Annotated in this window: 52 protein-coding genes, 1 tRNA gene, 1 pseudogene and 2 riboswitches (2 of these 56 only partly in view); of the genes and pseudogenes, 20 read left to right on the top strand and 34 right to left on the bottom strand. The window is 64.4% G+C overall.

Features of this window, described 5'->3' with window-relative positions; all coding sequences use genetic code 11:
- The 4 genes from H1B27_RS23710 to H1B27_RS23695 all read right to left on the bottom strand — a co-directional run.
- Window positions 1–311, bottom strand: the 5' portion of a protein-coding gene (locus tag H1B27_RS23710; protein ID WP_197967689.1) for a carboxymuconolactone decarboxylase family protein. The gene continues 97 nt to the left of window position 1, outside the view; 311 of the gene's 408 nt are visible here — the first part of the coding sequence; its start codon is at window positions 309–311; the stop codon falls past the left edge of the window.
- 67 nt (window positions 312–378) lie between these two features.
- Window positions 379–1,227 (bottom strand): transglutaminase family protein, encoded by an 849-nt coding sequence (locus H1B27_RS23705; RefSeq protein WP_197967688.1) that lies wholly within the window; start codon window positions 1,225–1,227, stop codon window positions 379–381.
- A 117-nt stretch (window positions 1,228–1,344) separates the two neighbouring features.
- Entirely contained in the window at window positions 1,345–2,289 is a 945-nt protein-coding gene (locus tag H1B27_RS23700; RefSeq protein WP_061882878.1) for an alpha-E domain-containing protein, read from the bottom strand.
- Between the two features lie 4 nt (window positions 2,290–2,293).
- Window positions 2,294–3,712: a circularly permuted type 2 ATP-grasp protein gene (locus H1B27_RS23695; protein WP_061882877.1), complete on the bottom strand. Its 1,419-nt coding sequence runs from the start codon at window positions 3,710–3,712 to the stop codon at window positions 2,294–2,296.
- A 282-nt stretch (window positions 3,713–3,994) separates the two neighbouring features.
- Between H1B27_RS23695 and H1B27_RS23690 the strand changes: the two genes are divergently transcribed.
- From H1B27_RS23690 to H1B27_RS23680, 3 genes are all read left to right on the top strand, one after another.
- Window positions 3,995–4,732, top strand: coding sequence for a competence/damage-inducible protein A (locus H1B27_RS23690; protein ID WP_061882876.1), 738 nt, complete (start codon window positions 3,995–3,997; stop codon window positions 4,730–4,732).
- Between the two features lie 27 nt (window positions 4,733–4,759).
- Window positions 4,760–5,287 (top strand): xanthine phosphoribosyltransferase, encoded by a 528-nt coding sequence (gene gpt, locus H1B27_RS23685; RefSeq protein WP_061882875.1) that lies wholly within the window; start codon window positions 4,760–4,762, stop codon window positions 5,285–5,287.
- 101 nt (window positions 5,288–5,388) lie between these two features.
- Window positions 5,389–6,006 carry a hypothetical protein gene (locus H1B27_RS23680; RefSeq protein ID WP_197967687.1) on the top strand — a complete coding sequence of 206 codons (618 nt, stop codon included), beginning with the start codon at window positions 5,389–5,391 and terminating at the stop codon, window positions 6,004–6,006.
- 22 nt (window positions 6,007–6,028) lie between these two features.
- Here the strand turns inward: H1B27_RS23680 and H1B27_RS23675 are convergent, their stop codons facing one another.
- On the bottom strand, window positions 6,029–7,051 hold the full coding sequence (locus tag H1B27_RS23675; RefSeq protein ID WP_061882873.1) for a methionine synthase: 1,023 nt from the start codon (window positions 7,049–7,051) through the stop codon (window positions 6,029–6,031).
- A 134-nt stretch (window positions 7,052–7,185) separates the two neighbouring features.
- On the opposite strand from H1B27_RS23675, the gene H1B27_RS23670 reads away from it, so the two are divergent.
- The 3 genes from H1B27_RS23670 to H1B27_RS23660 all read left to right on the top strand — a co-directional run bounded on the left by H1B27_RS23670 (window position 7,186) and on the right by H1B27_RS23660 (window position 9,603).
- Window positions 7,186–7,887 (top strand): glutathione S-transferase N-terminal domain-containing protein, encoded by a 702-nt coding sequence (locus H1B27_RS23670; protein WP_197967686.1) that lies wholly within the window; start codon window positions 7,186–7,188, stop codon window positions 7,885–7,887.
- 130 nt (window positions 7,888–8,017) lie between these two features.
- Entirely contained in the window at window positions 8,018–8,626 is a 609-nt protein-coding gene (locus H1B27_RS23665; RefSeq protein WP_197967685.1) for a 2-hydroxychromene-2-carboxylate isomerase, read from the top strand.
- The gene (locus H1B27_RS23660; protein WP_197967684.1) at window positions 8,626–9,603 is read left to right on the top strand and encodes an NADPH:quinone oxidoreductase family protein; all 978 of its coding nucleotides are present in this window, start codon (window positions 8,626–8,628) and stop codon (window positions 9,601–9,603) included. The genes H1B27_RS23665 and H1B27_RS23660 overlap by 1 nt, the downstream gene beginning before the upstream one ends.
- Before the next feature lie 98 nt (window positions 9,604–9,701).
- Here H1B27_RS23660 and H1B27_RS23655 read toward each other — a convergent pair whose 3' ends face one another.
- The 9 genes from H1B27_RS23655 to H1B27_RS23615 all read right to left on the bottom strand — a co-directional run bounded on the left by H1B27_RS23655 (window position 9,702) and on the right by H1B27_RS23615 (window position 21,867).
- Window positions 9,702–10,592, bottom strand: a complete 891-nt coding sequence (locus H1B27_RS23655) for a crotonase/enoyl-CoA hydratase family protein (protein ID WP_197967683.1) — start codon at window positions 10,590–10,592, stop codon at window positions 9,702–9,704.
- A gap of 170 nt (window positions 10,593–10,762) precedes the next feature.
- Window positions 10,763–12,184: an amidase gene (locus H1B27_RS23650; RefSeq protein WP_197967682.1), complete on the bottom strand. Its 1,422-nt coding sequence runs from the start codon at window positions 12,182–12,184 to the stop codon at window positions 10,763–10,765.
- Window positions 12,177–13,349: a M20 aminoacylase family protein gene (locus H1B27_RS23645; protein ID WP_197967681.1), complete on the bottom strand. Its 1,173-nt coding sequence runs from the start codon at window positions 13,347–13,349 to the stop codon at window positions 12,177–12,179. Before H1B27_RS23645 ends, H1B27_RS23650 begins: the two co-directional genes overlap by 8 nt.
- 13 nt (window positions 13,350–13,362) lie before the next feature.
- Window positions 13,363–14,868: a M81 family metallopeptidase gene (locus tag H1B27_RS23640; protein ID WP_197967680.1), complete on the bottom strand. Its 1,506-nt coding sequence runs from the start codon at window positions 14,866–14,868 to the stop codon at window positions 13,363–13,365.
- 298 nt (window positions 14,869–15,166) lie between these two features.
- Window positions 15,167–16,816: an ABC transporter ATP-binding protein gene (locus H1B27_RS23635; protein ID WP_197967679.1), complete on the bottom strand. Its 1,650-nt coding sequence runs from the start codon at window positions 16,814–16,816 to the stop codon at window positions 15,167–15,169.
- Window positions 16,817–16,948: 132 nt separating this feature from the next.
- Window positions 16,949–17,836, bottom strand: coding sequence for an ABC transporter permease (locus H1B27_RS23630; RefSeq protein WP_197967678.1), 888 nt, complete (start codon window positions 17,834–17,836; stop codon window positions 16,949–16,951).
- 17 nt (window positions 17,837–17,853) lie between these two features.
- Window positions 17,854–18,795, bottom strand: a complete 942-nt coding sequence (locus tag H1B27_RS23625) for an ABC transporter permease (protein ID WP_061882864.1) — start codon at window positions 18,793–18,795, stop codon at window positions 17,854–17,856.
- A gap of 178 nt (window positions 18,796–18,973) precedes the next feature.
- Complete coding sequence (locus H1B27_RS23620) at window positions 18,974–20,275, bottom strand: D-amino acid dehydrogenase (protein ID WP_197967677.1); 1,302 nt, start codon at window positions 20,273–20,275, stop codon at window positions 18,974–18,976.
- 67 nt (window positions 20,276–20,342) lie between these two features.
- Window positions 20,343–20,448: riboswitch (glycine riboswitch) on the bottom strand.
- A gap of 3 nt (window positions 20,449–20,451) precedes the next feature.
- Window positions 20,452–20,556, bottom strand: a riboswitch (glycine riboswitch).
- Between the two features lie 180 nt (window positions 20,557–20,736).
- A complete protein-coding gene (locus H1B27_RS23615) occupies window positions 20,737–21,867 on the bottom strand; it encodes a M20/M25/M40 family metallo-hydrolase (protein ID WP_061882862.1) in 1,131 nt (376 codons plus the stop codon).
- 269 nt (window positions 21,868–22,136) lie between these two features.
- Between H1B27_RS23615 and H1B27_RS23610 the strand changes: the two genes are divergently transcribed.
- Entirely contained in the window at window positions 22,137–23,744 is a 1,608-nt protein-coding gene (locus H1B27_RS23610; RefSeq protein ID WP_061882861.1) for an ABC transporter substrate-binding protein, read from the top strand.
- A gap of 276 nt (window positions 23,745–24,020) precedes the next feature.
- Here the strand turns inward: H1B27_RS23610 and H1B27_RS23605 are convergent, their stop codons facing one another.
- From H1B27_RS23605 to H1B27_RS23580, 5 genes are all read right to left on the bottom strand, one after another.
- Window positions 24,021–25,271 (bottom strand): multidrug effflux MFS transporter, encoded by a 1,251-nt coding sequence (locus tag H1B27_RS23605; RefSeq protein WP_197967676.1) that lies wholly within the window; start codon window positions 25,269–25,271, stop codon window positions 24,021–24,023.
- Window positions 25,272–25,706: 435 nt separating this feature from the next.
- The gene (locus H1B27_RS23595; RefSeq protein WP_283817026.1) at window positions 25,707–27,020 is read right to left on the bottom strand and encodes an acyltransferase family protein; all 1,314 of its coding nucleotides are present in this window, start codon (window positions 27,018–27,020) and stop codon (window positions 25,707–25,709) included.
- A 54-nt stretch (window positions 27,021–27,074) separates the two neighbouring features.
- Entirely contained in the window at window positions 27,075–28,772 is a 1,698-nt protein-coding gene (locus tag H1B27_RS23590; protein WP_197967674.1) for a long-chain-fatty-acid--CoA ligase, read from the bottom strand.
- 162 nt (window positions 28,773–28,934) lie between these two features.
- A complete protein-coding gene (locus H1B27_RS23585) occupies window positions 28,935–29,138 on the bottom strand; it encodes a DUF3551 domain-containing protein (protein WP_245312232.1) in 204 nt (67 codons plus the stop codon).
- Window positions 29,139–29,696: 558 nt separating this feature from the next.
- A tRNA-Leu gene (locus H1B27_RS23580) sits at window positions 29,697–29,785 on the bottom strand.
- A gap of 174 nt (window positions 29,786–29,959) precedes the next feature.
- Here H1B27_RS23580 and H1B27_RS23575 point away from each other — a divergent pair.
- Window positions 29,960–30,376 (top strand): hypothetical protein, encoded by a 417-nt coding sequence (locus H1B27_RS23575; RefSeq protein WP_061882857.1) that lies wholly within the window; start codon window positions 29,960–29,962, stop codon window positions 30,374–30,376.
- 33 nt (window positions 30,377–30,409) lie between these two features.
- Here the strand turns inward: H1B27_RS23575 and H1B27_RS23570 are convergent, their stop codons facing one another.
- Both H1B27_RS23570 and H1B27_RS23565 read right to left on the bottom strand, forming a co-directional pair.
- Window positions 30,410–31,612, bottom strand: coding sequence for an FAD-dependent monooxygenase (locus H1B27_RS23570; protein WP_061882856.1), 1,203 nt, complete (start codon window positions 31,610–31,612; stop codon window positions 30,410–30,412).
- A 19-nt stretch (window positions 31,613–31,631) separates the two neighbouring features.
- Window positions 31,632–31,877, bottom strand: coding sequence for a zinc-finger domain-containing protein (locus H1B27_RS23565; RefSeq protein WP_008562814.1), 246 nt, complete (start codon window positions 31,875–31,877; stop codon window positions 31,632–31,634).
- 311 nt (window positions 31,878–32,188) lie between these two features.
- Between H1B27_RS23565 and H1B27_RS23560 the strand changes: the two genes are divergently transcribed.
- Together H1B27_RS23560 and H1B27_RS23555 are read left to right on the top strand one after the other, a co-directional pair.
- Entirely contained in the window at window positions 32,189–33,325 is a 1,137-nt protein-coding gene (locus tag H1B27_RS23560; protein ID WP_197967673.1) for a hypothetical protein, read from the top strand.
- 116 nt (window positions 33,326–33,441) lie between these two features.
- Window positions 33,442–34,197: an alpha/beta fold hydrolase gene (locus H1B27_RS23555; protein WP_061883050.1), complete on the top strand. Its 756-nt coding sequence runs from the start codon at window positions 33,442–33,444 to the stop codon at window positions 34,195–34,197.
- A 57-nt stretch (window positions 34,198–34,254) separates the two neighbouring features.
- On the opposite strand, the gene H1B27_RS23550 is transcribed toward H1B27_RS23555, so the two are convergent.
- The gene (locus H1B27_RS23550; protein WP_197967672.1) at window positions 34,255–35,190 is read right to left on the bottom strand and encodes a LysR family transcriptional regulator; all 936 of its coding nucleotides are present in this window, start codon (window positions 35,188–35,190) and stop codon (window positions 34,255–34,257) included.
- Between the two features lie 107 nt (window positions 35,191–35,297).
- Between H1B27_RS23550 and H1B27_RS23545 the strand changes: the two genes are divergently transcribed.
- Window positions 35,298–35,711, top strand: coding sequence for a hypothetical protein (locus tag H1B27_RS23545; RefSeq protein WP_197967671.1), 414 nt, complete (start codon window positions 35,298–35,300; stop codon window positions 35,709–35,711).
- A gap of 342 nt (window positions 35,712–36,053) precedes the next feature.
- Here the strand turns inward: H1B27_RS23545 and H1B27_RS23540 are convergent, their stop codons facing one another.
- A complete protein-coding gene (locus H1B27_RS23540; RefSeq protein WP_197967670.1) occupies window positions 36,054–37,412 on the bottom strand; it encodes a hypothetical protein in 1,359 nt (452 codons plus the stop codon).
- A 279-nt stretch (window positions 37,413–37,691) separates the two neighbouring features.
- Between H1B27_RS23540 and cysE the strand changes: the two genes are divergently transcribed.
- Both cysE and H1B27_RS23530 read left to right on the top strand, forming a co-directional pair.
- Entirely contained in the window at window positions 37,692–38,516 is an 825-nt protein-coding gene (gene cysE, locus H1B27_RS23535) for a serine O-acetyltransferase (RefSeq protein ID WP_028180886.1), read from the top strand.
- A 13-nt stretch (window positions 38,517–38,529) separates the two neighbouring features.
- Window positions 38,530–38,745, top strand: a pseudogene (locus H1B27_RS23530) (DUF3126 family protein); the annotation flags it as partial.
- A 397-nt stretch (window positions 38,746–39,142) separates the two neighbouring features.
- On the opposite strand, the gene H1B27_RS23525 reads toward H1B27_RS23530, so the two are convergent.
- Genes H1B27_RS23525 through H1B27_RS23515 form a run of 3 tightly spaced genes read right to left on the bottom strand, consistent with a single transcriptional unit; the run spans window position 39,143 to window position 42,890 of the window.
- On the bottom strand, window positions 39,143–40,459 hold the full coding sequence (locus tag H1B27_RS23525; protein ID WP_197967669.1) for an FAD-dependent oxidoreductase: 1,317 nt from the start codon (window positions 40,457–40,459) through the stop codon (window positions 39,143–39,145).
- Window positions 40,456–40,761 (bottom strand): ferredoxin family protein, encoded by a 306-nt coding sequence (locus H1B27_RS23520; RefSeq protein WP_061882850.1) that lies wholly within the window; start codon window positions 40,759–40,761, stop codon window positions 40,456–40,458. Before H1B27_RS23520 ends, H1B27_RS23525 begins: the two co-directional genes overlap by 4 nt.
- 2 nt (window positions 40,762–40,763) lie before the next feature.
- Complete coding sequence (locus H1B27_RS23515) at window positions 40,764–42,890, bottom strand: molybdopterin-containing oxidoreductase family protein (protein WP_197967668.1); 2,127 nt, start codon at window positions 42,888–42,890, stop codon at window positions 40,764–40,766.
- 241 nt (window positions 42,891–43,131) lie between these two features.
- Here H1B27_RS23515 and H1B27_RS23510 point away from each other — a divergent pair, with 241 nt between their 5' ends.
- Complete coding sequence (locus H1B27_RS23510) at window positions 43,132–43,986, top strand: AraC family transcriptional regulator (protein ID WP_082822266.1); 855 nt, start codon at window positions 43,132–43,134, stop codon at window positions 43,984–43,986.
- 271 nt (window positions 43,987–44,257) lie between these two features.
- Entirely contained in the window at window positions 44,258–45,664 is a 1,407-nt protein-coding gene (locus H1B27_RS41055; RefSeq protein WP_197967667.1) for an invasion associated locus B family protein, read from the top strand.
- A 316-nt stretch (window positions 45,665–45,980) separates the two neighbouring features.
- Here the strand turns inward: H1B27_RS41055 and H1B27_RS23500 are convergent, their stop codons facing one another.
- Complete coding sequence (locus H1B27_RS23500) at window positions 45,981–46,688, bottom strand: hypothetical protein (protein WP_197967666.1); 708 nt, start codon at window positions 46,686–46,688, stop codon at window positions 45,981–45,983.
- 221 nt (window positions 46,689–46,909) lie between these two features.
- Here H1B27_RS23500 and H1B27_RS23495 point away from each other — a divergent pair, with 221 nt between their 5' ends.
- From H1B27_RS23495 to H1B27_RS23485, 3 genes are all read left to right on the top strand, one after another.
- On the top strand, window positions 46,910–47,239 hold the full coding sequence (locus H1B27_RS23495; RefSeq protein WP_061882846.1) for a DUF6949 family protein: 330 nt from the start codon (window positions 46,910–46,912) through the stop codon (window positions 47,237–47,239).
- A gap of 82 nt (window positions 47,240–47,321) precedes the next feature.
- Window positions 47,322–47,852 carry a gamma carbonic anhydrase family protein gene (locus H1B27_RS23490; RefSeq protein ID WP_061882845.1) on the top strand — a complete coding sequence of 177 codons (531 nt, stop codon included), beginning with the start codon at window positions 47,322–47,324 and terminating at the stop codon, window positions 47,850–47,852.
- Between the two features lie 117 nt (window positions 47,853–47,969).
- On the top strand, window positions 47,970–49,664 hold the full coding sequence (locus tag H1B27_RS23485) for a PAS-domain containing protein (protein ID WP_197967665.1): 1,695 nt from the start codon (window positions 47,970–47,972) through the stop codon (window positions 49,662–49,664).
- Between the two features lie 28 nt (window positions 49,665–49,692).
- On the opposite strand, the gene H1B27_RS23480 is transcribed toward H1B27_RS23485, so the two are convergent.
- On the bottom strand, window positions 49,693–49,995 hold the full coding sequence (locus tag H1B27_RS23480) for a hypothetical protein (RefSeq protein ID WP_197967734.1): 303 nt from the start codon (window positions 49,993–49,995) through the stop codon (window positions 49,693–49,695).
- Here H1B27_RS23480 and H1B27_RS40285 point away from each other — a divergent pair.
- Together H1B27_RS40285 and H1B27_RS23475 are read left to right on the top strand one after the other, a co-directional pair.
- The gene (locus tag H1B27_RS40285) at window positions 49,952–50,311 is read left to right on the top strand and encodes a hypothetical protein (RefSeq protein WP_082822264.1); all 360 of its coding nucleotides are present in this window, start codon (window positions 49,952–49,954) and stop codon (window positions 50,309–50,311) included. The genes H1B27_RS23480 and H1B27_RS40285 overlap by 44 nt on opposite strands.
- 103 nt (window positions 50,312–50,414) lie before the next feature.
- Entirely contained in the window at window positions 50,415–50,810 is a 396-nt protein-coding gene (locus tag H1B27_RS23475; protein WP_197967664.1) for a hypothetical protein, read from the top strand.
- A 180-nt stretch (window positions 50,811–50,990) separates the two neighbouring features.
- Here the strand turns inward: H1B27_RS23475 and H1B27_RS23470 are convergent, their stop codons facing one another.
- The 6 genes from H1B27_RS23470 to H1B27_RS23445 all read right to left on the bottom strand — a co-directional run.
- Window positions 50,991–51,485, bottom strand: coding sequence for a hypothetical protein (locus H1B27_RS23470; protein ID WP_197967663.1), 495 nt, complete (start codon window positions 51,483–51,485; stop codon window positions 50,991–50,993).
- A gap of 366 nt (window positions 51,486–51,851) precedes the next feature.
- Window positions 51,852–52,583, bottom strand: a complete 732-nt coding sequence (locus tag H1B27_RS23465; RefSeq protein ID WP_197967733.1) for an aspartate/glutamate racemase family protein — start codon at window positions 52,581–52,583, stop codon at window positions 51,852–51,854.
- A gap of 20 nt (window positions 52,584–52,603) precedes the next feature.
- Window positions 52,604–53,482 (bottom strand): ABC transporter permease, encoded by an 879-nt coding sequence (locus tag H1B27_RS23460; protein ID WP_061882840.1) that lies wholly within the window; start codon window positions 53,480–53,482, stop codon window positions 52,604–52,606.
- 2 nt (window positions 53,483–53,484) lie between these two features.
- The gene (locus H1B27_RS23455) at window positions 53,485–54,438 is read right to left on the bottom strand and encodes an ABC transporter permease (RefSeq protein WP_082822263.1); all 954 of its coding nucleotides are present in this window, start codon (window positions 54,436–54,438) and stop codon (window positions 53,485–53,487) included.
- 5 nt (window positions 54,439–54,443) lie between these two features.
- Window positions 54,444–55,733, bottom strand: coding sequence for an ABC transporter substrate-binding protein (locus H1B27_RS23450; protein WP_061882839.1), 1,290 nt, complete (start codon window positions 55,731–55,733; stop codon window positions 54,444–54,446).
- Between the two features lie 41 nt (window positions 55,734–55,774).
- Window positions 55,775–56,179, bottom strand: partial view of an ABC transporter ATP-binding protein gene (locus tag H1B27_RS23445; protein ID WP_061882838.1) — the 3' end only. It continues 582 nt past the right edge of the window; only the last 405 of its 987 coding nucleotides appear in the window; the start codon falls outside the window, past its right edge; its stop codon occupies window positions 55,775–55,777.

Below are 56,179 nucleotides of genomic sequence, written 5' to 3'. Positions count from 1 at the left end.
AGCTCGCCATATTCGGCCTCGGTCATGCCCTTGGCCCGTGCGGCGACGGTGTGCGAGTGGATGCAGTAGCTGCAGCCATGCGCGATCGAAACCGCCACATAAAGCATTTCCTTGACCTTGGGATCGAGCGCACCCGGAGCCATCACGTCCTTGATGCTCTCCCAGGTCCGCCGCAGCGTCTTCGGATCATGCGCCAGCGCCCGCCAGAAATTGTTGACGAAATCCGACTTCCGCACCATCCGGATGTCGTCGAAAACGGCGCGCGCGTCGGCGGAGAGTTCGTCATCCGAAAGCAGTTTTACAGTCGCCATGGGCTACCTCGCTGGGCTGATCCGATCCCGCGATTGTAGCACGGCGCATGCGCTCGTCCGGCAGCACCTAGCTCTGCCGCTGGGACTGCGATTGCGACTGCCCGCCGCGGCTGGTCTGCTCGACCTTCACGGCCACCGCCAGCGTTTCCGTGCCGCCGCCATAGCGCGTGCCACGCACCGGTGCCGCGCCGAGATAGTCGAGCCCGATCGCAACGCGCACATGGGCGTCGGTGGCGCAGATGCTGTTGGCGGGATCGAAGCCGACCCAGCCGAGATCGGGCACGTAGGCCTCCGCCCAGGCATGGCCGGCCTCCTGGTGCGCCGTGTCGTCCGATCGCAGAAAGTGCCCGGAGACGAACCGCGCCGGCACGCCACCGGCCCGGGCGCAGGCGATGAAGATGTGCGCGTAATCCTGGCAGACCCCGCGCTTGAGCGCGAACGCCTCCACCGCGGACGTGCCACTGTTGGTGGGGTCTTCGTCGAACGTCATGTGATCGGCAATCTGCGTCATCAGCGTGTGCAGGAAGCTCAGCGTGTCGCTCTCGGCCTCGCTGCGCAACTGGCGCGCAACCGCCGTCATCGCCGGATTGACGGAGGTGAGGTCGGTGGAGCGCAGGAACATCCCGGCCGGGAAACGCTCGTCCGTGCCGCGTAGCACGCCGCCGGTATCGTGGGTCTCGATCAGCCCTTCTGCCGTGATCTGGATGTCGCCGACAGGTCCGCAGGACAGCACGTGGGTGACGTTGCCGAACGCGTCCTCATGCATGTCGAGCTTGGTGTCGGTGGAGACGTCGATCTGCCATTCCGCGACGTATTGCCCGTCATGACTGCCAGGCGTCATGCGCAGGATCTGGATCACGCTGGTGGCCGGCGGTTCGTAGCGATAGGTCGTGATGTGCTGGATTCGCAGGCGCATGGTGTTTTGATCCGTCATTCCGGGATGGCGCGAAGCGCCAGACCCGGAATCTCGAGATTCCGGGTTCGATGCTTCGCATCGCCCCAGAATGACGAAAGGTGAAGGTTTCAGTCTCGGCTAGATCAAATACTGCTTCGTGATGATTTCGCCCAGCCTGGAATTGTCCGTGATGAATTCCTGGATGAATTCATGCACGCCATGCTGGAAAATGTCGTTCATATTGCTGTGTTCCAGCCGGTTGCGGATGCCGCGGGCGTGTCGCTGGGCCGGGCCCTGGCGGCCATAGGCGACGCCGATCTGGTCGAGGTTGCGCACGAGGTTGCCGTAGCAGCTGGCGAGCGAGCGCGGCAGCGTGTCGTTGAGGATGAGCAGATCCGCGATCAGCCACGGCTTCAGCGTCTCGCGATAGACCCAGTGATAGGCCGTCAGCGCCGAGACCGAGCGCAGGATCGAGCTCCATTGATAGAAGTCGAGCGGGCCGCCGACATGCTCCTCCTCGGGCAACAGCACGTGGTACTTCACGTCGAGAATGCGCGCGGTGTTGTCGGCGCGCTCCAGATGAACGCCCATGCGCGAGAACCAGTAAGCGTCGTTGCGCAGCATGGTCCGGTAGGCCGAGCCGTCGAAGCGCAGCGAGGTCTCCTGCACGAAGCGCAGGAACTTGGCGAGGTCCTCGCGCGTCGAGGTGCCCTTGCTCCACACCGCCTGAAGCTCGATCCAGGCCGAGTTGATGGTGTCCCACATCTCGCTGGTGAGCGCGGTGCGCACCGAGCGCGAGTTCAGCCGCGCCGCCTCGATGCAGTTCCTGATCGAGGACGGGTTGTTCTGGGAGAACGAGAGATACTCGACGACGTTGTGCTCGTTGGCTTCCTCATAGGCCTGATAGAAGCTCGCGGCGACGCCGGCGGTGAGCAGCGCCGAATCCCATTCATTGGTCTTGCCGATATAGGCGGCGGGAAGCGCGGTGACGCGCAGCGTCGCATCGATGGTGCGCGCGAGATATTCGGCCCGTTCGACGTAGCGGGCGAGCCAGTAGAGGTTTTCGGCGGTACGCGACAGCATCTCTCTACTCGTCCAGGATCCAGGTGTCTTTGGTGCCGCCGCCCTGGCTTGAATTCACCACCAGGGAGCCTTCCTTGAGCGCGACCCGTGTGAGTCCGCCCGGCACGATCGTGGTGCTCTTGCTGCCCGTGAGCACGAAGGGGCGCAAGTCGACATGGCGCGGGGCGAGGCCGGATGCGGTGCAGGTCGGACAGGTCGAGAGCGCCAGCGTCGGCTGCGCGATGAAACCTTCCGGCTCGCGCTTGAGCTTGTCGCGGAAAGCTTCGATCGTCGCCTTGGTCGCAGCGGGGCCGATCAGCATGCCGTAGCCGCCGGAGCCGTGCACTTCCTTGACGACGAGCTCGCTTAAGTTGTCCAGCACATAGGCGAGATCCTTCGGCTCGCGGCAGCGCCAGGTCGGCACGTTCTTCAGGATCGGCTCCTCGCCGAGATAGAACTTCACGATGTCGGGCATGTAGGAGTAGATCGCCTTGTCATCGGCGATGCCGGTGCCGACGGCGTTGGCGAGCGTGATGTTGCCGGCTGCGTAGGCCGACATCAGGCCGGGCACGCCGAGCACGGAGTCGGGACGGAAGGTGAGGGGATCGAGGAAATCGTCGTCGACACGGCGATAGATCACGTCGACCCGCTTCAGCCCTTCCGTCGTCCGCATGAACACTTCGTTGTTCTTGACGATGAGGTCACGGCCTTCGACCAGCTCGATGCCGAGCTTGTCTGCGAGGAACGAGTGCTCGTAATAGGCCGAGTTGTAGACGCCGGGCGTGAGCAGGGCGACGGTCGGCTCGCTGGAGGCGCTTAGCGGCGCGACCGAGCGCAGGGCTGCGAGCAGCTCGTCCGGGTAGCGCTCGACCGGCGCGACCTTGTGGCGGGCGAACAGATCCGGAAACAGCCGCATCATGATCTCGCGGTTTTCCAGCATGTAGGATACGCCCGACGGCGTGCGGGCGTTGTCCTCCAGCACGATGAAGTCCTCGGCGTCGACCCGGACGATGTCGATGCCGGCGATGTGCACGTAGACGTCGTGCGGCACCTGCTGGCCGTTCATCTCGGGGCGGAACACCGGGTTCTGGAAGATCAGATCGCCGGGCACGATCTCGGCGCGGAGGATGTCGCGGCCGTGATAGATGTCGCGCAGGAACATGTTGAGCGCGCGCACGCGCTGCTTCAGCCCCTTCTCCAGCAGCGCCCATTCCTTGCCGGACATGATCCGCGGGATCACGTCGAAGGGGATCAGGCGCTCGGTGGACTCGGAATCGCCGTAGACCGCGAAGGTGATGCCGATCCGGCGGAACAGGAGCTCAGCCTCCTGGCGCCGATATTCGAGGGCTTCGGGGGGCGTTTCCTTGAGCCAGCGCGCCAGCTCCCGATAGGCGGGGCGAAGGTCTCCGCCGGCAACATTCATTTCGTCAAACGCGACTGCCATGGATTCCGACTGTTCTCCCCCAGGCGTTGCACCATTGGTCAGGGCGCTTGGGCCTTGCTGAAGACCGCAACGTCCTGTGGCCATGCCGTGAGAGTGCATGACTTCCCTAGGAGGTAGCAAGGGCCGGGCCAGCGCGATAAGCATGGAGGAGGGGCATTTGCCGGGGACGGCCGGCGGCTTGCCTGAAAAAATGGCTGAGGACTGCTTATTTCAGAAGCAAAACCACGTGACTTCAACGCGTTACCTCGGCAAAGTCGGCGTCACAGTTGAGGGACTTAAGGCATGAGCGACATCGTCACGGCGGGCATTCTGGTCATTGGGGACGAAATCCTGTCCGGCCGGACCAAGGACAAGAATATCGGCTTCATCGCCGAGTACCTGACCAATATCGGCATCGACCTGAAGGAGGTCCGGATTGTTTCCGACGACGAGGCCGACATCATCGCCGCCCTGGACGCGCTGCGGCATCGCTACAGCTACGTCTTCACCACGGGTGGCATCGGCCCGACGCATGACGACATCACCGCCGATGCCGTCGCCAAGGCGTTCGGCGTCGGTATCGATCACCATCCGGAGGTCGTCGCCCGCTTCCGCGAGCGCTGGAGCGAGCAGGACCTCAACGAGGCCCGCCTGCGCATGGCCCGCATCCCCGACGGTGCCGAGCTGATCCAGAGCGCGACCATCCTCGCTCCCGGCTTCAAGATCGGCAACGTCATCGTCATGGCCGGCGTGCCGTCGATCATGCAGGCGATGATGGATATCGTCTCGCCCAAGCTGAAATCGGGCGTGCGCATGCTCTCCGAATCGGTCCGCGCCAATGCGCGCGAGGGCGACATCGGCAGCCCGCTGCGGGCGATCGCCGCCGCCCATCCCGACACCATCATCGGCAGCTATCCCTTCATGGACGAGGAGCAGAAGCCGAACACCAATCTGGTGGTGCGCTCGCGCGATCCGGAGAAGCTCGCCGCGGCGATGGCGGCGGTGAAGGAAATGCTGGCGGGATTGAACGTCACACGCTAGCACGGCCTGACGCAGCAGGAGACGACAATGGCTGGTGAAGCACCGGAACTGAGTGCACAGGAGCGGGCGGGCAAGGCCTTTCCGGTCTCGTGGGACCAGTTCCACCGGGACTGCCGGGCGTTGACCTGGCGGCTCAACGAGGTCGGTCCGTTCCACGCGGTGATCGCGATCACCCGGGGCGGCCTGGTGCCCGCCGCGATCGTGGCGCGCGAGTTAGGGGTGCGCGTGATCGACACGGTCTGTATCGCCAGCTACGATCACGACAAGCAGGGCGAGCTCCAGGTCCTCAAGGGCATTTCGGACGCGGCCATGAAGCTCGGCGGCGGCACCGGCAAGGGACTCCTGATCGTCGACGACCTCGTCGACACCGGCAAGACCGGCAGGATGGTGCGCGAGATGCTGCCCGATGCGCATTTCGCCACCGTCTATGCCAAGCCGATGGGACGCCCGCTGGTCGACACTTTCATCACGGAAGTCTCGCAGGACACCTGGATCTTCTTTCCCTGGGACACCGCGCTGTCCTACCACCCGCCGCTGCGCGACGGGGCGGGGTAACCATCCCCGTCATTGCGAGCGAAGCGAAGCAATCCAGAAATGCATCCGCGGAAGTAGTCTGGATTGCTTCGCTTCGCTCGCAATGACGAGTGGAGGCACCCATGCCGCTGCAAAACCGCGTCACGCCCACCGGCGACATCATCGTCACCCCGCATCGCGGGATGTTCACCGGCAATCGCGGCATCATCCACGATCCCGCGACCAAGACGCTGTTGAAAAAGCGCTGGTCGTCGCCGGCGTGGATCACCTGCCTGTGCGAATTCCGCGGTTGGCGGCGGCCGGTGATGGCGCGCCGGAGCTGGACCGAGCTGTTCTTCCTCGACGAGGCCACCGCCTTTGCCGCGGGCCATCGTCCCTGCTTCTTCTGCCGACGGGACGATGCCAGGCAATTCCGCGCCGCGTGGGAAGCGGGCAATTGTGCAAGCGGCATCAGCGCGAAGACGATGGATGCCGTGCTGCATCGTGAGCGTCTCCATCGCGGCCGCAAGCGATTGCACCCGCTCCCGATGCCGTGGGCAGACTTGCCGGCCGGCGCGATGGTGCAGCAGGGCGAAGACAGTTTCCTGGTGATGCAGGGAAGGGCGCTGCTGTGGTCGCCGGCGGGCTATGCCGCCAGCGCGCGTCAGCTTGACGACGTGAAGTTGCTGACGCCCCCCTCGACACTGCGCGCGATCATCGCCGGCTATCAGCCGGTGCTACATCCAACGGCGCTGGGCTGAAGCGAGGCCGACGACGTCGTAATCACCCCAGCTTCTCGCGCGCCAGCGCGGCGCCGGCGCCGAGCGCCATCAGCTTGGCCTCGGCGATCTCGCGCCGCATCGGCGCCATGCCGCAATTGGTGGTGGCGATGATGTTGCTCTTGGGCACGAATTGCGACACCGCGTCGATCACCTTCACGACGTCCTCGGCGGTCTCCACCGTGTCGCTGGCGACGTCGATCACGCCGGCCTGCACGATCTTGGTCTTGAGCAGCGCGAGCAGGTCGAGCGGCACCTTGGAATTGCGGCACTCGATCGCAACCTGCTGGATCGGGCTCGCGTCGATTGCCGGGAATATCTGCTCGTACTGCCGCCATTGGCTGCCGAGCGTTTCCTTCCAGTCGGTGTTGGCCTTGATGCCGTAACCGTAGCAGATGTGAACGGCGGTGGCGCAAGTGAGGCCTTGCGCGGCGCGCTCCAGCGCCTTGATGCCCCAATCGTTGACCTCGTCCATGTAGACGTTGAAGGCCGGCTCGTCGAACTGCACGAGATCGACGCCGTCGGCCTGCAAGGCCTTGGCCTCCTCGTTGAGCAGCTCGGCGAAGGCAAAGGCCATCTTCACGCGGTCGCCATAGTAGCGATCCGCAATGGTGTCGATGATGGTCATTGGGCCGGGCAGGGTAAACTTCAGCTTCTTCTTGGTATGTGTGCGCGCCACGCGCGCCTCGAAGGCATGGACGCGATCCTTCAGGCGGAGCGGCGCGACCACCTGCGGCACCATCGCCTTGTAGCGGTCCTTGCGGATGCCCATCTCGACCTTGTGGGCGAAATCGATGCCCTCGATCTTCTCCAGGAAGCCGTGGACGAAATGCTGCCGGGCCTGCTCGCCCTCGGTGACGATGTCGATGCCGGCGTCCTCCTGGATTTTCAGCCAGATCAGGGTCGCATCGCGCTTGGCCCGGAGCAGTTCGTCACCCTCTGACTTCCAGGGCGCCCACAGCATGTTGGGCTCGGCCAGCCATTCCGGCTTCGGCAAGGAGCCGGCGATCGTGGTTGGAAACAGCATGGCGGCCCTCCCGGCAGGTTGTGTTGCGCCTCTTCCTGCCATGTCTTAACGTCGAGGTACAGAACAACGAAAGTCGCTCTCTAGTCCGACGGCGATGACAGGGAAGGCCCAAAGAAAAGGCCAGGGGAAGGGTCGTGATCGATCTCTATTACGCGCCGACGCCGAACGGCTGGAAAATCTCGATCATGCTGGAGGAACTCGGGCTTCCCTACAGCGCGAAGCCCGTGAACATCCGCGCCGGCGAGCAGTTCAGCCCCGACTTTCTGGCGATCTCTCCGAATAATCGTATCCCGGCCATCGTCGATCACGATCCTGCCGACGGCGGGCCTCCGTTCTCGGCCTTCGAGACCGGCGCCATCCTGATCTATCTCGCGGAAAAGACCGGCCGGTTCTTGCCGACGGACTTGCGCGGGCGCTCGACCACGATCCAATGGGTGATGTGGCAGATGGCCGGGCTTGGACCGATGCTCGGCCAGCATGGACATTTTGCGCTCTACGCGGCGGAGAAGATCCCCTATGCGATCGAACGCTATCGCGACGAGGCAGCGCGGCTCTACGGCGTGCTCGATCGCCAGCTCGGCAAGACCGGGGCTTTTGTCGCCGGCGACTATTCCATCGCCGACATCGCCTGCTTCCCCTGGACGATGACCCACAAGGCGCAAGGCTTTACGCTCGAGGACTATCCGAACGTGAAACGCTGGTATGCCGAGGTTCGTGCGCGGCCGCAGGTGCAGGCCGGGCTTGCGATCGGCAAATTCGTCAAAGAGCCGTTCGACGAGGAATCACGCAAGATCATGTTCGGACAAAGGGCTAAGGAAGTGCTGGGAAAGAGGTGACGGCAACGCCGTCATTCCGGGGCGCGCGAAGCGCGAGCCCGGAATCCATCAGGCCGCAACAAGACTGGTGAAATGGATTCCGGGCCTGCGCCTGCGGCGCATCCCGGAATGACAAACATAAGGAACCATCATGATCGAATTCTTCTTCGACTGCTCCAGCCCCTGGACCTATCTCGCCTTCCACAACATCCAGCCGCTCGCCAAGGAGCTGGGCGCCGAGATCACCTGGCGGCCGATCCTGGTCGGCGGCATCTTCAATACGGTCAATCCGAGCGTCTACGCTCAGCGCGAGAAGCCGGTGCCGCTGAAGGCGCGCTACATGAAGAAGGACCTTCAGGACTGGGCGCGTTCGGCTGGCCTTTCGATCAAGATGCCGCCGACGGTGTTTCCCGTGAACAGTGTCAAGGCAATGCGCGGCTGCATCTGGCTGGGCAAGGACATGGTGCCGTTCGCAACCGCCGTGTTCGAGACCTATTGGGGCGAGGACAAGGACATCTCGCAGGACGCGGTGCTCGCGGAGATCTGCAGGAAGGTCGGCATCGACGAGCAGAAGTTCTTCGCCGGCATTGCCGAGCAGGGCATCAAGGACCAGCTCAAGGCCAACACGGAGGAGGTCGTCGCCCGCGGCGGCTTCGGCTCGCCGACGATCTTCGTGAACAAGACCGACATGTATTTCGGCAATGATCGCCTGCCGCTGATCCGCGAAGTGCTTCAGCGCAGCAAGGCGAGCGCGGCCTGATGGTGCGCGCCGTCGTCTGCCGCGAGCTCGGCGCGCCCGAGCGTTTGCTGCTGGAAGAGTTTCCGTCCCGCGCGCTGAAGCCGGGTGAGGTGCGCGTCGCCATCCGCGCCGCCGGGCTGAACTTTCCCGACGTGCTGATGGCTGCCGGCGAATACCAGCTCAAGCCGGAGCTGCCGTTCACGCCGGGCATGGAAGCTGCCGGCGACGTCACCGAGGTGGGATCGGAGGCAAGCGGCGTTGCCGTCGGCGACAAGGTCATCGTGAAGATGCGCTTTGGTGCCTTCACGGATGAAGCGGTGGTGACGCCGTCGCAGCTCACCCCCATGCCATCGACGTTCGACTACGCCGAGGCAGCGACCTATCTCGCCGGCCATGGCACCGCCTATCATGCGCTGATCGATCGCGGTCGGGTCGGGCCGGGCGAGGTGCTGCTGGTCCATGGCGCCGGCGGCGGTGTCGGTCTTGCCGCCGTCGAGATCGGCAAGATGCTGGGCGCGATCGTGATCGCGACGGCTTCGAGCGACGAGAAGCTTGCGATCGCGCAATCGCGCGGCGCCGATCATCTCGTGCGCTATGACCGTGAGCCGTTTCGCGACGCGGTCAAGCGGATCACCGACGGCCGCGGCGCGGACGTCGTGTTCGATCCGGTCGGCGGCCAGGTCTTTGAAGACTCGATGCGCTGCATCGCCTGGGGCGCGCGACTCCTCGTGATCGGCTTCACCGGCGGCATCGGCTCGGCCAGGACCAATCTCCTGCTGATCAAGGGCGCCAGCGTGCTTGGTGTGCGCGCCGGGGAGGCTGTGCGGAGAAATCCTGCGCTTGGTGAAGCGCGCCTGAAGATGCTGCTGCAATGGGCGGAGGAGGGCAAGCTGCGCCCCAACGTCTCGCACCGCCTGCCGCTGGAGGACTATGCGAAGGCGATGCGGCTGTTGATCGACCGCAAGGCGATCGGGCGGGTCGCGCTGGTGATGCAGTGAAAAGTAGGGTGGGTTAGCCGAAGGCGTAACCCACCTCTTCTGTCTCCGCGGTGATATCAATGGTGGGTTACGCTGCGCTAACCCACCCTACAGGAGCCTCACTTGTACTCCCGCTCCGTCCACCACGGGAAATAGTCCGGCATGTCGGTCGATACCTTGTCCTTGAACTGCGCGGGACGCTTTTCCAGGAACGACACCACGCCTTCCTTGACGTCGCCGGAACGGCCGCGGGCGTAGATGCCGCGGCTGTCGACCTTGTGGGCCTCCATCGGATCGTCGGCGCCCATCATGCGCCACATCATCTGCCGGATCAGCGCGACCGACACCGGCGCCGTCTTCGCGGCGAATTCCTTGGCGAGCGCGCGGGCGGTCGGCAGGAGATCGTCTGGCGGCACCACCTTGCTGACGAGACGGCCGGCAAGCGCTTCCTGCGCCGGGAAGACGCGGCCCGAATAGCACCATTCCAGCGCCTGCGAGATGCCGACGATGCGCGGCAGGAACCAGCTCGAGGCCGCCTCCGGCACGATGCCGCGCTGGGAGAACACGAAGCCGAAGCGCGCGGCCTCCGAAGCAATGCGGATATCCATCGCGAGTTGCATGGTGACGCCGATGCCGACCGCGGGACCGTTCACCGCGGCGATGACCGGCTTGAGGCACTTGAAGATGCGCAACGTGACCTGGCCGCCGCCGTCGCGCACCTGCGGATCGCTGTAATCGACCTTGCCGTCGGCCAAGCGCTTTACCGGCCCGCGCCGCGCATCGCGGTCGAACGTGTCGGCGCCGGACGAAAGATCCGCGCCCGCGCAAAAACCGCGGCCGGCGCCGGTGACGATGATGGCGCGGACGTTGTCGTCCTTGTCGGCGGCGTCGAACGCGTCGATCAGCTCCGCCTGCATCTGCGCATTGAAGGCATTGAGCTTGTCGGGCCGGTTCAGCGTGATCGTGAGGATCTGCTCGGCGACCTCGTATTTGATCGTCTCATGCGCCATGGTGGTTTCCTTCCTTTGTTTCTTGTTCTCTCTGTAGCACGTCATTCCGGGGCGCGCCCTCTTGGCGCGAGCCCGGAATCCATACTCATTGTGGTGGTTATGGATTCTCAGGTGCGCAATTGCGCACCATAGCTCGTCGCTTCGCGACGCCCCGGAATGACGGGAGATATTTACGTCGCCGGCGGCTCGGGCCAGGGCCGCTGCGGGCCACGCAGGCCCTCGAACGCCTTGGCCACGCCGAGCACGCCGATATCGTCGAAGCGCCGACCGACGATCTGCACGCCGATCGGAAACCCCTTGGCGTCGAAGCCGCCATTGACGGAGATCGCGGGGTTCTCCGACATATTCCACGGCACGGTATAGGCGATGTGCTCGAACGGCTTCATGGGATCGTTGGTGGGGGAAGCCCATTCCGCGGGGTAATTCACGTTCGGTGCGGTCGGCGACATCACATAGTCGAGCTCGCAGAACAGCTTTGCTGCCGTCGCACGGATCGCCATCGTCTGGTTGAAGCCGCGGATGACCTCGACGCCCGACAGCTTCGCGCCGGACTCACCCCATTTGAAGATATAGGGCAGCACCTTTGCCTGCTCGGCCGGCGTCAGCTTGGACAGATCGTCCCACATCCGCGCGCGCCAGAAATTGTCGAGGCCGTCGAGCATCTCGCGCGTGAGGATGCCGTCGACCTCGGTCACGATGGCCCCTGCAGATTCGAACGCCTTCGCCGCCTTCACCGCGACCTCGCGGACCGGTTTCTCCAGCGGCAGGCCGCAGCCGGGATCGAGCATCAGGCCGATGCGCAGTTTTCGCGGCGACTTCTCCAGCCCTTTCCAGTTGAGGGGTTCTGCCGGCAGGCTCATGCCGTCGCGCCGGTCGGGTTTTGCGATCGCGCTCATCATCAGCGCGCAGTCGTCGACCGTGCGTGTCATCGGGCCGGCGACGCGGCCGACATAGGTGGGATCGATCGGCACGCGGCCGAAGCTCGGTTTCAGGCCGACGAGCCCGCACCAGCCGGCTGGCAGCCGCACCGAGCCGCCGATATCGGTGCCGAGATGCAAGGGACCATAGCCGGCCGCTGCGGCCGCGCCTGCGCCAGCGCTGGAGCCGCCGGGATTCTTGGTGAGGTCCCAGGGATTACGCGCCAGCGCATGGAAGCTGGAAAGCCCGGAGGACAGCATACCGTAATCGGGCATGGTGGTCTTGGCGAAGATGATCGCGCCGGCCTCGCGCAGCCGCGCAGCCGGCGGGGCGTCCTTCTCGGCCGGCACGAGCTTGACACTGGCCGCGCCCAGCGGCACCGGCACGCCCTTGGTCGCGATGTTGTCCTTCACCGTGACGGGCACGCCGTCGAGCGCGCCGGACGGCTCGCCGCCAGTCCAGCGCGCGGTCGAGGCCTTGGCGGCCTCGCGCGCGGCGTCGGGATCGAACGCATAGAGTGCCTTCAGATGCGGTTCCCACGCCGCGACATGCGCGAGCACGTCCTCCAGCACCTCGCTCGGCGAGAACTGCTTGGCGCGATAGCCCGCGATCAAATCGACCGCGGACAGATCGTGCAGCGAGGTAACCGCCTCTTCGACGCTCTTCTTATGCATGGGCTCCCACCGGCATGCGCGTCTCGATGATGCGGGCGAACATGCTGGCGCCGATCGGCAGGATCTTGTCGTCGAGCACGAAGCCGGGATTGTGCACGGGCACCGAGCCGTCATGGCCGACCCAGAAATACGCGCCGGGGACGGTCTGCAGCATGTCGGCGAAATCCTCGCTGCCCATCTTCGGCTGGGTGCGGGTGATCACGTTGGCGGGATCGACGATGGTGCGCGCGACCTCCTCGACCACCTTGGACTGCTCGACCTGGTTGACCAGAACGTCGAAGGTGTCGCGGATGTCGACGTCGATCACGCAACTATAGGCGCTCGCGATGCCGGCGCAGATCGTGCGGATGCGCTCGGCGATCAGGGTGCGGACTTCTTTCGAGAAGGTGCGGATGGTGCCGCAAAGATGCGCGTCGCCGGGAATGACGTTGTAGGCGGAACCGGCGTGAATCTGGGTGATCGAGATCACGGCGGCCTGCAGCGGCTCGACGTTGCGGCTGACGATGGTCTGGATCGCCTGCGCCAGCGTGGTCGCGATGATCACCGCGTCCTTGGAGCGTTCGGGCATCGCGCCATGCGCGCCGTAGCCGGTGATGCGGAGGTCGAAGAAGTCGGCGCTGGCCATCGCGGGGCCGGGCAGGATCGCGATCTCACCGTGGTTGAGATCGGGCGCGTTGTGCAGGCCGTAGAGCTCGTCGCAGGGAAACTTCTCGAACAGGCCGTCCTTGATCATCGCGCGGGCGCCGCCGAGGCCTTCCTCGGCCGGCTGGAAGATCAGGTGCACGGTGCCGTCGAAATTCCGGGTCTCGGCGAGGTAGCGCGCGGTGCCGAGCAGCATGGTGGTGTGGCCGTCATGGCCGCAGCCGTGGAAGCGGCCCGGGATTTTCGAGCTCCACTTCAGATTGGTGTTCTCCTCCATCGGCAGCGCGTCCATGTCGGCGCGCAGGCCGATGCGCTTGCCGCTCGAACCCTTGCCCTTGATGACGCCGATCACGCCGGTGCCGCCGAGGCCGCGATGCACCTCGATGCCCCAGCTCTTCAGCTTGTCGGCGACGATGCCGGAGGTGCGCACTTCCTCGAACCCGATCTCGGGATGGGCGTGGAGGTCGCGCCTGATAGCGGTGAGTTCGTCGGCGTAGCCGTCGATGCGGTCGATCGTGGGCATGTGTCCTGTCCAGTTAGCGTGAGGGAGGATCGAAAACAGGGCCGTTCGGCTTGATGCGGATGCCCGGCCGCAGCCGCGTCCAGGGCAGGGTGGCGGTGTCGGCCGGCATCGCGCCGGGGGCGGCGCAGATCATCAGCTTCTCAGCGATCGGCTCGAAATCGGCGCGGAAGTGGACCGAGCTCTTGTTGACCAGGATCTTCTCACGTGTGGGCTCGATGCCGACATAGCGGTACATCGCCTGGTCGGCGAGCTGGGCCTTGTGCGAGGAGACGACCACGCGGACGTCGCCGATGCGCAGGCAGGCGGAGGGACCCATCTCCATCTCGCGGCCGCCGTAATAGGGGCCGGGCGCGATGAAGCGGCCATCGGAGAGCTTTTCGACCACGAAGGTCTCGCGATAGGGCTCATCGCCGGGAATGCCCGACTTGCCGCCGAGCGAGAGCGTCACGCTGGCGCCGACGCCGGCCGCATGCGCGGCCCTGGCCGATTCCGGATCGTAGATCGCGCCGGTGGCGGCGCTTGCCTTGTTGCGCACCAGCGCGCGCAGCATGCCTGTCGTGTCGGAATCGCCGCCGGCGCCGGGATTGTCCTGGGTGTCCGCGATGATGATCGGCTTGCTCGCATTCCGAGACAGCTCCATGGCATGGCGCACGCCATCGTCAGGCGACCAGATCTTGCCGTCGAAATCGTCCTCGTGGCTTTCGATCAGCCTGACGATCGCGTCGGCTGCGCGGTCGGCGTCCGCCTGCGTCTTGCCGTAGGCGAATACGCTCGGCCCGCAATCGCGGAAATCCGCGGCCGGGAAGCCGGGCGCGAAAGAGAGTGTCGGAACCGCATCGCCCTCCAGCGCGGCGAGCTTTTCGTAGATGCCTCTGGTCGGCTGGTCGTTGGTGCATTGCCAGCTGATCGGGATGAGGAACGGCAATTGCCGGAACGCCTTTGCGAAGCGCTGCTTCGTCTGCAGCAGCAGCGCCAGATGCCGTGCGCAGGCGCGGCCGGTCTCGGCCATGTCGACATGCGGATAGGTGCGGTAGGCGATCAGCGCGTCGGCATGCTCGATCATCTCGGGCGTGACGTTGGCATGGAGATCGAGGCTGGTGACGAGCGGAACATCCTTGCCGATGACGCGGCGCGCGCGCGCCAGGATCTCGCCTTCGCCGTCGTCGAGATGCTCGGTCACCATGGCGCCGTGCAGGTCGAGATAGACCGCATCGATCGGCCCAGCGGCGGCGATGCCGTCGACCATCACCTTCACGATGCGTTCGAAGGCGTCCTTGGTGACATGGGCGGAGGGGCTCGCCCCGCAGGCAATCGTCGGAACGAGGTCCCAGCCGCTGGCTTCAGCGCTGTCGACGAAGCCGGCGAGGCCGACATTGATGCGCCGCATCACCTTCAGCACGTCGGCGCCTTGCGTCATCGCCGGCCAGCCGCCGCCATGCTGAAAGTCCGCGAATGTCGCCTTGGTCGGAGCGAAGGTGTTGGTCTCGTGCAGGAAGCCGCCGATGGCGATACGTGTCATCAATTCAAGTCCAGCGTTGGAAAGTGCGCGACGTTAGCCTTGGCGCGAAGGAGAGGGCAAGGCGGGAAGCACTCGCGCCGTGCATGGCCTCAAGCTGTTTTGGGAATGCTGCGGCCGCGGGTGAGTGTCGTGAGTAGCGGTGCATCCAAGCTCTCCATGTCGTCCCTGCGAACGCAGGGACCCATAACCCCAGGAAAGAGTTTGGCGAATGCTGGTCGTTCGGGATTAACGCCGCACGCGAACGATAGATTCCGCAGTATGGGTCCCTGCGTTCGCAGGGACGACACCGTGAGTGTTGCTACACGGTGGCCCCCACGCCCTCGGCCACCGGCCGGAAGTTCGCAAAATCCCAGCCTCGCCCGGGTGCGGCATCCAGCAGCGCCTTGGTGTAGGCCTGCTTCGGATGCGTCAGCACTTCGGCGGCGGGACCCTGTTCGACGACGCGGCCATGCTGCATCACCACGACCTCGTCACAGATTTGCGCAGCGACGCGCAAATCGTGGGTGATGAACAGGATGGCGATGCCGAGCCGATTCTGGATCTCGTCCAGCAGTTCCAGCACCTGTGCCTGCACGGAGACGTCGAGCGCGGAGACCGCCTCGTCCGCGACCAGCACGTCCGGATCGAGCGCGAGCGCACGGGCGATGGCGATGCGCTGGCGCTGGCCGCCGGAGAACTGGTGCGGATAGCGCGACACGGCATCTGCCGGCAGGCCGACGAGCTCGAGCAGCTCGCGCGCCCGCTTCATCGCATCGGCCTGGGAGACTCCGTAGTTGATCGGGCCTTCCGCAATGCTGTCGCCAACGGTCACGCGCGGGTTCAGCGAGCGGTAGGGATCCTGGAACACGATCTGGATCTTCTGCCGGTGCGGCTGGAGCAGACGGCGCGAGATGTCGGCGATCTCGCGGCCGGCGAGGCGCACGCCACCGGAGGTCGGATCGATCAGGCGGACGATGCAGCGCGCCACCGTGGACTTGCCCGAGCCGCTTTCGCCGACGATGCCGAGGGTGCGGCCCTTGCGCAGCGTCAGCGTGACCTTGTCGGCGGCGACGACCTCGCGGCCTTTGCCGAAGAAGGCGCGCTCTTTATAGACCTTGCTGAGCTCGTTGGCTTCCAGCACCACGGGCTCGCGACTATCCTCGCGCGGCGCTCGCGGCACCAGGCTCGGCACCGAGGCGAGCAGGTTGCGGGTGTATTCCATGGTCGGATTGCGCAGCACGGTGTCGAGCGGGCCGGTCTCGACCAGGCGGCCCTGCCGCATCACCGCGACGCGGTCGGCGATCTCGGCGACCACCCCCATGTCGTGCGTGATGAACAGCACGGCGGTGCCGTGATCGCGCTGCAGCTCGCGGATCAGCGTCAGGATCTGCTTCTGCGTGGTGACGTCGAGCGCTGTGGTCGGCTCGTCGGCAATGAGGAGCTTCGGCTCCAGCACCAGCGCCATCGCGATCATGATGCGTTGGCGCTGGCCGCCGGAGAGGCGGTGCGGATAGGAGGCGAAGATGCGCTCGACCTGGGGCAGGTGGACCTGTTCCATCATGTCGAGGATGCGTTTCTTACGCGCTTTCCCGTCGAGATCGGTATGAGCGCGCAGCACTTCGTCGATTTGGCGGCCGACCGGCACCACCGGATTGAGCGCTGTCATCGGCTCCTGGAAGATCATCGCCATCTTGGTCGCGCGAAGCTGGCGCAGGCGGCGGTCGGTCGCGGTGAGCAGCTCCTCGCCGACCAGCTTGACGCTGCCGCCGGTGGGAACCAGCGTGCCCTTCGGCAGGAGGCCCATCGTGGTGAGCGACGTCACCGACTTGCCCGAGCCGCTTTCGCCGACCAGGCACAGCGTCTCGCGCTCGCGCACCTGGATCGAGATGCCGTCGATGATGTTCACGCCCTTCGGCTTCTTGCCGATGGAAACGACGAGGTTGTTGATGTCGAGGATGGTGTTGGTCACGTCAATTCTCTCCGTCATTCCGGGGCGCGACAAAGTCGCGAGCCCGGAATCCATCGGGCCGCAGCACACGTGGTGAAATGGATTCCGGGCTCGCGCCAAGAGGCGCGCCCCGGAATGACAACGCTACTTGTTTCACTTCCCCTCCCGCTGCTTCATGCGCGGATCGAGTGCGTCGCGGGCGGCGTCGCCGATCAGGTTGATGCTGAGGATGGCGATCGAGAGCAAGAGGCCCGGCCAGAAGATCAGCGACGGCTTGATCTGGAAATACTGGCGGCCCTCGGCCATGATGTTGCCCCAGGTCGGCGTCTCCGGCGAGATGCCGGCGCCGAGGAAGGAGAGGATGGCCTCGGTCAGAATGGCGCTCGCGCAGACATAGGTGCCCTGGACGATCAGCGGTGCGATCGTGTTCGGCATCAGGTGGCGCCACATGATCTTCGGCAGGCTGGAGCCGACCGAGATCGCAGCCTCGACGTAAGGCTCCTCGCGCGCCGACAGCACGACCGAGCGCACCAGGCGCGCCACCCGCGGAATCTCAGGGATCGTGATCGCGATCAGCACGGTCCAGATGCTGGCGCCGGACAGCGACACCACGGCGATCGCGAGCAGGATGCTCGGCATCGCCATCAGGCCGTCCATGACGCGCATCAGCACGGAATCGACCAGCTTGAAGAAGCCGGAGACAAGGCCGATCGCGAGCCCGATGGCGATCGACAGAATCGCCGAGCCGATGCCGATCAGAAGCGAGATGCGGCCGCCATAGATCACGCGCGACAACAGGTCGCGGCCGTAGGCGTCGGTGCCGAGCAGGAACTGTGCGGAGGAGGGCTTGAGCCGCTGCGACGGCGCGAGCTGGATCGGATCATGCGGCGCGATCAGCGGCGCGAGGATCGAGACCACCACGACCAGCGTGAGCAGGACCGTCGCGGTCGCAATGATGGGCGTCGAGGTGAGGAATCCGAATCGCGGCCGCAGCGGCGACGTGATCGGGATGGACGACTGGGGAAGGGTATCGACTGACATTTGTTCTTATCCTTGCCTCAGTACCGGATCCGGGGATCGAGCAGGGTGTAGGCGACGTCGATGAGAAGATTGACGACGACATAGATCAGCGACGTCAGCAGGATCATCGCCTGGATCACCGGATAGTCGCGCGCCAGCACCGCATCAACGGTGAGGCGGCCGATGCCGGGGATGTTGAACACGCTCTCGGTGACGACGACGCCGGAGATCAGGAGGGCGAAGCCCGTGCCGATCACGGTGATCACGGGGACCGCGGCGTTGCGCAGCGCATGGCGCATCATCACCGCGACCTCGTTGATGCCTTTGGCGCGCGCGGTACGGACATAGTCCTCGCCGAGCACGTCGAGCATCGCCGCGCGCGTCATGCGCGCGATCAGGGCGATGTAGATGAAGGAGAGTGCGCAGGTCGGCAGGATGATGCGCTCGAAGAACGGCCCGAAGCCGTTGAAGATGCTGCGGAAGCCCTGGACCGGGACCCAGCGCAGCTCGATCGCGAAGACCTGGATCAGGAGATACCCGACCACGAACACCGGCACCGAGAAGCCGAGCACGGACAGGCCCATCACGAAACGGTCGATCCAGGTGCCGTGCTTCCAGGCCGCGATCACCCCCAGGGGCACGGCGACGATGACGGCGAGGATGATGGTCGACAGCGCGATCGAGATCGACGGCTCGACGCGCTGGCCGATCATCTTCATGACAGGCAGGTTGGAGATCAGCGAGGTCCCGAGGTCGCCGTGCAGCAGCTTGTTCACCCAGGTGATGAACTGCACGATCAGGGGCTCGTTCAGCCCGAGCGAGGCGCGGATGCGCTCGAGCCGTTCCGGTGTCGCGTTGTCGCCCGCGAGAATCGCGGCGGGATCGCCCGGCGTCAGCCGCAGAAGCAGGAACACGAACAGCGCGACGACGCCCATCACGGGCACCGCGGCCAGAACGCGGCGAATAAGATAACCCAGCATGCACTTATCTCCGGCTACGGAACGTGTGGAGCCCTGAGGCTCCCGTGAACTCTGACGTGTCTATCATGCCTATCACTTGGGCTGGAAAGGCCGCCCGGAGACGCAGTCCTCTTAGGGCAAATTGTGTGCCAAGGGCTGCGCCGTCGCAAGAGGCCGGCATGTCTCCGATATCGACCACTCAGGATGCACGTCGCAGTTCACGCTCAACCCCAAGTGAAGGTGCCGTCGGTGGAGCGTTGAGGCCGCGCCAGCCGTCGATGGTCTGGGCGATCATCTGCGCCGTCGCGGCCGACAGGGTCCAGCCGAGATGGCCGTGGCCCGTGTTGAAGAATACGCCCGGTATCCGCCCTGCGCGCACGACCGGCATCATGTTCGGCATCATCGGGCGCAGCCCGGCCCACGGCACGACGCGCGACGTTTCGACGGCGGGGAAGTTGTTGCGCACCCAGTCGATCAGCGGCTGCACGCGGTCGGCGCGGATGTCGCGATTGAAGTCGTTGAATTCGGCGGTGCCGGCGACGCGAAAACGATCGGCGCCGAGCCGGCTGGTGACGATCTTGGCGGCTTCGTCGAGCAGGCTCACCGTTGGGGTGGCGTTGCGACTTTCGACGGTGTCGAGCTGCACCGTGATCGAGTAGCCCTTCACCGGATAGACGTTGACGCGCTCGTCGAGCAGGGCGGCGAAGTGACGGCTCGCAACGCCAGCGCAGACCACGACGCCGTCGGCGTTCAGTGCGCCGCGCCCGGCCGCGACGGCATCGCTCGCGGCCAGATCGGCCCAGCCGATGACGAAGCCGCTACCGGCCCGCGCAATTGAATCGATGTTGGTTTCGTGAATGAAGGTCGCGCCACGCCGCTTGCAGGCTTCCGCCAGGCCGCGGGTGAACTTGTGGATATCTCCGGTCGCATCCGACGGCGTGTAGAAGCCGCCATAATAGTCCTTGCGCAGTGTCGGCTCGATGCTGCGGATTTCCTCCGGCGTCACCGGGCGGCGGTCGAGGCCGCCTTCCTGCAGCAGCGCGTTGACGCGCAGACCGGATTCGAAGCCGGCCTTGTCACGATAGATGTGGAGGATGCCGCGGCGTTCGAGATCGAAGTCGATCCCCTCGCGCGCCGCGATGTCGAACAGGTACCTGCGCGCTTCGATCGCGAGCCGCGTGGTCTCGATGGTGTTGGCGCGGTAGTTGCCGATGTTGGCGACGAACTCGCTCATCCAGGAATATTTGTGCCAGTTCGGCCGCGGGTTCATCAGCAGCGGCGCGTCGCGCCGAAACATCCAGCGCAAGCCCTTCAGGATCGTCGCCGTGCTGTTCCACACTTCGGCGTTCGATGCGGAGAGCTGCCCGCCGTTGGCGAAGGACGTCTCCATCGCGGCGTAGCGGTGCTTGTCGAGCACCGTCACCCTGTAGCCGCGTTCGAGCAGGGCATAGGCGGTCGTGACGCCGGTGATGCCGGCGCCGATGATGGCGATATGGGTCATGACTAGGTTCGGGGCTCCCGTGTTTAGAGTCGGCTAACCGCCGGCCAAAGGCCGTTGGCGGCGCCCCATCTGTCACGGTTACCTGAGAGCTTGATCCGCTGCGGATCTCGCAACGGACTATCCCCTTCGGTGGGCGTTACGATTGCCTGAAATCGCGCCGCCTCTCTCCAGATCGTCCTGACGAAACGGTCCTTTTGCCTGAGAGTTTCCGGGGCGGTTGCTCCGTCGGCGCCGCAACGAAAGCCGAAAGCCTTCGCCGCGATCTCTCCCGCATCATCGCGTGGACGGCCGAGCAGTACGATACGCCTCATTTTTAGACAAGGCTAAATTTCGACCGTGACTGCCGACGTATTGTGCATTGCGAAGTTCCTCGCAGTCATTCCGGGGCGCGCGTAGCGCGAACCCGGAATCTCGAGATTCCGGGTTCGATGCTATCGCATCGCCCCGGAATGACGGGCGGACTATTCCAGCGTCGCCAGCAATCCCGCCATCAGGCGCCCGCGCTCGACCAGGCTATCGACTTCGATGAACTCCTCCAGCGTGTGCCCGTTGCCGCCGCGAACGCCCAGGCCGTCGAGCGTGGGAATTCCCATCGCGCCGGTGAAGTTGCCGTCGGAGCCGCCGCCGGAGCTGGCATGCGGTAGTTCCGCGCCGAGCGATTTGGCGATGCCGCGCGCCTTCTCATAGAGCGCCATGGTGCCGGCATCCGGCTCCCAAACCGGACGCGTCACGCCGCGCGTGACCTTGAACGTGACGTCGTTGCTGGTGCCCGACAGCGCCAGCATCCTCTCGACACCGCGGTCGAGATCGGCCTGACGCTTGGCCATGGAGAGCGCTTCGCCGGTCGCGGTCGTTGCAACGCAATTGACCCATTGTCCGCCGTGGACGACGCCGACCGAGAAGGTACAGTCCTCCGTCGTCATCGCGTCGATCGCAAGGATCTGCCGCGCCATCTCTCGGATCGCCGAGCGTCCGGCCGACAACGTGGCGCCGGCGTGGCTCGGCCGTCCCGTCGCCTCGAGATTGAAGCGCGCGATGGCGTAGCGTCCGGTGGTGACGCCGTTGTCGGCGCGGCCGGGCTCCGGCACCAGCACGTATTTGTTGCGCGCCGCTTCCGCCTCGATGATGTCCCGCGTCGAAGGCGTGCCGACTTCCTCATCCGGCGTGAACAGCACGGTGATCGGCAGCGGTGTGGTGAAGGAGGCGCGCGCCAGTTGCCGGATCGCTTCCAGCGAGAGGTAATTGCCGCCCTTCATATCGTAGATGCCGGGGCCATAGCACTTGTTGCCCTCGCGCCGCCATTTCAGCTTCTCGATGGTGCCGACCGGATGAACGGTATCCATATGTCCGGCGATCAGGATGCCCGGCTCGCCCTGCTTGGGATGAGGAAACCGCGCGCGGATGACGCCGCCAAAGCCCTGGCGGCCGGCAATGCGCTCGATCGTCGCACCCATGATCGCCATATCCCGCGCCGCGATATCGAGCATGCGGTCCACGGCGCCTGCATCCCAGGTCGGACTCTCGCATTCGACCCAGCCGCGCAGGCCCTCGAGCATCGCCTCGGAATCAAAGGGAAGATTGGCAGGATTCATCTCAATGTCTCTCAAGCTTCGAAAGATGGAACGCGCATTGCATCGGCGCGGGGCAGGACAAGCGGAGGGTGTTGTAGAGCCAAACCGATCTTTGTGGAGCCCGTGCGCGCGCCGTGAGGGGCTGCGACGAAACCGGATTGACGCGCTCGGCACTGTCTGCAAGTCTCAAAAAGATAAAGGCATTGCATGAGGTTAGTTCGCCCAACGAATGAACCGCATGCTCAACCAATGACCTGCCTTTGAACAGTTTCACGTCAGGAGAACTTTCTATGTTCCACTTCATGCGCCGGGGGCGTCGCGCGTTCGCCTCCAAACTTGCGCTGTCGGTCGTCGCGCTTTCGACCGCGCTGGCCTCGCCAGTGCTTGCGGCCGGCAAGACCATTACGGCGGTGATGCATTCGGATCTGCGCATCATCGACCCGATCTTCACCACGGCCTATATCACGCGTGACCATGGCTACATGATTTATGACACGCTGGTGGCCCCGGATTCGAGCTTCAAGATCCAGCCGCAGATGGCGGACTGGAAGATCTCCGACGACAAGCTCACCTACACCTTCACGCTGCGCGACGGCCTGAAGTGGCATGACGGCGCGCCGGTGACGGCGGAAGACTGCGTCGCTTCGCTGAAGCGCTGGGCAGCGGTCGACGGCATGGGCCAGAAGCTCATGGACTTCACCGCGAGCATCGAGGCGACCGACGCCAAGACCATCACGCTGAAGCTGAAGGAGCCCTACGGTCTGGTGCTCGATTCCATCGGCAAGCCGTCCTCGCGCGTCGCCTTCATGATGCCGAAGCGTCTCGCCGAGACGCCGCCGGACAAGCAGATCCCGGAGCAGATCGGCTCGGGTCCCTTCAAGTTCGTGGCATCGGAATTCCAGCCCGGCGTGAAGGCGGTCTACGTCAAGAACACCGACTACGTGCCGCGCAAGGAGCCCGCAAGCTGGACCTCCGGCGGCAAGGTGGTGAAGGTGGATCGCGTCGAGTGGATCACCATGCCGGACTCGCAGACCGCAGTGAACGCGCTGCAGTCGGGCGACATCGATTTCATGGAGAACCTGCCGTATGACATGCTGCCGGTGCTGGAATCGAACAAGGAGCTCACGATCGAGGTCTCCAACAAGTTCGGTTTCCAGACGCTCGGCCGCATGAACTTCCTGCATCCGCCGTTCGACAACGTGAAGGTGCGGCGAGCTGCCCTGCTGGCGATGAACCAGAAGGACGTTCTCGATGCGCTCGTCGGCAACCCGAAATATCAGAAGATCTGCGGCGCCTTCTTCGTGTGCGATACGCCGCTCGCGACCGACGTCGGCGCCGAGACCCTCATCAAGGGCAACGGCATGGCTGCAGCCAAGAAGGCGCTTGCCGAGTCCGGCTACGACGGCACGCCGATCGTGATCATGGCGCCCGGCGACGTCACGACGCTCAAGGCGCAGCCGATCGTTGCGGCCCAGCTGCTGCGCGAGGCCGGATTCAAGGTCGACCTGCAGGCGACTGACTGGCAGACGGTGGTGAGCCGGCGCGCCAGCCAGAAGCCGCCGAAGGAGGGCGGCTGGAACATGTTCTTCACCAACTGGGTCGCGGCCGACGTCGCCAACCCGATCGCCAATCTCTCGATCGGCGGCCAGGGCAAGAAGGGCTGGTTCGGCTGGGCCGAAGACCCCAAGATCGAGCAGCTCAAGGACGCGTTCGTCCGCGCCCCCTCGCTCGACGCGCAGAAGAAGATCGCGGCCGAGATCCAGCAGGAGGCGTACGATCAGGTGATCTACATCCCGCTGGGGCAGTATCTCCTGCCGAGCGGCTGGCGCAAATCGCTGACCGGCCTGCTCGACGGTCCGGCGACGCCGCTGTTCTGGAACGTCAGCAAGTCGGAGTAGGCAACAGCGCCTCCGTCTGAAAAGCGAACGGCGCCGGGGGGAACCGCGGCGCCGTTTTCTATGACATGACTTCGGTCTGAATCAGCAGTGGCTGTCGCGCACCTGCTCCAGACCTTCACTTGCGAATGGCAGGCTTCGGTCCCGCCGCTCTTCGAACAGTTCCCGAGGAGCGGGCCGCTCGGTCTTCGACGCGGGCTGATCCGCTCTGCTCTCTTGTTCCATCTCGCCAATCCTCTCGATTGCTGCGGTACAACATCGATAGGTTCGGGAAGTTCCTCAAGCGACAGGGCGATGATGCGGCTTGAACAGCCGCCCTTTCTCCACCACCAGCACGATCGCGAGCGCGGCGAGGGTCGACAGGAAGAAGCCGACCGAGAAGGGCAGCAGCGTGCCGTCGAAGCTCTGCCCGATCGCCATGCCGACCACGATCCCGATCAGCGTCGTGATCGAGCCGTAAAGCGAGGAGGCGGTGCCGGCGATATGTCCCTGCGGCTCCATCGCGAGCGCAGTGAAGTTGGCGACCATCATGCCGAACGAGAACATCATCAGGGCGGAGAGCACCATGAACAAGGCGAGCGGCAGCACGCCGAGACTTTCCGTCAGCAGCATCACGCCGGCCACGACGGTGTAGAGCGTCAGCGCGCCGTGCGAGATCACGCGCATGCCGAGCCGTCCGACCAGCCTTGCATTGAGGAAGCCGGCAATGGCGACGCCGACCGCGACCGCCGCGAAAGCGAGCGGAAAGTAATGGCCGAGGCGATAGATGCCGGTGAAGATCTGCTGGGCGCAGAAGACGTAGGCGAATAGTGCGCCCATCACGCTGCCGGCGGCCGTGGCATAGCCGATGGTCTGGCGATGGGTCACGGTCTGCCGGAAGGCTGAGAGTATGTCGGCGGGCGCCAGCGACCGGCGCTCTGACTCGGGAAGGGTTTCTGGCAGCCGCAGCACGCACCATGCGAGCGCGAGGAGCCCGTAGAGCATCAGCACCACGAAGATGCCGCGCCACGCCGTCACCAGCAGCACCGCCTGTCCGAACGAGGGCGCGATCACGGGCACCGCGATGAACACCATCATGGCGAGCGACATCACGCTCGCCATGCGGCGGCCGACATAGCAGTCGCGCACGATCGAGGTCGCGATCACGCGCGTCGCCGCGGTGCCGAGGCCCTGAAGCGCGCGCGCCAGCAGCAGCGTCTCGAACGAGGGCGCTGCGACCGCCAGCACGCTCGCCACGGCATAGACCGCCATGCCGCCGAGCAGCACCGGCCGGCGGCCGAAGCGGTCCGACAGGGGGCCCATGACGAACTGGCCGACGCCGAAACCGATCAGGAAGGTCGACAGCACCAGCTGAAGATGGTTCGCGACGGGAATCTCGAAGGCGGCGCCGATGTTGGGCAGCGCCGGCAGCATCATGTCCATCGCAAGCGGATTGAGCGCCATGATGGCCGCGATCACGATGACGAATTCTGGAAAACCCATCGGGCGGTGTCCCGCGGACACCCAATCGTCGGCATTGACGTCAGACAAGAAGGTTACCCCTGAAATACAGGGGCGTTATCTACCCTCGATGCTGCATCGCACAACCCTCGTTTCGGGATGGCTGGCAGGCGGATCGGGGGCGGACAAGATTTGGCGAGAGCCGTCGGCGCCGACGGCAAAGGAGGTCAGCGGGTGCTGCGGGCCCGCTCGAACAGATCGAGCGCCAACTGTCCGGCGGCGGCATCGTGGATCAGCATCACGGTCGTGGCGCCGTCGAGCTGGATCACGAGCTGGCGCGCGAGTCGGACGAATTCGTACAGCGCGAACGCGCCTTGCAGGACGTCATGGATTTACCGCGCGGTCGTTTTCGGGCCGCGCACGGCCTGCGCGATCAGCTCCGTTGGTGCGGGCAGCCGGGGTCGAACCGGCACAGCGCTTTGCGCACCGAGGGATTCCTTGTTCGCTGCCGGCGCCGGGCGCTAGCTAGACTACGCCGCGCGACGCACCGATCCTGCTTGCGATGAGGCCGATGCCCACGAAAGCGAGCGTGAGACCCCACACGTTCAACCCAAAACTGCTATGTCCGCCAACTCCCTGTGCCGCAAGCAGCGAAAGGCCGGCGCCTGTCATGAATGCGCCGAGCACGTAGCGCCACGCGGGCGCCGGTGCGCCGTCGGTTGCGCGCGGCCGCTCAAAGCGTCCGAAGGCCGCAACAAGAGGAATGAGCGCCATCGCATTCGCTGCGAGCCAGGGGAACCGGGACCACCACCACTCAGAGCTTCCTGGCTCAAGCCGCAGACCGAAGCCACCGGCGAGATAGGCGACGAGGATCACAAGGGTGGTGGCCGTCAGGTGCCAGATGAACATCGTCATGATGTTGCTATTCATCACCACGGTGGCGGTCCACGCGACGCGGCCAGCCAGCCAGCGGCGCGCAGGTGCTTGCGCAGCAAGCAGCAACCCGCCTTGCATGATTGCGAGCGCTATCAGCGTGACCTTCGGCGGCGTCGTGGTGCTGATCGGATCGCCGGGGACGCCAATCATTGAGACAGGATAGGCCCCGTTCTGTACCAGTAAGAATAGCGTTGCAAAGCCCAGAACGGCACCGACAAGCAGCGTCCCGCGCGCGGAAAACCGCTCGTCGAGCCACGCATACCCGAGCATGAAGATCGCCGCCCAGACGAAGAGATAGTTGGCGAAACCAAGCCAACGCAAACCGACTGAAAAGTACATGACATCAATAGCGACCGCAGCAGCTGTCAAAGCCCAGAACGATCTCATACCAAATCGGGTCCACGCGCTTTCCATGGCTGGCACCAGCAGAGTAATTCCGATATACACCGCAAGGAACCAGATTGGTATGAACGCCGCCTGCGAACCATAGCTGATCAGCTCCGGCCGCACGCCGCGGGCGTACTCAATGGCAACGATCGCTACCCAAACCACGAGCAGTGGCAGGATTGGCCACACGAGACGGCGCAACCGGCCTTCAAGCCAGGCTGCATATGACTTGTGGTCCCGCCGCGCGGCACGCCAGCTGGTGCCGTTCGCGTATCCGCCGACCATAAAGAAAATCGGCATAACCTGCACGATCCATGTGAGCCAGGCGGTCCAGGGAACGACCGTCAGGATGTGGGATGTGGTCAACGTGTCGGCTGCGTCGAAATAGGGCGCGGCGGCCAGCCAGTGCCCGACGGTCACCATCAGCATCGACATAGCTCGTAGGAAATCGACGTAGCGGTTTCGGGACGGGGGCGTCCGGTCAGCAAGCTCGGCAGCACGGGACCAAGCTGCCATGATCGTTCTCCAACGTGGCGTTCAGCGTGTATGGCCAAGCGGACCGCGATCGCTTTATGCAGCCCGGGTGTCAATCGTCCGCGACTCCTCACGCAACTGCCGGCGCAAGATCTTGCCGACATTGGTCTGCGGCAGCTCGCTCCTGAACTCCACCAGCCGCGGGACCTTGTATGGCGTGAGCCGCGTCTGGCAGTAGGCGATCAGGTCCGCTTCGGTGAGGTTTGGATCATTCTTGACGACGAACAGCTTTACCGCCTCGCCGGAGCGTGGATCGGGGATGCCGATCACCCCGCATTCGCCCACTCCCGGGTGGCTCGAGACCACAGCCTCGACCTCGTTCGGATAGACCTTGAACCCGGAGACCGTGATCATGTCCTTCTTGCGATCGACGATCCGGGCCCGTCCGGTTTCGTCCATGATGCCGATATCACCGGTGAGGAAGAAGCCGTCGGGTGTCATGACGTTGGCCGTCTCATCCGGTCGTTTCCAGTAGCCCGCCATCACCTGCGGGCCGCGCGCGCAGATCTCGCCCGGCTGCCCAAGCGGCACCGCGTTGCTGTCGTCGTCACGAATCGAGATGTCCGTTGATGGCAAGGGCAGTCCTATGGTCCCGTCCCACGCCAGATCGAGCGGCGAACTGCACGTCAGGACCGGTGACGTCTCCGATAGGCCATAACCTTCCCACAGCGGCGCGCCCGTCGCCGTGAACCAACGGTCCGCTACCGCTTTCTGCACCGGCATGCCACCGCCGACAGCGCATTTGAGCATGCTCCAGTCGATCTTGCCGAAGTCAGGATGATTGAGCAGAGCGTTGTAAAGCGTGTTCACCGCGGGGAAATGGTTCACCTTGTACTTGGCAAGCTCGTTGATGAGGCTGGGAATATCGCGCGGGTTGGGGATGAGAATGCTTTGGCCGCCGGTACGGACGCCGAGCAGGAAACAGGCCGTCAACGCGAAGATGTGATAGAGCGGCAGCGCCGCCATGACGGTCAAACGATCGACCCTCGGCTCGTTCTCCAGCACCGGCTGCAGCCAGTTGTCGATCTGCAGCATGTTGGCGACCACGTTGCGATGCAACAGCATCGCGCCCTTGGGAATGCCCGTGGTCCCGCCGGTATATTGCAGGAATGCGAGATCGTCGGATCCAAGCTGCGGCTTTGTCAAGGTCATGCTCTTGCCGGCCGCGAGGGCAGCATTGAACGGCGTTGCGCCGGGAAGCGAATAAGCCGGCACCATCTTCCTCACCCACCGTACCGCCAGATTGACGATCGTGCCTTTGATCGTGCCGAGGAGGTCGCCCATGGAGGCAACGACGACATGCTTAATGCTGGTCTTGCCGATCGCTCGCTGCAGGACATGCGCAAAGTTCTCAAGCACAATAATGGCTTCGGCGCCGGCATCAGCGAGCTGAGCCTCGAGCTCGTGCGCCGTGTACAAGGGGTTAGTGTTCACCACAGTGAAGCCGGCACGCAGGACGGCGCAGGTCGCCACCGGATACTGCAGCACGTTCGGCATCATGATGGCGACGCGCGCCCCGATCGCCAGGTCTCTGCTCTGCAGCCAGGCGCCGAGGGCGCGCGACATCTCATCGGTTTCGCCGTAGGTCAACCCTTTGCCCATGCAGATGAAGGCCGTGCGCTCGCGATATCTGGCAAAGCTCTCTTCGAGCATCCCAACGAGCGATGCGTATCGCGACGGGTCGACCTCCGCCGAAACGCGCGGCGGATAGTGCTTGAGCCAGATGCGCTCCATGGCACTCCTTCTGACGGCCGGCAGATCACGCGAACCAGGTGATCAGACCTCTACAAGGATTCCTGACAGTCGCTCCCGGCGCGTCGCCAAAACGCGCGGTCGCGACTGGTTCCGCCATCCTTGCCATCACGCGAACAGGCCGTTTGTCCTTCTGCCACGGGGCTACGTTCGCCGATGAGCGGCGTAGCGTGGATTAAGGCCACAATGCGCGTTAGTTCCCGACGCCGCCACCAGGCATTGTTGACGGGTGGCGAACTGACAATTTCCAGGAAAACCCCATCCGCGACCTTGTAGACAGTACCGGTCGTTCGAAGCAGCTTGAGCATGCGCCATGGATGAGATCCCTATGACGGTGATGAGGGTCATCAGGCCGAGGATAAAACGCATCTTGATACACTCACTATGGACCAGACCGTACACGCACTTCACGCGATCCTGCAGATCAAACGTTGAACCCGCATCCTGTGCTTTAGCTTCGGACGGATTGTTTCCCATTCCGAGCGATCCGCGCAGACTAGCCGGCAACTCACCGCCGTGACATCCGATAAAACCCGCAAATGGGGTCCGGTTTCTCCCGATCACTGATAAGTCGCGCCAGTCGCCGCTAAGGACCGGGGGGTGCGGATGGGTTATCATCGGCACAGCGGGCAGGTTCGGAGGCGGTTTCTACATATACGATGGCGACGCTTCAGCCTTCGTGCGAATTCAGCTGAATTCATCAAAAGCCCGCCAGTGGATCGGACGACGCGATACGATGAGGATCCGAGCGCAGCTGCCGGTATTACGGCGACAGTGCACTCAATTGATTGGAGCATCTATCGCTGAAAGGCGCGCGGCCCGGGATCGCCGGATTGCTTGGGCCCGATCTTTTGCTGCACGCCTGACCAGCACCTCCATGCGCCAGTCGTTCAGCGCCTAAAAAGATGGTGCGGGCAGCCGGGGTCGAACCGGCACAGCGCTTGCGCACCGAGGGATTTTAAGTCCCTTGCGTCTACCAATTCCGCCATGCCCGCTTGATCCAACGGGATCAATCACTTAAGTCCATCTCCGGCCATCTGGAATTGGCGCGTTGGGGACGCGGAGGGACGGTTCTTCCTTAAGCGAGCCGGACGCACAAGGCAAAGCCTCAATCCGGACATCTGTTGTTGCTTTAGGCATTCTCAATCCACGGGGACTATTCATCCGGCATGGCTGCTTCGTTTTCCTCTTCGCTGCGCGGCTGTGGCGCGCTCCTCGTGCTGCTTGTCGCCGGCGCCGCGCTCTCCGGCTGCGCCGGCATGAGCGAGACGATCGCACCGGCCTTTGCCGATCCCGCAAGATACGAATTGTACGACTGCAAGCAGCTGCAGACCGAGCGCAAGGCGCTCGCCAAGCGCACTGCCGATCTGCAGAGGCTGATGGAGAAGGCCGAGACGGGGGCAGGTGGCGCGGTCGTGTCCGAGCTTGCCTATCGCAACGACTATATTGCCGTCCGCGGGCAGTCGCAGTTGGCGGAGGAGGCTTGGCGCCGCAACAAGTGCCGGGAGATGCCTGAGGCGACGCCGCCTGCGGCGGAGCCGCCATCACCCGCTGGCAGGCCTGCTTCGATATCCGGAAAAAGGTGATCTGCTGAGGCGTCCCGCGGACCGCGCTTCGCATCAGGGACGCCAACTGTAGATCCAGTCCTGCCGCGCCAGCATGCGCTCCGGGCCGAGCGCGCGGATCGCAAGGTCGCGTGCGAGCGCGAGCGGCCCGCCGAGATGATAGATCCTGCCCTGCTGCCGCGCGGTCCGTTGCACCCGAAGGACCCGCGCCTGGCGGGCACGGCCGTATTGAGTCAGCGCGGCGGCGATGTCCGTGGTGCTCTCGGCGGCCTCAGGGCTCAAATGCCGGGCGAGCACGGCGGCATCCTCGATCGCCATTCCGGCGCCCTGGGCTGCAAAGGGCAGCATCGCATGCACGGCGTCGCCGAGCAGCGCCACCGGGCCCTTGCTCCAGGGGCAGCCGTCGGGCACGCCGAACAGCGCCCATTTCCGCCAGCTGTCGACCGGGGCGAGCATCATCCGCGCCGGCGGCGGCCAGCGCGGGGCGGCAAAGGCGTCCATCACCTCGACAGGATCGCCGGGCGTGCTCCAGCCCGGCCGGTTCCAGGTGCCGGGCAGCACCGCGACCACGTTGATCTGGCGTCCGCCGGCAATCGGATAGGCGACCAGATGCGCGTTTGGGCCCATCCAGAGCTGCACCCGGCGCGCGGCATAGTCTTTCGGCAGTTGCGCGGCATCGAGCGTGCCGCGCCAGGCGATCAGCCCGGAGAAGCGCGGTTGCACCTCGGGGAACAGATGCTGGCGGACCGTCGACCAGATGCCGTCGGCGCCGATCAGGGCGCTCGCGAGATCGCTGCGGCGGATCGTGCCGCTGCGATGGACGACGGTGAGGCCCTTGGCGTGGGGCGCGACGTCCTCGAAGGTTGCACCCAGCTTCAGGTCGATGTCGGGATGATCGGCGACAGCGCCTGCCAGCGCGGATTGGAGGTCGGCGCGGTGCACCACCCAATACGGAGCGCCGGCCCGCGCCGACGCTGCCTCGCCGAGCGGCATGCGCAAGAGCTCGCCGCCGGCGCGCGCGCTCATGATCGAGACCGCTTCCGGGGTTACCGCGCGCGCCTTGAGGCGTTCGGTCAGGCCGAGCTCGACCAGGACGCGGCTGGCATTGGGGGAGAGCTGCAGGCCGGCGCCGACTTCCTCGAGCCGCTCGGCCTTTTCCAGCACGACGATGCGGAAGCCGCGGGCCGCGAGCGCAAGCGCGGCCGTCAGGCCGCCGATACCGGCACCGGCGATGACAATCGTTCGGGAGAGCGCCACCCCTGACCGACGGAAGCGGTCAGGCCACCTTGTCCTTCAGGACGCATTCCGGCGGGCGGGCTTCGCCCGGCTTCAGGTCGGCCGCGAAGCGGTACAGCGTCGAGCAATAGGGGCAGATGATCTCGTTGTCGTTGCCGAGGTCGAGGAAGACGTGCGGATGATCGAACGGAGGGTTGGCGCCCACACACATGAACTCTTGCGAGCCGATCTCGATGACGGGAACACCGGCATCGTTATGGAAGTGCGGGACGACATGGTCGGACATCGTAACTCATCCTGGAGTGGCAATGGCGGCAGACACAATCAAGAACTGACGCGGCCTCTTTGAGGCGCCGCGGACCATACTTGCGGGTACAGATGATTGCTAGTCCAGTGGAACCGAAAGGTTCGCAATTGCCCCATGCTCATTTGCTCATGCAAATTCGACACAATCTTGGGGCCTGAGAGAAGCCCTTCTTTCGTCGGGGACGTTGTGTCGCAATTTTGGCAAACTATCTCTATGGACGACTGCAAGTTGCGACGAAGGACGAAATCGTCAGGCGCAAGCGACCCGAAGGGACCATCCAGGCTTTCCGCATGAAGTGGCTGCGAATCAGCACAGCGTTGACCGGTATCGCGGCGTGCAGCTTCATGCTCGTGCAGGTCGCGCCGCATGCCCGCGAGGCCGGCGCGATCCTCGCTGCCCAGGATGATCCCTCTGCGCTGTCGGAGCTGAAGCTCGATGCGCTGCTGCGGGGGAACGAGCGGCTGGTTCAGGACAATATCGAGGCGGCGCTCGCCGCCGGCGATGCCGATCTCGCCGACAGTTTCGTCGCGCTGGCACGCGATCGCAACATCGCGCTTCCCGACGACCTCCTGAACCGCGTCAGCGACGCCGTCGAGGCGGAGAACTCCACCTCGCATTTCGCCAAACGATTTGCCACCGGTCTCGTCACCGGCAACGCCGACGACGTCGCGAGCCTGTCGGGAACGGTGGCGGGCGATCTGTTCGTGTTCGGCGACATCAGGGACGTGGTGCGCGAGGGCAAGCATCTTGCCATGGGCGAGGACACCGATCGTCTCGTGCTCGCCCTTGCAGCTGCCGGCCTTGCGGTGACGGCGGCAACCTACGTGTCCGTCGGCGGTGCCGCGCCGGTGCGCGCCGGACTGACGCTGGTGAAGGATGCGCGCAAAGTCGGTCGGCTCGGCGAGGGACTTGCCGCATGGGCCGGCCGGTCGGCGCGCGAGGTCGTCGACACGCCGGCGCTCCGGAATGCGGTGGTATCAGGCTCGGTGCTGCGCCCTGGCCAGACCGTGAGCGCGATCAAGGCCGCGTTCCGGGCCGAGAAGGCCGGTGCGCTGGTCCGGCTCGGCAAGGACGTCACGCGCGTCGTCGAAAAGACCGGCACGCGCGGTGCGATGGACACCTTGCGCATGGCCGAGGGTCCCAAGGACGTCGCGCGCGCGGCGCGGCTGGCGGAAGCGCAGGGCGGCAAGACGCGCGCGATCATGAAGCTTCTGGGCCGTGGCGCGCTGCTGCTCATTGGCGGCGCGTTCGATCTGGCGCTCTGGCTGCTCAGTGCGGCGCTGACGCTGTTCGGCCTTCTGTCCTCCATCAAGGCGACGACCGAGCGCCTGACCCAGGCCTGGTGCGATCGCAGGCGGGCGCGGCGGTTTCGCCGGGCGCAGATCGCGGCTGACGCCGCTCTGGCCAGCGCGGGCACCACGGCCTGAAGTGCGACGCGCTCCAGGCTATTGTTTGAGCATGATGTTGCCGGAAAACCGCTGCACACTTTTCCGGATCATGCTCTAAGATCGACCCATCCCCACAAGACCCCACGGAACTGATGATGCCGAGCTTTCACAACGGCGCCGTTGAAATTGCCTATCTCGACGAAGGCGAGGGCGATCCGATCGTCCTGGTGCACGGCTTTGCCTCCAGCAAGAACGTGAACTGGGTCTATCCGACTTGGGTTTCGGAGCTGCGCAAGAATGGCCGCCGCGTGATTGCGCTCGACAATCGCGGCCACGGCGAAAGCGCGAAGCTGTACGAGCCCGAACAGTACTCGATCCCGACCATGGCCGGCGACGTGCTCGCGCTGATGGATCATCTCGCCATCCCACGGGCCGACATCATGGGCTATTCGATGGGGGGACGGATGACGGCGTGGCTCTCGCTCAACGAGCCGCAGCGCCTGCGCTCGGCGATCCTCGGCGGCATCGGCATCGGCGGCCTTATCGAGGGCACAGGGCCCGGCGAGAACGTGGCGAAAGCACTGGAAGCGCCGGAGCTCGAGGACGTCACCGATCCCGTCGGCCGCACGTTTCGCGCGTTTGCCGATCAGACCCGCTCCGACCGCCGTGCGCTCGCCGCCTGCCTGCGCGGTACGCGCGATCTCATGACGAGGCAGCAAGCTGCGCGCATCGAGGTGCCGGTCCTGATCGCGGTCGGCAGCGCCGACGACGTCGCGGGAAGTGCCAGCGCGCTCGGCGCGATCATTCCCGGTTCGGAAGTGCTCGACATTCCCAATCGCGACCACATGCGTGCGGTCGGCGACAAGGTCTACAAGACCGGCGTGCTCGATTTCCTTTCCCGCCGCGGCTGAGCCGGCAAAGGGCCAAGATAGTTTCCTGGCGCCTCAATTTCGGTGACGACCGCTGCTTCACACCGCCTTGTCGCTGAACGCGGCGGGAAGCGTGCTGAGGAACGACATGACGCGCTGTGTGCGCAGGGGCGGGCGGCGGCCGGAGGTGCGCAGCATCCATAGGGGTTCCGCAGGCGCGCGCCAGGGCGCCAGCACTTCGACCAGCCGGCCGGTGCGAAGGTCTTCGCCAACGAGCCACGCTGGCCCCCAGCCGACCCCGAACCCATTCGCGATCAAAGCAAGCGACGCATGCGCGTCGTCGCAAATATGCTTGGGCTTGGGCGTGACGCGAATGGGGGCTTTGTCGCGCGGGTCGGCGAAGCGCCAGGTCAGGATCTGACCGCTTGCGGGATTGCGGAAGCCGACGTGGTCGTGCGCGGAAAGCTCAAAGGGAGTGGCCGGCGCGCCGCGCGCCTTCAGATAGGCGGGGGAGGCGCAGGCGATCCAGGAGAACGTGCAAAGCCGCCGCGCTTGGTGGCCGGGCGCGCGGTCGAGCGGCCCCGAGCGGATCGCGATGTCGACGCCTTCCGCCGCGAGATCGAGAATCTCGTTGCGGAATTTGACCTCGATCTCGATTTCCGGCCGTTCCCGCAGGAACGCGGGCAGTCGCGGCAGGATGCAGGCGCGCGCGAACGAGGCGGGGGCGGTCACGCGTACCCGTCCGCCATCGTCGCGCGCGACGTCGCCGAGCGCGGATTGGACACGGGCGAGACTTTCGACCAACGCGCGTCCCGCCGTCATCAGCCTGTCGCCCTCGTCGGTCAGCGCCAACGAATGGGTGGAGCGATGCAAGAGCCGCAGCCCGTGAGCCTTCTCGAAGCGGGCGACCGCCTTGGACATCGCCGAGGTGGTCGTCCCCGCCCGCCGCGCGGCTTCGGCAAAGGAGCCCGCCTCGACGACGCGGACGAAGGCGAGGAGGCGCGAGAGGTCGGGAGGCAAAGTCGTTGTGGACATGGAGTCCACATAGTCATGGCTCTCCAGTCACTACAAGGGCCGTTCCCGAACGACTAATTAGGGAGCGTCGGCGCGCATTCTGCGGCGCTGGAAACGCGGGAAGTCCCATGAACCCCATCGAAATCACTCTGCAAGCCCTCGACGCCGCCGAGCGGGCGATTCCATCCGGCCAGCCGGTCTATATGCTCAATCTGCTGCGCTACCGCGCGCGGGCGCGCTACGAGGACGGATTCGACGCCGCGCCCTGCTCGGGCCGCGAAGCCTTCAATGAACGCTACAGGCCGGCATTCCGGCGTCTGGCGGCCGGTAAGCCGCTCGTGCGGGTGTTTTCCGTTCCGGTCCTGGCGAACCTCGTCGGCTCGCCAGGCGAACGCTGGGACGAAGCGGCGATCAATGAATACGGCGATTTCGCCACCTTCCGCTCGATCGTGGAAACCGAGACCTACCGGCGCGACGTCGCTCCGCACCGGCACGCGGCGCTCGAGGATTTCCGGCTGTTCGCGCTCGCCAAGGCGGTGTGAAATTACGGCGACCGTTCTGGACTGCCCCCCTGAAGTGAGACACGATAATTACAGTGACAGGCATTTCGAGGATGACCTGTGGCAGGACGAGAAAAAGCAGCGGGAAGCGCGCCTGCGGCCATCCTTCGAGACGCCCGCCTCCGGCGGGCCCTCGGGATGAGGACGGAATGTGCAGCAGCAGTTTCAGAGCACACCGCTCTGGCGAAGCCTCGTCTTGAGGAGACCGCAAAGCGGTCGTCTCGAAAGACGAGGCGCTTGCTCAGGCCGTCCGAAAAGTCATACGCGATAACCCTGCGCAAGTGGGAGAGGGGGCGTATCTCGTTGTCGCGATCAAACCAAAATTCATCCCGCTTTGGCATCCTCGCCAAACCGCCGCGCCACCGCCATCAGCACCACGAAAGTCGCAACCCACACCATCCGCGCGCCGTAGCGGTCGTGGGGCCCTGAGATCACGCCGCAAATGAAGGCGTTGCCGAGCAAGGCCAGCGTCACCGTCGCGGCCAGTAGCGTCAGGTCGTCCAGCCGGCGCTTCGCCAGCGCATGTGCGAGCAACCAAACCAGCCCCAGCATCGAGGCCAGCGCGACGGGGACATGCAGCCAGTTGACGTAAACGAAATCGATGTCCCAGTGCTGCTGCCGCGCCGCCCGCATCGGCGCGACCTGTGCGGGGATGTAGCGCTCGATGATGCCGTAGGTGTGCGGGATCCAGCCATTGGTGCCTTCGCCGGTCGCCACATGCAGCAATTGCTGTCCCATCGCGCGCAACGCCGCGCCGGCTTGCCAGGCCGGATAGTCCGCGAGCGAATGCACGACGATGTAGCCCATCTCCTCGTTCATTCCTTCGAAGCGGCCGAGCGTGTTGAACATGCTCTTGCCCCACAGGAATTCGTCGGCGCTCGCCGGCAGCTCGTTGCGATAGGGGCAGAGCTTGTAGCGTTCGCGCGGGCAATGGTCGTTGAGATAGCGCGCAACGATGCCATCCTGCAGCATGCGGCCGAAGGCGACGCCATAGCCGCCGGGCGTCCAGGCCAACTTGCCGGACAATGCATAATTCGCCGACACCAGCATCAGGCCGCCCGCAACGATGCTGAGGCTCGCCTGTGTCAATCCGGCGAGCGGAAGCCGCTTGCCCACCAACGGCCGCGCCATCCAGCCGGCGGCGCAGAGACCGAGCAGCACGCCGAGCGTCGCGCTGTGGGTCGCCGCCGCAAAGGCGGTGAAGGCGAACAGCGCGATCTTTTCGAGCCGCGACGTGCGCTGTCCTCCGATGACCAGCAGGAACAGCGACAGCACCGAGAGTCCTGCAAAGATGTCGGTGAGCAGCAGGCTCGCAAGCCAGGGCAGCGCGGTCGACAGGATCAGGCCGAGGCTGATCGCGACGAAGCGGAAGGTCTGCATCATCGAGAGCACGCGAAGGGTGAGCTGCAGCAGCCACAGCGTCGCCAGCGACTGGACCGCGAGATTGATCCAGAAGCCGAAACTCTCGCCATAATGCAGATAGAGGCCGAACACCGTGGAGCGGCTGGGGACGAGATAGCCCTCGTACCAGCGCGCCAGATAGCCGCCGGTATCCCATTGCAACAGCGGATAGCCGTTCCAGAACGCCGGCGCGATCATCAGGAGGGGCAGGGCCGCCGCCGCGAGCCGAAGCCAAAACGTATCAGCGGCGCGTGCGCGCAATTGATCGGTGGTGATGGTCAAATCGGTTCCGTGCCCCTCGTTCGGACCTCGCCTGCAATAGCGGCTCGGAGAGAATTCACCAATAGTTTGATGCCGCCCCGCTTGAATTTGGCAGAACTCTGACCACCTTGAGCCGACCTAGCCGCCTGGGGGCGTCAGAAGAAATGCTTGTGTTTCAAAGCCTTAGCGTGCCCCGCGGGGCAAGGTGCTGTTCACTCCTGAGGCAAGCCCGTCAGGACTTTGTCGCCTGGACTGTGCTATACAGCCGGTAAAAGAGGCCAATTCGAGAGAGCAAATCGCATGGCAGTGCATCAGGTCAATCCGGGAGGAAAGCTCGCATCGCTCGATCCGATCTGGGATCGGATCCGGGGCGAGGCGGAGGACATCGTCCACCGCGAGCCCGAGCTTGCGACCTTCATCTATTCGACGGTGCTGCACCACAGCCGCCTCGAAGACTCCGTGGTCCATCGCGTCGCCGATCGCCTCGATCACTCCGCGCTGTCGGGCGATCTGGTGCGCCAGACCTTTGACGAAGCGCTGCGTGACGATCCCGATCTCGGCAACGCCTTCCGTGCCGATCTCGTCGCCGTCTACGATCGCGATCCCGCGACCTCGCGCTTCATCGATCCCTTGCTCTACTTCAAGGGCTTCCACGCCATCCAGACTCATCGCCTCGCGCACTGGCTCTATCTGAAGGGCCGCAAGGACTTCGCGTATTATCTGCAGAGCCGCGCTTCCGCGGTGTTCCAGACCGACATCAATCCCGCCGCGCGCATCGGCCGCGGCATCTTCCTCGACCACGCCACCGGCTTCGTCTGCGGCGAGACCGCGGTGATCGAGGACGACGTCTCGATCCTGCACGGCGTCACGCTCGGCGGCACCGGCAAGGAGAATGAAGATCGTCATCCGAAGATCCGTCACGGTGTCCTGATCGGCGCCGGTGCGAAGATCCTCGGCAACATCGAGATCGGCCACTGCGCCCGCATCGCCGCCGGCTCGGTCGTGGTCAAGCCGGTGCCGCACAACGTCACGGTCGCGGGCGTGCCCGCCAAGATCGTCGGCGAAGCCGGCTGCGCCGAGCCTTCGCGCACCATGGATCAGATGATCAACGCCATGGGGCTGTAAGACGGACTTTGATGACGTCAAGGAAGTAAGGAAGCTCGACGCGTATCTGAAGCGCGTATTCGGCAATCCCAAGATCCGCGTCGTGCCGCGGCCGAAGAAGGACGATTCCGCCGAAGTCTATATCGGCGAGGAGTTCATCGGTGTGCTCTTCGTCGACGACGAGGACGATGATCGCTCGTTCCAGTTCCAGATGGCCATCCTCGAGGACGATCTCGTCGATCAGGAGTAGCTGTTGGTACGCCGTCGTCGCGAGCGGAGCTGAGTCTTCGCCATGCGCGGCGTTCTCTCGTGTCCCGGACGTACCGCAACGCCCCATAGCGCGTCGAGGACGCGCGTAAACGCGCTTACGGCGTTGCGGTGCAGAGCCGGGACTCAGGAAGCCGCACGACGCATCTCCGCAACATAGGCCCCGGCTCAGCAGCGCACCGTCACTGGACGATGCTTCGCATCGCCAGGGAGACGCTGCGCTGCGTCCGGGGCACGCATCGACGATCGAGCTGAGCTCGCTCCCCATCGTCATTGCGAGCGCAGCGAAGCAATCCAGGAATTTTTCCGCGCAGAGATTCTGGATTGCTCCGCTGCGCTCGCATGATGCCGTTAGCTTCGCGGCGGTGCACGGTTCTCCGTCACGCGCGCACGGCCGCGAGCATGTCGGGAATCGTGACAAACTTCTCCCGGGGCTTGCCGAGCGCGGCTCCCCTGCGCTTTTCGGCCGCGTCGATCGTGGCCCAATCCGGATAGCTCACGATGCGTGCGCCGCGGCCGGTTAGGCGCGCAAGCAGTGCGTCAGGCGTATCCGAGCGCGGCCGTCGATGGGTGATATCCGCCAGGACCGCCTCTGCGGTCGCGATCCCGCAGCCGCGATTGGTGCCGATCGTGCCGTTCGGCCCGCGCTTGCTCCATCCGCAGACATAGAGGCCCTCGATCACCGAACCATCGGCTGCGACGCGTCCGTCGATGTTCGCATGCACGCCGCGATGCGCGTCATAGGGAACCCCAGCCACCGGCGTGGTCTTCCGGCCGACGCTGCTGAGCGAGAGGCCGCATGCGATGTCCTCGACAGCGCCCGATTCCTGCTTGAACGCGATGGCCTCCAGGCGGTCTCGTCCGCGGAGCGCGACGGGTGACAGACGAAATCGAAGAACGCAGCGCCGCGGCTTCGTCACGGCGGCCTGCGAGAACGCGCGCAGCAACGACAATTTTTCGGTCAGCTCCGGATCGTCGGGAGATGGCGGCTCGAATTCATCGGAGCTGACGTTGCGCATGTCGACGCATGTATCGCATGTGTTGAGTTCGAGAAAGTCACGCAATTCCTTTGCGGTGAATCTGGTTTGCGCCGGTCCGCTGCGGCCGACGACGTGGATTTCGCGGATCCGGCTCTCGGCCAGCGCCTCGAGCGCGTGGCGTGCGATGTCGGTCCGGCGCAGCTCGTCCGCAGTCTTGGCGAGGATGCGCGCCACGTCGAGAGCGACGTTGCCATGGCCGATGACGATCGCGGTCTCATGATGAAGATCGATCCGCAGATCCGCAAACTGCGGATGCCCGTTGTACCACGCGACGAAATCGCCCGCCGTGTGGCTGCCCGGGAGTGCTTCGCCCGGGATGTCGAGCGCCCGGCTCAGTTCCGCGCCCGTTGCCAGCACGACGGCGTCATAGGCCTTGCGCAGCTCGTCGATCGAGACGTCGTCTCCGATGGTCACGCCGCCGATGAAGCGAAACCCGGGCATGGTGGCGATCCGGTCGAAGGCCGTTGTGACCTGCTTGAGCTTCGGATGGTCGGGGGCCACGCCGAACCGCACCAGCCCGTACGGTACCGGGAGCCGCTCGAACATGTCGACCGTCAAGGGCACGCCCGAGCGCAACAGGGCCTCGGTGGTGTAGAAGCCGCTCGGTCCGCTACCGACGACGGCGATGCGGTTTTCGTTTGCGACGGACCCCGTCATCGGCCCAGCGCCCGCCTGCGTTCATCGGCCCCCGGCAGGGCCGGCAGGCGCGCACTGATGACGGGAGTTTCGGTCGCGCGCTTGCGGTTGACGTCGATCCAGTACTTCTTGTCCGCGGCGAGGCGATAGTCGGGCTCGATCGCGCCGACCGGGCAAGCCGGTGCGCAGCCACCGCAATCGATGCAGTTTTCCGGATCGATGTAGGTCATGGCGTCGTCGACGTGGAAACACTCCACGGGACAGACGGTCACGCATTCGGTGTATCGGCAGCCGCGGCAATTGTCGGTGACCACATATGTCATCGTCAGGCCCCGCTGACCTGAACGAGGATGTCCGAGAATGTCGGGGCACGTCCGAGGTCGGCGAAGGCGGGAGGCGTCAGCACGTGAACCGTCGCGCCCCGGCGATTGGACCGCTGCCAGTAGCCGGACGGAGCCACCACCACGCCCGGCATGACGTCGGCCGAAACGGTCGCGAACGCCTCGAACGCGCCACGGTCGTTGAACACGCGAATCGGCGCGCCCGCGACGATGCCACGCTGTGCCGCATCGTCCGGATTGAGCAGCACCGCCTGCTCCTCGCCCGCCTGCGCGGTCTGGGCCGGCAGGTTGCCGTAGTTCGAATTCAGGAAGGCGTGGCTCTTCGGCGAGATCAGGCTGAGCGGATAGCGCGTTGCGAGCACGGGCGCGGTGCGCGGGTTCTCGTTCGGCGGGATGTAGTGGGGCAGGGGATCGACCGGCGCGGCATCCTGGTCGCCATTGTAGCCCTGGCGGAACAGCGGCACCACGAAGTTGCCGCCGCCGGCGATCGTCGACTTGAATTCGCACTTCCCCGATGCGGTCGGAAAATTACCCTCGCGGTGCGGCGCCCAGTCGGCCGGCGCGGGCATGTTGAGGCGCGCATAGCCCTTGGCCTTGACGTCGTCGAGCGTGATGCCTGCGAGCACCGGGCTGCTCCAGTCGAGGGAGGCCTCGATGATCTCGTCGTCGCTCCGGAAGAAGGAGGGATCGGTGATGCCCATCGCGCGCGCGAGCCGGCGGAACAGCTCGGTATTGGACACGGCCTCGCCGAGCGGCGCGATCGCCTGGTTGTTGTACGACAGATAGAGATGCCCCCAGGAGAACATGATGTCCTTCTGCTCGAGCTGGGTGGTCGCGGGCAGAACGATGTCGGCGTATTTCGCGGTGTCGGTCAGGAAGTGCTCGCTGACGACGGTGAAGAGATCCTCGCGTTCCAATCCCTTTTCGAGCTTGCCTTGCTCGGTCACCATCGCCATTGGATTGGCATTGTAGACGAACAGCGCCTTGATCGGCGGATCGAAGCCGAGTTCGCCCGTCAGCGCAGCTCCAAGGCGCCAGGAATTGAGCACGCGCATCTTCTCCGGCTGGAGATCGGGACGCATCAGCACGTCCCATCGGACCGGGAACGCCCAGATCGGGAGCTGGAGCAGCCCGCCGCCGACGTGCTTCCAGGCGCCGATCAGTCCCGGAAGACAGGCGATCGCGCGCACGGTCTGACCGCCGCCGGCATGCCGCTCGACCGCGACGCCGATGCGGACGACGGCCGGAGGTGTCGTCGCATATTCCCGCGCGAGCTTGAGGATGTCGTCGACGGGAATGCCGGTTTCCTGCGAGGCGAATTCGGGTGTGTAGCTGGACGCCCGTTCGGCCAGCTCGTCGTAGCCCACGGTGTATTTGTCGATATAGTCGCGATCGACCAGATTCTCCTTGATGATGACGTGGATCATCGCGAGCGCCAGCGCAGCGTCGGTGCCGGGACGGATCGGAATATGCCAGTCGGCAAGGCGTGCGGTGCGAGTGCGGACCGGATCGATCACCACGAGCTTGGCACCGGCCTTTTTCGCCTGCTCGATGAACGGCCAGTGATGCGAGTTCGTGCTCAGCGTGTTGCAGGCCCACAGGATGATGTACTTCGAGTGCACGAAGCTCTCGGGATCGACGCCCGGCGTGTGCCCGATCGTCATCATGTACGCGGTGCAAGAGCCGGAATCGCAGAAGGTGCGCTCCAGAACGGTCGCGCCGAGCTTGTTGAAGAGGGGATCGCCGACGTTCAGCCCGTTGATGACGCCCTGCGTGCCCAGATAGCTGTAGGGCAGGATCGCCTGCGCGCCGTGCTCGGCAATGACGGATGTCCAGCGCGCCGCGATGGTCGCGACCGCTTCCTCCCAGGAGACCCGCTGGAACTGCCTGGTGCCCTTCGGTCCGACGCGTTTGAGTGGATACAGGACGCGCTTGTCGCTGTAGACGCGCTCCTCGTAGTTGTTGACCTTGACGCAAAGCCGTCCGCGCGTGAACGGATGATCGGGATTGCCGCGGACGGCGATGGCTTTGCCATCCTCGACCGTGGTCAGGATGGAACAGGTGTCCGGGCAATCGTGGGGGCACGCGCCGATGACCGTGGTCCTTGCCATGGATCTCTCCGCTTCCTGATTTCAAGACGACCAAGGATGCGGCGGCCGGGCGCAGTCTGGCTTTTCAAAATGTGCGGTGTTGTTGTCCCGGACTGCTCGGGGCCGGTGGACGCACCGCCGGATCTCTGGCATGGTAATTGCTGGACCCGGCAATACCTTTCTGCCCACACATCGCGTGATCTGGCGGAGATTTCCGATGGGTATGCTTGGCAACTCTGTCGATAAATATGTTACCGGCAGAATGCTTCAGACGTCCAACGACCGGCGGTGGGGGCATCTCCTGGCCGAGCGCTGGAGCCATGAGCCGGGCGATCTTCCCCCGCAATTGCCGCGCGACACCGAAATCGCCATCCTGCTGCGCGGCAGCTCGGTCGTCGACCGGGAAGGCGCGGGCATGCGGCAGCGCACTTTCGGCAGAAGGGGCACCGTGTGGCTCTGTCCGGCCGGCATCCGCGAGGATTTCATCCGCGTCGAGAACCAGATGCAGGAATGCCTGCATATCTTTCTTCCCGGACAGCCGTTCGACGACACCATGCTCCGGGATCTCGACATCGATCCGTCGGGAATGTCGATCCGCTACGAGGCCATCGATCAAGACATGTTCATCGAGCATGTCGCCACCCGGATCCTCGCCGAGCTCGAGCAGGAAACGTCCACCGGCCGCCTTTTGGTCGAAAGCCTGGGACGGGCCCTGTCGGCTCATCTGGTGCACAGCTATGCGGCAACGTCAGTCCGGCTGAAGCAGTCGTATGCCGTCCAGAAGCCGCTCGATGCCAGGCGCCTGTCGCGCGTCACGGAGTTCATCGACGCATCCGTCGAGCGCGATGTCACGGTGAAGGATCTGGCCTCGGTGGCGTGCATGAGCCCGGCGCATTTCTCCCGCAGCTTCAAGGCCGCGACGGGTAGCGCGCCGCATGAATATGTTAGCCGTCAGCGTCTTGATCTCGCCAAGCGGCTCCTGTCCACCAGCGATCGCCCGCTGGTCGACATCGCCTTTGCCGCGGGATTTTCGTCGCAGGCTAATTTCAACCGCGCCTTCCGCAAGGCGGTCGGGACGACGCCGAGCCTGTATCGGGCGCAGAAGGGGCGGGACTGAGCGCGCCGACTTTGGCGAGCTGGGGCCACGTCTCAGTTGATCCGGGTTGGATAATAAAGCCAAGCCGTGGATCGGTTCGACCAACTCCTTAACCGTGCTCTGACGCCAAGCGATGTTGGAAGCCAGCCCGCGTTTCGCATGTTGGGAAGGTGCTCTCGCGATGGGAGCTTGATCCAGATCAAGAAATCGGCGCCCAGCCCAATGGAAGCTCCAGGTCGAGAAATCGGCGCTCAGCCCAACAAGGGCATGCTTGAGCTATGGAGGTATGAAGATGGTCAAGCGCCTCCTCCTTGCATTTCTCTTCCTCGCATTTCTGCCGGTCGCCAGCCCACCGGCATTGGCGGATCAGGCTGCCACATCTCCAAAAATCGAAGAAGAGATCTGGGCCCTGCCGTTTTCATTGCCGGTCCTCGCCTATCTGGTCAGGCCGATCGGTGACGGGCCTTTCCCTTTGGTGATTATGAACCACGGCATTTCTCTCGGTGCTCAAGAGCGGACGATGTTTCCGATGGTCGAGTACCGGGAAGCCGCACGCTGGTTCGCGCGCCGTGGTTATGTAGTCATCTCGCCGATAAGGTACGGAGCGAGCAGCCTCGATGATAAGGACAAGGGACTTTACGGGGCGGTGTTTGCGCACGTCGGCAGCTGCGACAATCCAAATTTCCGTGGGCCCGGATTGGCGATCGCGACCCTGAATGAATGGGTCATTGACTACATGAGCAAGAAGAAACTGGTCCTGCCCGGTAAGGTCGTCGTCGTCGGCCAATCGGGAGGCGGATGGGGATCCATTGCTCTTGCCAGCCTCAATCCTGCGTCAGTCAAGGCGGTGATCACCTTTGCAGCTGGGCGCGGAGGCAGGGTAGATGGCAAGCCAAACAACAATTGCGCTCCCGACAAGCTCGTCGCAGCTGCAGGCGAATTTGGCCGAACGGCGCGAGTACCGATGTTATGGATATACGCCGAGAACGATAGCTATTTCGGCCCGAAACTTACGAAACGCATGCATGATGCGTTCGTAGAGGCGGGAGGGAATGCAGAATATAAAATGCTGCCCTCGTTCGGAAGTGACGGCCATTTCATGATCGATTCTCCGGACGCTGTGCCGATATGGTCACCGCTTGTCGCGCAGTTTTTGGAGGCCCATTCGGCAACCGGCAGCCCGCCACAGCAAGTCAACAAACGCGATGCCTCGGGGCAGCAGCCCACATTAGCGCCCCCTAAACTGAGTCTACCTCAGAATATTCATTACTCGAGCTGGCAAAAGCTTTGCTTCGTTTCGTCCGACAAGACTGAAATATGCCGGACCACATCGACCGGCGTGGACGATCTGGATCAGGTGATTGTACGCGTAGACCTTATCGAGCGTGCCGATGGTCGGGCTCGCCTGCAGATTTTCGTTCCTCAGGGAGCGAATTTGCAGCAGGGGGTCAATGTGAAGGTAGATCAGGGCCGGTCAACGCAAATTCCCTTTAATTGGTGCCTCACAAACATCTGCATCGCGGCAGACGCAGTCGATCGACCGCTAATTGCTGAATTGGAAAACGGACAGAACCTCAAGCTGGAGCTAACCAGTCTAAACTCATCCTCGGCTTCGATAAGTTTGCCGATCAGTCAGTTTGGTGCAGCGCGCAAGGCTGCGCCGGCGCAGACCTTTGATTTCGGGCTAGATGAGGAATAAGCGATACGGAGTGCCAGGCCGGACGTCGTGCCGTGACCAGCCATTGCGGATTGGTGGTACTGCCCTGCACCACCAATCAATATCCCCCATCGTGCCATTCTGCCCCTGTTTTGCCCGACGAGTCAAAATCAATTTCGACAAATACGAAGTTTCTGAACTGTCGCGGGTGCTGAAATGTGTTGCCGCATCATTCCCATCGGGGCATGACCAAGCATTTAAAAATAGCGAAATCACGCCAAGCGCTTGGCTACTGTGCATGGGGTTGTTTTCGAAGTTTTGTTCCTGCCAGCTAATCTCGGGCCGGCGGCGGCCGCGCTCAGCCCCGCGGCCCGCGCAATTGCTCCGTCAGCCTGTCCATCGCATCCGCCACGTCACGCCACTGCGACAGCCAGCTGCGCGGGAAGCGGAAGGTGAGGTCGGCGCCGCCGATGCGGCGCTCTGAGAGGCACATGCCCGGGGTGGCCGCATCCCGGGTGCAGCGCGCAGTGAGTGCGGGGTTTGCCGCGGAATAGAGATCCTCGCTTCCATAAGGCGTGTCGGTGCGGAACATCCGCATCGTCAGCCCATCCACGGGCATGGTCGCGGCCTGATCGAGATAGCGCGGATAGATCGTGGCCGTCCGCTGCTCGGGCGAGAGCGCATCGTGATGGGCCGCGATCGACAGGAAGATGCGGTCGATCGATTGCACCGCCGCCTCCACCGTGTCGGCGGTGACGTGCTTTGGCGGGCCGGGCGGCTCCAGCGAGGGATACAGGAAGTCGAGATCGATGCGCTCCTGCGGCCCCGAGTGCCGTTGGATCTTCATCCGGATCGCGGTCACCGGCAGGTTGAACAGCGTGCCGCCGATGCTCACCGGCAGCTTGTCCGGGGCGTTGGCGCCCCTGGGGCCCCAGGTCGGCCACAACAAATAGGCGACGAGCGCAACCGCGCATGCCGCGGCAGTGCCGGCGAGCACGATCGGGACGACATGCGCGCGGGTGCGCGTGCGGGGGGACCTGAGGGGAGCTGCCGAAAACACCGTCATGAATTGCGCAAGTCGAGCCGGAGGTCGGCCGATGGCCGACGAATCAGCGGCGAATATGCCACGCGAGGGCGGTTTCGCGGAGTATTCGCGGCTGCGGGAGGCGGGGACGGCCCTGCGTGGACCGGCCGGCCGCGTTAACCTTCCCTTAAGGATAATGTAGCGTTAACCGGCACTCTTTGTCACAGGTAGGCTCCGGCGTTGCGTAAATGCGGACTGTTCCGATGACACCCGAAGCTCTCAATACCTTCTTCTCGATCTGCATCGGTTTTGCGCTCGCTGGCGCGCTCGTGAACGGCTACCAGGCGCTCGCGCAGCGGCCCGCCGGCTTCGGCCTGTTGCAGGAGGGCGTGGCGCCGAAAACTTTCGCGGCGGTTCCGTTCCTGGTGTTCGCCGCGCCCTTCATCATCATGCGCAACACGCTGCGCGGCGTGCGAGTGGAAAGCCGCCGCGTGGAATTCGTGATGATGGCGACCGTCATCGCCGGCTTCTGGAGCATGATGAGCGGCACCTTCTTTCTGATGACGCTGCGCGCGGCCGGCATTCTGGTCTGAGGCCCGCACTCTGGGCGCGGGCGGCCCTTTGCGTTGGGGCTGTCGTTTCGCTATGGCTGGGTCAACCCGACAGGAGACCTTGATGGCGATCTACGAGCTCGACGGGCAGGCGCCCGATCTTCCCGCCGACGGCAATTATTTCATCGCGGAGACCGCGACCGTGATCGGCCGCGTGCGTCTGAAGCCGGGTGCGAGCGTCTGGTTCGGCGCCGTGCTGCGCGGCGACAACGAGTGGATCGAGATCGGGGAGGGCGCCAACGTGCAGGACGGCTCGACCTGCCATACCGATCTCGGCTTTCCGCTTCACGTCGGCAGGAACTGCACGGTCGGCCACAATGTCATCCTGCATGGCTGCACCATCGAGGACGGCGCGCTGATCGGCATGGGCTCGATCGTGATGAACGGCGCCAGGATCGGCCGCAACAGCATCGTCGGCGCCGGCTCCGTCATCACCGAGGGCAAGGAGTTCCCCGAGCGCTCGCTGATCATCGGCTCGCCCGCGCGCGTGATCCGTACGCTCGACGACACGCAGGTGGAGAAGATGGGCAGTGCGGCCAGGTTCTACGTGGCCAACGGACCGCGCTTCAGGAAAGGCTTGAAGCGGATCGGCTGAGATCCGGCGCGGGGGCGCGGCTCGCTCCGTCCCGTAAGAATACCGGCGGCCAGCTTAATCCTCCGCTAGTGCGATCACGCTTATTGTTGGGCGTTTTCAACCAGGAGGAGCGTCGCCATGGCCGCGACGGCGCTGGGATCAGGCTTCGGTGCCGGAACCGAATTATTGAAGAAGTTTGTGAGATTCGCGCGCGGCGCCGACACGCTGACGGTCGCGGAGAAGGTCTACAGCATCGCCGCCTTCCTGGCGATCGTCACCGTCTTCCTGCTGGTGATGTCGGTCCAGTCGGTGCGGTTGCAGACGACCTATCGTCACATGCATGCGTCCTCGGCTGCGGCAGCGATCAACGTCGGACGCATCAATGCGCTGATCTATGCGATCGTCATGGAGTCGCGCGGCATCTACATGACGGCGGATCGTGCCAGGATGAAGCACTTCGCGGACGGTCTGCTGCGGCGCAACCGTGAGCTTGCCGAGGCCGTGAAGAACATGGAGAAGAACGTCGGCAATGATGACGCCGAACTGTTCTCGAGCTTCCGGCAGCGGATCCAGCAGTTCATCGATTTCCGTCAGGAGCTCGTGCGGCGCGGAGTGGAGATCGGCTCGGCCGCGGCGCGCGAATGGGGCGACAACGACGCCAACCGCACCGTGCGCAGCAAGCTCAACAGCGACATCGAGGAGCTCGAGCGCATCTACCAGCAGCGTGCCCGCGAGGCGGACGAACTCGCCGACAGCAACCGCTACGCGGCCGCCTATCTGTTCGTGCTCGGACTCGCCGCCTTGATGCTGGCGGCGCTCAACGTCGTGGTCATGCGCAGCTCGGTCGTCGGTGCCCTGTCCGAAATCACGCACGCGACCGACCGGATCGCGCGGGGGGACGTCAAGAGCCAGGTGCCGCATCTCTCCCGTCACGACGAGATCGGTCATCTTGCGCGCGCGGTGCAGAATTTCCGCGACGCGGTGGCGCGCATCTTCGAGCTCGAGGAGCTCGAGCTCGGGACCGCGCAGGCGCGGGACGCGGCCATGACCGAGCGCGACAAGTTCAACGACAAATACCAGGCCAAGAAGTGGCAGCTTTCGGCCGCGATCAACAGCATGCCGCAGGGATTGATCATGCTCGACGGCAAGGCCAACGTGGTCGCGATGAACGCCAACTACAGGAAGATCTACAATCTGCCGGAGACGATCCAGACCGGGTCGAGCCTCGAGGAGATCCTCCAGCACAGGGTCGAGAGCGGATTGTTCAGCGGCGACGTCACGAAATACGTCGCGGCGGTTCTCGACCGGATCGCCAAGCGCCAGCCGGCGGCCTCCGAGATCGCCTTGAACGACGGCCGCATCATCAAGATCTACGAGCGCCCGATGGACGGCGGCGGCTGGGTGTCGGTGCAGGAGGACGTCACGGAACAGCGCCAGCGCGAACGCATTCTCGAGCGGATGGAGCGCTTCCTCGCCACCATCATCGAGAACGTGGCTGAGGGCATCATCGCCAAAGATGCGCGCAATCTGCGCTACGTCTTCGTCAACCAGGCCGCCGAGAAGATGATCGGCATGTCGCGCGGCGAGATCATCGGCAAGACGGCGCGGGAATTGTTCTCCGCCGAGGCTGCCGAACTGATCGAGCGGCGCGACCAGCAGTTGCTCGCACAGAGGCAGCAGCTCGAGCCGATCATCGATACGATCGATAATCCCGTCCGCGGGCGCCGCGTCATCTGCGCCCGCCGCATCCAGGTGGGGGGCGCCGGTGAGGAGTCCCACATGTTCGTGACCATGGTCGAGGATCGGACCGAGCGGCCAGCGGCGGCGGCATAGCGGCCGGCGTTCGCCACGGAGCGGGCCCTCAGCGTCCCTCGGATTTGCGCGCTTCGATCGCGCCTGCCACCTTCTCGTGACCGGCGGCCCAGGGTGCATGTTCGTCGCTGCCGTTGAGGTAGGATTGGCTTCGGCCGGAATATTTTCGCGCGCGGCGCGCTCGCCCTCTGCAAAGGGATCGCGATCGATCGTCGTGATTTGCTCCCCTCGCTTTCAAGCTGATGTGACGGCATTTGTTTCGGAACAGCTCTTGATAGCGGCCGTTGACCGGCAAAGGAGGATTTCCGATGGCCAGATCGTCTGCAGGCGGTTCAATCAAGACTACGATCATGATCCTCGCACTCGCGGCCTTGCCCGCCTTATCGTTCGCGCAAACGACCGGCGGCTCTGCCGGATCGAGTGGAAGCTCAGTGGGACCAACCGGAGGCTCAGTGGGATCGACTGGAGGCTCGGTCGGGTCGACCGGAGGCTTTGCCAATTCGCCAGTTCCACCGCCGGGTCTCAACAGCCTGGGTACGGCTCAATCATCCGGCCCTGGCTCCGGAGTCACGACCGGCACCGGCGGAGGTGAGGCGGCTGATGCCGCCGTCAATGCCGAGAACCGGCAGCTCGACAGGAAAATCAAGAGCATCTGCCGCGGCTGCTGACGCTCGCGCGGAAGTGAGACAGCGTGGCTGTCACGAGTTCCCAACTGACGTTAGCTTGGTCCGGCTTTGAAGCGTGGAGTGTGTCCACGCGGAGGATCGAGTGATGTTTCGCAAGATGATCGTGACGGCGCTGACTGTGGCGGCGTTCGGACTGTTGGCGCCGCAGGTGGCCGAGGCGCGCGGCGGCTTCGGACATGGTGGAGGCTTCCATGGCGGCGGCTTCCATGGTGGAGGCTTTCGCGGCGGTGGCTTTCATGGGGGAGGCTGGGGGCATCGCCACTGGCATGGCGGCGGCTTCTGGCCAGGTGTCGCAATCGGCGCGGGTTTCGTCGGTGCGGGCTACTACGGCGGCTATTACGGCTACGGCTATCCCTACTACGGCGATCCCTACTATGACGGCCCCGGCTACAACGACGGTTACGGCGGCTGCTATGTCGCGCGGAAGCGCGTCATGACGCCGTCGGGATGGCGGTACCGTCGGGTCGACGTCTGCGAGTGAGACCGGAATAACCTGTTAAAGAACAAGGCCGTTGACGCAGTATACCGTCAACGACCTTGCCAGCCCCGGATATTGAAATCGGCTCACGCCATCCGGTAGCCGCCAACATCGCGCGGAATCCTACGGGCGAATGTGATCCAGTTCACAAGTGGCGAAAATAAAGTTCCCGCTGCTAGCGGCTCAGCCGCGCGACCGCTTGCGCGCGCTGGTCTGGACGCGGTGTCGCGCCGGTTTCCTACGGGTAACCGACGGTGTCTCGACCTCGGTCGCCCGCGCACTGGCAAATGACTGCCGCAAGCCGTCGATGGATTCGTTCAGGGTGGCAACCTGATCTGACAGACGCTTGGTATCGGCCTGTTGCGCGGCGAGCAGCCGCTTCATGGTCAGGAGCTGGTCCTGCACCACCTGGAGCTGGTCGATCGATTCCTGCTGGGTCGCCTCCAGACCCTTGGTCTTCTCGACCAACTGCTCGGACGCCTGGGCCGCGCGGGCCTGGAGCTGCCGCGATGCCACCATGCGATCGCTCTCAGGGGCGGCGCCGGTATAAGCACGCCAGATCGCGATTGAAGTCACGCCCGCGATCAGGAGCAGGAGGGCTGCAGCGGTCAGCGCGATGGGCTGACCCCCAAGGCGAAGCAGGGAGGTGGACGGTGTGTCCCGGGCGAGATCGATCATCGCTGACAAAACCCAAATGGAAACTTGGCGAATGGCGAAGACCGGCAACCCAGAGGGCCACCGGGGCGTCCCGAAAGCCTTAGGTTTCGGCAAGGAATAGGACCAAAAAGAGGCTGGTTGGGATTTATGGGACGGGCGGGTGCAGAAAAAGGTTCAATAACACCTTTTCCGCGGCGTTTTCACGAGATTCGCTCAATCCAGGGCGCCGGCGTCCGCCTGAGGACACGTTGCTGATCCCGGTCGTCGGGGCTGCGCTCGTCAGTGATTCCGCATCAGTCGGCAGGCGAGGCCGACCGTCGCGGTGCGGGTGCGGGCCGGGCACACGGACCCTTTGCTCACGCCGTCCATAGATATGTGGTGCTGCGCCTACGGCCGAAACTGCGACAACAATCCATCATAGGGCTTCGATCGCGGCGCGGCATAGGGCCCGAGCCGGGAGGTCTTCAACCCCAGCCGCCCCAGTGATTCCGCCAGCGTCACCGCAGCAGTGACGCCGTCGACCACGGGCAGGCCGTGCGTGGCGGCGAGCTCAGTGGCGAGGTCGGCCATGCCGGCACAGCCGAGCACGATGGCTTCGGCGCGGTCGTCGCGGATCGCGGCAGTGATCTCCGCCGAAATCTTACCGAGTGCATCAGTGTCGCGCTCTTCCAGTGCCAGCACCGGCACGTCGGCCGCCCGGACGCGGGCGCAGCGCTCGGCGAGGCCGTATTTCCGCAAATTGTGCTCGATCGGCACGATGGACACACCGAGCGTCGTCACCACGGCGAAGCGTGCGGCGATCAGGCTCGCCACGTGGAAGCCTGCTTCGCCGATGCCGATCACCGGCGCCTTCGCGGCGGCGCGCGCGGCATCCAAGCCAGTGTCGTCGAAGCAGGCGATGATGTGCGCGTCCGCGCCGTCGCGGTCGGCCTCGCGGATGCAGCCGAGCATGCCGGGGACTGCGAAGGCCTCGTCGTAAAAGCCCTCGATCGAGACCGGGCCCATCGCCGGCTGACGCGCGTCGATCACCGTCCCGGGCAGGGCGACGCTGCGCGCCGCAGCGGCGATCTTCGCCGTCATCGACGCGGTGGTGTTGGGGTTGACGACGTGAAGCCGCATCGGATCAGACAAGTCCCCTGTCAGACGAGCCCCTTGCCGGCGTCCGAGCCCTTGGCCGCCTGCCGCTTGTTGAGCACGTGGATGGTGCCGAGCGCAAGCGAGATCACGGTGAACGAGACCGCCGAGATCACAGTGCCGAGCGCATAGATGTCGGGGTTCGTCACGGTGGTGGTGAGTCCCTGCAGATCGAGCGGCAATGTATTCACCGCGCCGATGGCCTGGCTGGAGCGGGCGAGTTCGTCCCAGGACAGCGTGAAGCCGAACAGGCCGATGCCGATCACCGACGGCAGGATGATCGGCAGCACGACATGACGGAAGGTCTGCCACGGTGTCGCGCCGAGATCGCGCGCGGCTTCCTCGAGGCGCGGGTCGAAGCGGTTGAAGATCGCGAACATGATGAGAAGCCCGAACGGAAGCGTCCAGGTCAGATGCGCGCCAAGCCCGGAGGTGAGCAGGCCCATCGAGGTTTCGAAATTCTCGTTCCAATGCGCCTTGATCAGATCGTCGATGATGCGGAATTCAAGCGAGATGCCGAGCGAGGTGATGATCGAGGGTACGATCAGGCTCGCGATCGCCGAATAGAACAGGATGCTTTGCGCCTTGAATTTACGGCGGAACGCCATGCCTGCGGCGACCGACAGCACGACGGTGAGGACCATCACGACGAGGCCAAGCAGCAGCGAGCGGCGGAAGGCCGCGCCGAGATCGACGATGCCGGTGCCCTGGAACAGTTTCGCGATCCAGAAGGTCGAGACGCCGTTCATCGGGAAGGTGAGGCCGCCCTGCGGCCCCTGGAACGACAGCACGTAGATCGCGATCATCGGTCCGTAGAGAAATAGCACATAGGCCGCGAAGAAGATCGCGAGCACGTAGAAAGAGCGCGGACGTCCTTCCCTCATGCTCAGAGCTCCTTCTTGATGTCGACGATCCGGGACATCATCGTGATGATCAGGAAGGTTATCGCGAGCAGGATCACCGCATTCGCGGCGGCGGCCGGGAATTGCAACGCGTTGACCCGCGTCTCGATGATCTTGCCGGCGGCGGCGATCTGCTGGCCGCCCATCACGCCGATGGTGATGAAGTCGCCCATCACGATGGTGATGACGAAGATCGAGCCGATCACGATGCCGGGCTTTGCCAATGGAATGATGACGTTGACGAGGGTCTGGAAGCCGGTGGCGCCGGCGTCATAGGCCGCCTCGATCAGCGACTTGTCGATGCGCACCATGGAATTGAAGATCGGCACCACCATGAAGAAGGTGAAGAGGTGCACTAGCGCCAGCACGACGGAGAACTCGGAGAACAGCAGCCATTCCACGGGATGGTTGATCAGGCCCGTCTTCATCAGGCCCGAGTTCACCAGGCCATTGCGCCCGAGCAGCGGAATCCAGGCGATCATGCGGATCACGTTGGAGGTCCAGAACGGGATCGTGCAGAGCAGCGACAGTCCCATCTGCCAGGTCTTGGACTTGACGTGGAACGCGAGGAAATAGGCGACCCAGAAGCCGATGAACAGCGTGATGGCCCAGACCATGAAGCACAGCTTCAGCGTTTTCAGATAGGTCTTGCCGATCGTGCAGAGATCGGGGAGCTGCGCGAGGCAGCCCTCGAACGTGTCGGTGTAGCCGCGGCCGGAGAAAGCCGGCAGCAGCTGGTATTCGTTGTAGTCCCAGAACGAAACGATGACGACGAAGACGAGCGGAATGAGGAAGAAGGCGAGAAACACCAGCATCATCGGCCCGGCCTGGAGCCAGGAGATGAAGGACGGCGATAAGCGCGTCGGCTTTGCGGCGCGCGCTGTGCCCGACCCCGGGATCAAGCCCGGGGTTGCCTGTTGCAGAACTTCTTCCGACATGTCCGTTACGCCGCGATGAACTCATTCCACTTGCGGACCATGTAGTCGTTCTCGTCCATCACCGCGTTCCAGCACGCGACCGCGCCCATGCGGTCCTCGTAGGAGCCGCCGTCGCGCACCGCGCCGGCCTTCTCCAGCAGCGAACCGTCGGGCGCCTTGATGTCCTTCTCGGCCGGCTTGCCTTCCATCCAGTAGGCCCACTCGTAGGGCTCCATATGCGCCTTCGCGGTGGAGAGGACGGCGGAGTAGTAGCCCTGGCGGTTGAGATAGGCGCCGGCGTAGCCGGACAGGAACCAGTTGACGAACTCATAGGCCCATTCGAGCTTCGCGCCCGAGACGCCCTTGGAGACGCAGAAGCCGGAGGCCCAGGAGCGGTAGCCTTCCTTCAGCGGCTGGAAGGTGCAGGCGATCCCCATCGAGCGCACCTTCGTCACCGCCGGCGACCACATCGACTGAATCACGGTCTCGCCGGAGGCCATCAGGTTGACGCTCTCGTTGAAGTCCTTCCAGAAGGCGCGGAACTGGCCGGCCTTCTTGGCCTCGGTCATCACCTTCATGGTGAGATCGATCTCTTCCTTGGTCATATTGCCCTTGTCGGCATATTTGTACTTGCCGGAGGCTTCCACGACCATCGCGGCATCCATGATGCCGATCGAGGGGATGTTGAGGATCGAGGCCTTGCCCTTGAATTCGGGGTTGAGCAGTTCGGCCCAGGTGCTGATCGGACGCTTGATCAGGTCGGGGCGGATGCCGAGCGTGTCGGCGTTGTAGACGGTCGGGATCAGCGTGACGAATTCGGTCGGCGACGTCGCGAACTTCTTGGAGTCCTTGCCTTCGAGATAAAGCACCTTCCAGGGTGCGGTGCCCTGGCCGCCGATCTTCTTGCCGCCGGGCGTCTCGCCCTTGGTGAAGACGGGCGTGATGTTGTCGAACTGTTTGATCTTCTTGGCGTCGAGCGCAAGGATGTTGCCCGACGGCACCAGCTTCTTCAGCGAGAAATATTCGGTGTCCAGCACGTCGAAGGAATTCGGCTGGGTCATCACGCGCTTGGTGACGTCGTCGGTGGTCGCGGTGATGTATTCGATCTTGATGCCGGTGTCCTTCAGGCACTGCTTGGCGATGTCGTCGCCCTCGTTCACGGCGGTGCCGAGATAGCGCAGCACCTTCGCGTCGGCCGACTTCACGTAGGGAAAGCCGGTGATCGCCCCCGAGCCGGCGGCAAGGCCGGCGAGACCTGCGGTGCCCTTGAGCAGCGTGCGGCGGCTGACGCCCTTCGTCCTGGTGGTCTCGGTCATGTCATCACTCCTCTGTTGCGCATTCCGGTGATTGATCGGCGCTATTGCAGGGGTTGCGCCTTGGCGGGATCCCAGGTGGCCAGCACGCGATCGCCCGGACGGAACGGGTGGACGTCGAAGGCGGCCTCGGGAAGGTGGGAGAACAGGGCGGTGCCGTCGTCGAGCGTGAGCGAGACGGCGATGTAGGAGCCCTGGTACTCGGTCTGGGTCAGCAGCGCCGGCGCGCCGAACGCGCCGTCAGCGAACGGCACGATGCCGAGCTGATCGGCGCGCACGGCGATGAGTTTGCCGGCGTCGCTGAGGACGTTGTGGCCGCCGATGAAGCGGGCCACGAATTCGGTGCGGGGATGGTGGAAGATGTCGCGCGCCGTGCCCTGCTGCTCGATCCGGCCCTGGTTCATCACGACGATGTGGTCGGCGAGGGCCATAGCCTCTTCCTGACCGTG

The sequence above is a fragment of the Bradyrhizobium diversitatis genome, from assembly GCF_016031635.1.
Classification (GTDB): domain Bacteria; phylum Pseudomonadota; class Alphaproteobacteria; order Rhizobiales; family Xanthobacteraceae; genus Bradyrhizobium; species Bradyrhizobium diversitatis.
This window is presented reverse-complemented; position numbering and strand designations above follow the sequence as displayed.

Bases quoted from the DNA above. Each gene is read 5' to 3' on its own strand.
- H1B27_RS23555 (WP_061883050.1), top strand. From the start codon at position 33,442: ATGCCGAGCTTTCACAACGGCGCCGTTGAAATTGCCTATCTCGACGAA.
- H1B27_RS23475 (WP_197967664.1), top strand. From the start codon at position 50,415: ATGTTTCGCAAGATGATCGTGACGGCGCTGACTGTGGCGGCGTTCGGA.
- H1B27_RS23610 (WP_061882861.1), top strand. From the start codon at position 22,137: ATGTTCCACTTCATGCGCCGGGGGCGTCGCGCGTTCGCCTCCAAACTT.
- H1B27_RS23630 (WP_197967678.1), bottom strand. From the start codon at position 17,836: ATGTCAGTCGATACCCTTCCCCAGTCGTCCATCCCGATCACGTCGCCG.
- H1B27_RS23590 (WP_197967674.1), bottom strand. From the start codon at position 28,772: ATGGAGCGCATCTGGCTCAAGCACTATCCGCCGCGCGTTTCGGCGGAG.
- H1B27_RS23550 (WP_197967672.1), bottom strand. From the start codon at position 35,190: ATGTCCACAACGACTTTGCCTCCCGACCTCTCGCGCCTCCTCGCCTTC.
- H1B27_RS23695 (WP_061882877.1), bottom strand. From the start codon at position 3,712: ATGGCAGTCGCGTTTGACGAAATGAATGTTGCCGGCGGAGACCTTCGC.
- H1B27_RS23500 (WP_197967666.1), bottom strand. From the start codon at position 46,688: ATGACGGTGTTTTCGGCAGCTCCCCTCAGGTCCCCCCGCACGCGCACC.
- H1B27_RS23665 (WP_197967685.1), top strand. From the start codon at position 8,018: ATGATCGAATTCTTCTTCGACTGCTCCAGCCCCTGGACCTATCTCGCC.
- H1B27_RS23485 (WP_197967665.1), top strand. From the start codon at position 47,970: ATGGCCGCGACGGCGCTGGGATCAGGCTTCGGTGCCGGAACCGAATTA.
- cysE (WP_028180886.1), top strand. From the start codon at position 37,692: ATGGCAGTGCATCAGGTCAATCCGGGAGGAAAGCTCGCATCGCTCGAT.
- H1B27_RS23675 (WP_061882873.1), bottom strand. From the start codon at position 7,051: ATGCTGTTTCCAACCACGATCGCCGGCTCCTTGCCGAAGCCGGAATGG.
- H1B27_RS23560 (WP_197967673.1), top strand. From the start codon at position 32,189: ATGAAGTGGCTGCGAATCAGCACAGCGTTGACCGGTATCGCGGCGTGC.
- H1B27_RS23525 (WP_197967669.1), bottom strand. From the start codon at position 40,459: ATGACGGGGTCCGTCGCAAACGAAAACCGCATCGCCGTCGTCGGTAGC.
- H1B27_RS23595 (WP_283817026.1), bottom strand. From the start codon at position 27,020: ATGGCAGCTTGGTCCCGTGCTGCCGAGCTTGCTGACCGGACGCCCCCG.
- H1B27_RS23460 (WP_061882840.1), bottom strand. From the start codon at position 53,482: ATGAGGGAAGGACGTCCGCGCTCTTTCTACGTGCTCGCGATCTTCTTC.
- H1B27_RS23515 (WP_197967668.1), bottom strand. From the start codon at position 42,890: ATGGCAAGGACCACGGTCATCGGCGCGTGCCCCCACGATTGCCCGGAC.
- H1B27_RS40285 (WP_082822264.1), top strand. From the start codon at position 49,952: ATGGCCAGATCGTCTGCAGGCGGTTCAATCAAGACTACGATCATGATC.
- H1B27_RS23690 (WP_061882876.1), top strand. From the start codon at position 3,995: ATGAGCGACATCGTCACGGCGGGCATTCTGGTCATTGGGGACGAAATC.
- H1B27_RS23655 (WP_197967683.1), bottom strand. From the start codon at position 10,592: ATGGCGCATGAGACGATCAAATACGAGGTCGCCGAGCAGATCCTCACG.
- H1B27_RS23455 (WP_082822263.1), bottom strand. From the start codon at position 54,438: ATGTCGGAAGAAGTTCTGCAACAGGCAACCCCGGGCTTGATCCCGGGG.
- H1B27_RS23470 (WP_197967663.1), bottom strand. From the start codon at position 51,485: ATGATCGATCTCGCCCGGGACACACCGTCCACCTCCCTGCTTCGCCTT.
- H1B27_RS23520 (WP_061882850.1), bottom strand. From the start codon at position 40,761: ATGACATATGTGGTCACCGACAATTGCCGCGGCTGCCGATACACCGAA.
- H1B27_RS23640 (WP_197967680.1), bottom strand. From the start codon at position 14,868: ATGACACGTATCGCCATCGGCGGCTTCCTGCACGAGACCAACACCTTC.
- H1B27_RS23510 (WP_082822266.1), top strand. From the start codon at position 43,132: ATGCTTCAGACGTCCAACGACCGGCGGTGGGGGCATCTCCTGGCCGAG.
- H1B27_RS23680 (WP_197967687.1), top strand. From the start codon at position 5,389: ATGCCGCTGCAAAACCGCGTCACGCCCACCGGCGACATCATCGTCACC.
- H1B27_RS23575 (WP_061882857.1), top strand. From the start codon at position 29,960: ATGGCTGCTTCGTTTTCCTCTTCGCTGCGCGGCTGTGGCGCGCTCCTC.
- H1B27_RS23650 (WP_197967682.1), bottom strand. From the start codon at position 12,184: ATGCATAAGAAGAGCGTCGAAGAGGCGGTTACCTCGCTGCACGATCTG.
- H1B27_RS23615 (WP_061882862.1), bottom strand. From the start codon at position 21,867: ATGAATCCTGCCAATCTTCCCTTTGATTCCGAGGCGATGCTCGAGGGC.
- H1B27_RS23565 (WP_008562814.1), bottom strand. From the start codon at position 31,877: ATGTCCGACCATGTCGTCCCGCACTTCCATAACGATGCCGGTGTTCCC.
- H1B27_RS23480 (WP_197967734.1), bottom strand. From the start codon at position 49,995: ATGATCGTAGTCTTGATTGAACCGCCTGCAGACGATCTGGCCATCGGA.
- H1B27_RS23625 (WP_061882864.1), bottom strand. From the start codon at position 18,795: ATGCTGGGTTATCTTATTCGCCGCGTTCTGGCCGCGGTGCCCGTGATG.
- H1B27_RS23585 (WP_245312232.1), bottom strand. From the start codon at position 29,138: ATGACCCTCATCACCGTCATAGGGATCTCATCCATGGCGCATGCTCAA.
- H1B27_RS23545 (WP_197967671.1), top strand. From the start codon at position 35,298: ATGAACCCCATCGAAATCACTCTGCAAGCCCTCGACGCCGCCGAGCGG.
- H1B27_RS23450 (WP_061882839.1), bottom strand. From the start codon at position 55,733: ATGACCGAGACCACCAGGACGAAGGGCGTCAGCCGCCGCACGCTGCTC.
- H1B27_RS41055 (WP_197967667.1), top strand. From the start codon at position 44,258: ATGGTCAAGCGCCTCCTCCTTGCATTTCTCTTCCTCGCATTTCTGCCG.
- H1B27_RS23465 (WP_197967733.1), bottom strand. From the start codon at position 52,583: ATGCGGCTTCACGTCGTCAACCCCAACACCACCGCGTCGATGACGGCG.
- H1B27_RS23645 (WP_197967681.1), bottom strand. From the start codon at position 13,349: ATGCCCACGATCGACCGCATCGACGGCTACGCCGACGAACTCACCGCT.
- H1B27_RS23705 (WP_197967688.1), bottom strand. From the start codon at position 1,227: ATGCGCCTGCGAATCCAGCACATCACGACCTATCGCTACGAACCGCCG.
- H1B27_RS23490 (WP_061882845.1), top strand. From the start codon at position 47,322: ATGGCGATCTACGAGCTCGACGGGCAGGCGCCCGATCTTCCCGCCGAC.
- gpt (WP_061882875.1), top strand. From the start codon at position 4,760: ATGGCTGGTGAAGCACCGGAACTGAGTGCACAGGAGCGGGCGGGCAAG.
- H1B27_RS23620 (WP_197967677.1), bottom strand. From the start codon at position 20,275: ATGACCCATATCGCCATCATCGGCGCCGGCATCACCGGCGTCACGACC.
- H1B27_RS23660 (WP_197967684.1), top strand. From the start codon at position 8,626: ATGGTGCGCGCCGTCGTCTGCCGCGAGCTCGGCGCGCCCGAGCGTTTG.
- H1B27_RS23495 (WP_061882846.1), top strand. From the start codon at position 46,910: ATGACACCCGAAGCTCTCAATACCTTCTTCTCGATCTGCATCGGTTTT.
- H1B27_RS23700 (WP_061882878.1), bottom strand. From the start codon at position 2,289: ATGCTGTCGCGTACCGCCGAAAACCTCTACTGGCTCGCCCGCTACGTC.